At 60.6% G+C, this 57,671-nt stretch carries 51 protein-coding genes (2 of these 51 cut by a window edge); 16 read left to right on the top strand and 35 right to left on the bottom strand.

Annotated elements, in window-relative coordinates; translation table 11 throughout:
- From FHX11_RS28260 to dnaK, 5 genes are all read right to left on the bottom strand, one after another.
- Positions 1–1,768, bottom strand: the 5' portion of a protein-coding gene (locus FHX11_RS28260) for a cache domain-containing protein (protein ID WP_184364202.1). Its footprint begins 257 nt before the window's first position; the window shows 1,768 of its 2,025 coding nt (coding positions 1–1,768); it begins with the start codon at positions 1,766–1,768; the stop codon falls past the left edge of the window.
- Positions 1,761–3,152: a sigma-54 dependent transcriptional regulator gene (locus tag FHX11_RS28255; RefSeq protein ID WP_184364200.1), complete on the bottom strand. Its 1,392-nt coding sequence runs from the start codon at positions 3,150–3,152 to the stop codon at positions 1,761–1,763. Before FHX11_RS28255 ends, FHX11_RS28260 begins: the two co-directional genes overlap by 8 nt.
- A gap of 98 nt (positions 3,153–3,250) precedes the next feature.
- Positions 3,251–3,532: a chaperone modulator CbpM gene (locus FHX11_RS28250; protein ID WP_184364198.1), complete on the bottom strand. Its 282-nt coding sequence runs from the start codon at positions 3,530–3,532 to the stop codon at positions 3,251–3,253.
- A complete protein-coding gene (locus FHX11_RS28245; protein WP_184364196.1) occupies positions 3,529–4,431 on the bottom strand; it encodes a J domain-containing protein in 903 nt (300 codons plus the stop codon). The genes FHX11_RS28250 and FHX11_RS28245 overlap by 4 nt, the downstream gene beginning before the upstream one ends.
- Before the next feature lie 229 nt (positions 4,432–4,660).
- Entirely contained in the window at positions 4,661–6,703 is a 2,043-nt protein-coding gene (gene dnaK, locus FHX11_RS28240) for a molecular chaperone DnaK (protein ID WP_184364194.1), read from the bottom strand.
- Between the two features lie 546 nt (positions 6,704–7,249).
- Between dnaK and FHX11_RS28235 the strand changes: the two genes are divergently transcribed.
- The 5 genes from FHX11_RS28235 to FHX11_RS28215 all read left to right on the top strand — a co-directional run bounded on the left by FHX11_RS28235 (position 7,250) and on the right by FHX11_RS28215 (position 10,910).
- Positions 7,250–7,444, top strand: coding sequence for a hypothetical protein (locus tag FHX11_RS28235; RefSeq protein ID WP_184364192.1), 195 nt, complete (start codon positions 7,250–7,252; stop codon positions 7,442–7,444).
- Positions 7,445–7,691: 247 nt separating this feature from the next.
- The gene (locus FHX11_RS28230) at positions 7,692–8,663 is read left to right on the top strand and encodes a cation diffusion facilitator family transporter (protein WP_184364263.1); all 972 of its coding nucleotides are present in this window, start codon (positions 7,692–7,694) and stop codon (positions 8,661–8,663) included.
- A 262-nt stretch (positions 8,664–8,925) separates the two neighbouring features.
- Positions 8,926–9,492, top strand: a complete 567-nt coding sequence (locus FHX11_RS28225) for an HdeD family acid-resistance protein (RefSeq protein WP_184364190.1) — start codon at positions 8,926–8,928, stop codon at positions 9,490–9,492.
- A gap of 79 nt (positions 9,493–9,571) precedes the next feature.
- The gene (gene grpE, locus FHX11_RS28220; protein ID WP_184364188.1) at positions 9,572–10,198 is read left to right on the top strand and encodes a nucleotide exchange factor GrpE; all 627 of its coding nucleotides are present in this window, start codon (positions 9,572–9,574) and stop codon (positions 10,196–10,198) included.
- A gap of 79 nt (positions 10,199–10,277) precedes the next feature.
- On the top strand, positions 10,278–10,910 hold the full coding sequence (locus FHX11_RS28215) for a DUF1345 domain-containing protein (protein ID WP_184364186.1): 633 nt from the start codon (positions 10,278–10,280) through the stop codon (positions 10,908–10,910).
- A gap of 580 nt (positions 10,911–11,490) precedes the next feature.
- Here the strand turns inward: FHX11_RS28215 and FHX11_RS28210 are convergent.
- From FHX11_RS28210 to FHX11_RS28170, 9 genes are all read right to left on the bottom strand, one after another.
- Entirely contained in the window at positions 11,491–11,643 is a 153-nt protein-coding gene (locus FHX11_RS28210; RefSeq protein WP_184364184.1) for a hypothetical protein, read from the bottom strand.
- A 79-nt stretch (positions 11,644–11,722) separates the two neighbouring features.
- Positions 11,723–12,022, bottom strand: a complete 300-nt coding sequence (locus tag FHX11_RS28205) for a metalloregulator ArsR/SmtB family transcription factor (RefSeq protein WP_184364182.1) — start codon at positions 12,020–12,022, stop codon at positions 11,723–11,725.
- A 37-nt stretch (positions 12,023–12,059) separates the two neighbouring features.
- Entirely contained in the window at positions 12,060–14,372 is a 2,313-nt protein-coding gene (locus FHX11_RS28200; protein ID WP_246781180.1) for an EAL domain-containing protein, read from the bottom strand.
- Positions 14,373–14,536: 164 nt separating this feature from the next.
- Positions 14,537–16,258, bottom strand: coding sequence for a PAS domain-containing methyl-accepting chemotaxis protein (locus FHX11_RS28195; RefSeq protein WP_184364180.1), 1,722 nt, complete (start codon positions 16,256–16,258; stop codon positions 14,537–14,539).
- 376 nt (positions 16,259–16,634) lie between these two features.
- Positions 16,635–17,660: a PAS domain-containing protein gene (locus tag FHX11_RS28190; protein WP_184364178.1), complete on the bottom strand. Its 1,026-nt coding sequence runs from the start codon at positions 17,658–17,660 to the stop codon at positions 16,635–16,637.
- Between the two features lie 404 nt (positions 17,661–18,064).
- Positions 18,065–18,442 (bottom strand): hypothetical protein, encoded by a 378-nt coding sequence (locus tag FHX11_RS28185; protein WP_184364176.1) that lies wholly within the window; start codon positions 18,440–18,442, stop codon positions 18,065–18,067.
- 258 nt (positions 18,443–18,700) lie between these two features.
- Positions 18,701–18,832, bottom strand: coding sequence for a cytochrome bd-I oxidase subunit CydX (cydX, locus tag FHX11_RS28180; RefSeq protein WP_184364174.1), 132 nt, complete (start codon positions 18,830–18,832; stop codon positions 18,701–18,703).
- A 20-nt stretch (positions 18,833–18,852) separates the two neighbouring features.
- Positions 18,853–20,007, bottom strand: a complete 1,155-nt coding sequence (gene cydB / locus FHX11_RS28175) for a cytochrome d ubiquinol oxidase subunit II (RefSeq protein WP_184364172.1) — start codon at positions 20,005–20,007, stop codon at positions 18,853–18,855.
- Positions 20,008–20,032: 25 nt separating this feature from the next.
- Positions 20,033–21,616, bottom strand: coding sequence for a cytochrome ubiquinol oxidase subunit I (locus tag FHX11_RS28170; RefSeq protein WP_184364170.1), 1,584 nt, complete (start codon positions 21,614–21,616; stop codon positions 20,033–20,035).
- A 101-nt stretch (positions 21,617–21,717) separates the two neighbouring features.
- On the opposite strand from FHX11_RS28170, the gene FHX11_RS28165 reads away from it, so the two are divergent.
- Genes FHX11_RS28165 through hemN form a run of 3 tightly spaced genes read left to right on the top strand, consistent with a single transcriptional unit; the run spans position 21,718 to position 26,257 of the window.
- Complete coding sequence (locus tag FHX11_RS28165) at positions 21,718–23,322, top strand: ATP-binding cassette domain-containing protein (RefSeq protein ID WP_184364168.1); 1,605 nt, start codon at positions 21,718–21,720, stop codon at positions 23,320–23,322.
- Positions 23,319–24,914 (top strand): ATP-binding cassette domain-containing protein, encoded by a 1,596-nt coding sequence (locus FHX11_RS28160; RefSeq protein ID WP_184364166.1) that lies wholly within the window; start codon positions 23,319–23,321, stop codon positions 24,912–24,914. The genes FHX11_RS28165 and FHX11_RS28160 overlap by 4 nt, the downstream gene beginning before the upstream one ends.
- Complete coding sequence (hemN, locus tag FHX11_RS28155; protein ID WP_184364164.1) at positions 24,911–26,257, top strand: oxygen-independent coproporphyrinogen III oxidase; 1,347 nt, start codon at positions 24,911–24,913, stop codon at positions 26,255–26,257. The genes FHX11_RS28160 and hemN overlap by 4 nt, the downstream gene beginning before the upstream one ends.
- A 44-nt stretch (positions 26,258–26,301) precedes the next feature.
- On the opposite strand, the gene FHX11_RS28150 is transcribed toward hemN, so the two are convergent.
- Both FHX11_RS28150 and FHX11_RS28145 read right to left on the bottom strand, forming a co-directional pair.
- The gene (locus tag FHX11_RS28150) at positions 26,302–28,224 is read right to left on the bottom strand and encodes a PAS domain-containing sensor histidine kinase (RefSeq protein ID WP_184364162.1); all 1,923 of its coding nucleotides are present in this window, start codon (positions 28,222–28,224) and stop codon (positions 26,302–26,304) included.
- Between the two features lie 19 nt (positions 28,225–28,243).
- Complete coding sequence (locus FHX11_RS28145; RefSeq protein WP_184364160.1) at positions 28,244–28,993, bottom strand: helix-turn-helix domain-containing protein; 750 nt, start codon at positions 28,991–28,993, stop codon at positions 28,244–28,246.
- Positions 28,994–29,189: 196 nt separating this feature from the next.
- On the opposite strand from FHX11_RS28145, the gene FHX11_RS28140 reads away from it, so the two are divergent.
- The 3 genes from FHX11_RS28140 (at position 29,190) to FHX11_RS28130 (ending at position 32,737) form a co-directional block, all read left to right on the top strand.
- Positions 29,190–29,915 carry a response regulator gene (locus FHX11_RS28140; protein ID WP_184364158.1) on the top strand — a complete coding sequence of 242 codons (726 nt, stop codon included), beginning with the start codon at positions 29,190–29,192 and terminating at the stop codon, positions 29,913–29,915.
- Between the two features lie 211 nt (positions 29,916–30,126).
- Positions 30,127–30,564 (top strand): universal stress protein, encoded by a 438-nt coding sequence (locus tag FHX11_RS28135; RefSeq protein WP_184364155.1) that lies wholly within the window; start codon positions 30,127–30,129, stop codon positions 30,562–30,564.
- A gap of 244 nt (positions 30,565–30,808) precedes the next feature.
- Positions 30,809–32,737 carry an EAL domain-containing protein gene (locus FHX11_RS28130; RefSeq protein WP_246781178.1) on the top strand — a complete coding sequence of 643 codons (1,929 nt, stop codon included), beginning with the start codon at positions 30,809–30,811 and terminating at the stop codon, positions 32,735–32,737.
- 195 nt (positions 32,738–32,932) lie between these two features.
- Here the strand turns inward: FHX11_RS28130 and FHX11_RS28125 are convergent, their stop codons facing one another.
- The 7 genes from FHX11_RS28125 to FHX11_RS28095 all read right to left on the bottom strand — a co-directional run bounded on the left by FHX11_RS28125 (position 32,933) and on the right by FHX11_RS28095 (position 40,141).
- Positions 32,933–33,790, bottom strand: a complete 858-nt coding sequence (locus FHX11_RS28125; protein ID WP_184364153.1) for a transporter substrate-binding domain-containing protein — start codon at positions 33,788–33,790, stop codon at positions 32,933–32,935.
- A gap of 34 nt (positions 33,791–33,824) precedes the next feature.
- Positions 33,825–34,592 (bottom strand): ATP-binding cassette domain-containing protein, encoded by a 768-nt coding sequence (locus tag FHX11_RS28120; protein ID WP_184364151.1) that lies wholly within the window; start codon positions 34,590–34,592, stop codon positions 33,825–33,827.
- On the bottom strand, positions 34,589–35,329 hold the full coding sequence (locus FHX11_RS28115) for an ABC transporter permease (protein WP_184364149.1): 741 nt from the start codon (positions 35,327–35,329) through the stop codon (positions 34,589–34,591). Before FHX11_RS28115 ends, FHX11_RS28120 begins: the two co-directional genes overlap by 4 nt.
- Positions 35,329–36,048 (bottom strand): ABC transporter permease subunit, encoded by a 720-nt coding sequence (locus FHX11_RS28110; RefSeq protein WP_184364147.1) that lies wholly within the window; start codon positions 36,046–36,048, stop codon positions 35,329–35,331. Before FHX11_RS28110 ends, FHX11_RS28115 begins: the two co-directional genes overlap by 1 nt.
- 80 nt (positions 36,049–36,128) lie before the next feature.
- The gene (locus tag FHX11_RS28105; protein WP_184364144.1) at positions 36,129–36,983 is read right to left on the bottom strand and encodes a transporter substrate-binding domain-containing protein; all 855 of its coding nucleotides are present in this window, start codon (positions 36,981–36,983) and stop codon (positions 36,129–36,131) included.
- Positions 36,984–37,044: 61 nt separating this feature from the next.
- Complete coding sequence (locus FHX11_RS28100; RefSeq protein ID WP_184364143.1) at positions 37,045–38,724, bottom strand: M28 family peptidase; 1,680 nt, start codon at positions 38,722–38,724, stop codon at positions 37,045–37,047.
- Positions 38,717–40,141: a M20 family metallopeptidase gene (locus FHX11_RS28095; protein ID WP_184364141.1), complete on the bottom strand. Its 1,425-nt coding sequence runs from the start codon at positions 40,139–40,141 to the stop codon at positions 38,717–38,719. The genes FHX11_RS28100 and FHX11_RS28095 overlap by 8 nt, the downstream gene beginning before the upstream one ends.
- A 178-nt stretch (positions 40,142–40,319) precedes the next feature.
- Between FHX11_RS28095 and FHX11_RS28090 the strand changes: the two genes are divergently transcribed.
- Together FHX11_RS28090 and FHX11_RS28085 are read left to right on the top strand one after the other, a co-directional pair.
- Complete coding sequence (locus FHX11_RS28090) at positions 40,320–40,961, top strand: GntR family transcriptional regulator (protein ID WP_184364139.1); 642 nt, start codon at positions 40,320–40,322, stop codon at positions 40,959–40,961.
- A gap of 153 nt (positions 40,962–41,114) precedes the next feature.
- On the top strand, positions 41,115–41,411 hold the full coding sequence (locus tag FHX11_RS28085; RefSeq protein ID WP_184364257.1) for a hypothetical protein: 297 nt from the start codon (positions 41,115–41,117) through the stop codon (positions 41,409–41,411).
- A 90-nt stretch (positions 41,412–41,501) separates the two neighbouring features.
- On the opposite strand, the gene FHX11_RS28080 is transcribed toward FHX11_RS28085, so the two are convergent.
- From FHX11_RS28080 to FHX11_RS28065, 4 genes are all read right to left on the bottom strand, one after another.
- Positions 41,502–41,957 carry a hypothetical protein gene (locus tag FHX11_RS28080; protein ID WP_184364137.1) on the bottom strand — a complete coding sequence of 152 codons (456 nt, stop codon included), beginning with the start codon at positions 41,955–41,957 and terminating at the stop codon, positions 41,502–41,504.
- A gap of 32 nt (positions 41,958–41,989) precedes the next feature.
- Positions 41,990–43,513: a tyrosinase family protein gene (locus FHX11_RS28075; protein ID WP_184364135.1), complete on the bottom strand. Its 1,524-nt coding sequence runs from the start codon at positions 43,511–43,513 to the stop codon at positions 41,990–41,992.
- 40 nt (positions 43,514–43,553) lie between these two features.
- Positions 43,554–45,674, bottom strand: a complete 2,121-nt coding sequence (locus FHX11_RS28070) for a multicopper oxidase domain-containing protein (RefSeq protein ID WP_184364133.1) — start codon at positions 45,672–45,674, stop codon at positions 43,554–43,556.
- Positions 45,675–45,824: 150 nt separating this feature from the next.
- Complete coding sequence (locus tag FHX11_RS28065) at positions 45,825–46,250, bottom strand: hypothetical protein (protein ID WP_184364130.1); 426 nt, start codon at positions 46,248–46,250, stop codon at positions 45,825–45,827.
- A gap of 477 nt (positions 46,251–46,727) precedes the next feature.
- Between FHX11_RS28065 and FHX11_RS28060 the strand changes: the two genes are divergently transcribed.
- Together FHX11_RS28060 and FHX11_RS28055 are read left to right on the top strand one after the other, a co-directional pair.
- Entirely contained in the window at positions 46,728–49,085 is a 2,358-nt protein-coding gene (locus tag FHX11_RS28060) for an Orn/Lys/Arg decarboxylase N-terminal domain-containing protein (RefSeq protein ID WP_184364128.1), read from the top strand.
- A 22-nt stretch (positions 49,086–49,107) separates the two neighbouring features.
- Positions 49,108–49,668: a GNAT family N-acetyltransferase gene (locus FHX11_RS28055; protein ID WP_184364126.1), complete on the top strand. Its 561-nt coding sequence runs from the start codon at positions 49,108–49,110 to the stop codon at positions 49,666–49,668.
- Between the two features lie 156 nt (positions 49,669–49,824).
- Here the strand turns inward: FHX11_RS28055 and FHX11_RS28050 are convergent, their stop codons facing one another.
- The 6 genes from FHX11_RS28050 to FHX11_RS28025 all read right to left on the bottom strand — a co-directional run bounded on the left by FHX11_RS28050 (position 49,825) and on the right by FHX11_RS28025 (position 54,534).
- On the bottom strand, positions 49,825–50,499 hold the full coding sequence (locus tag FHX11_RS28050; protein ID WP_184364124.1) for a 4-carboxy-4-hydroxy-2-oxoadipate aldolase/oxaloacetate decarboxylase: 675 nt from the start codon (positions 50,497–50,499) through the stop codon (positions 49,825–49,827).
- Positions 50,500–50,679: 180 nt separating this feature from the next.
- Positions 50,680–51,516: an ABC transporter substrate-binding protein gene (locus tag FHX11_RS28045; protein WP_184364122.1), complete on the bottom strand. Its 837-nt coding sequence runs from the start codon at positions 51,514–51,516 to the stop codon at positions 50,680–50,682.
- A 31-nt stretch (positions 51,517–51,547) separates the two neighbouring features.
- Complete coding sequence (locus FHX11_RS28040) at positions 51,548–52,312, bottom strand: amino acid ABC transporter ATP-binding protein (protein ID WP_281411654.1); 765 nt, start codon at positions 52,310–52,312, stop codon at positions 51,548–51,550.
- Positions 52,309–53,067 (bottom strand): amino acid ABC transporter permease, encoded by a 759-nt coding sequence (locus FHX11_RS28035; RefSeq protein ID WP_184364120.1) that lies wholly within the window; start codon positions 53,065–53,067, stop codon positions 52,309–52,311. Before FHX11_RS28035 ends, FHX11_RS28040 begins: the two co-directional genes overlap by 4 nt.
- Positions 53,064–53,771, bottom strand: a complete 708-nt coding sequence (locus FHX11_RS28030; protein WP_184364118.1) for an amino acid ABC transporter permease — start codon at positions 53,769–53,771, stop codon at positions 53,064–53,066. The genes FHX11_RS28035 and FHX11_RS28030 overlap by 4 nt, the downstream gene beginning before the upstream one ends.
- Before the next feature lie 4 nt (positions 53,772–53,775).
- Positions 53,776–54,534, bottom strand: a complete 759-nt coding sequence (locus FHX11_RS28025; RefSeq protein ID WP_184364116.1) for an SDR family oxidoreductase — start codon at positions 54,532–54,534, stop codon at positions 53,776–53,778.
- 282 nt (positions 54,535–54,816) lie between these two features.
- On the opposite strand from FHX11_RS28025, the gene nac reads away from it, so the two are divergent.
- Positions 54,817–55,719, top strand: a complete 903-nt coding sequence (nac, locus tag FHX11_RS28020; RefSeq protein ID WP_184364115.1) for a nitrogen assimilation transcriptional regulator NAC — start codon at positions 54,817–54,819, stop codon at positions 55,717–55,719.
- Between the two features lie 19 nt (positions 55,720–55,738).
- Here the strand turns inward: nac and FHX11_RS28015 are convergent, their stop codons facing one another.
- Together FHX11_RS28015 and FHX11_RS28010 are read right to left on the bottom strand one after the other, a co-directional pair.
- Complete coding sequence (locus FHX11_RS28015) at positions 55,739–56,941, bottom strand: pyridoxal phosphate-dependent aminotransferase (protein WP_184364114.1); 1,203 nt, start codon at positions 56,939–56,941, stop codon at positions 55,739–55,741.
- Between the two features lie 48 nt (positions 56,942–56,989).
- Positions 56,990–57,671: the 3' portion of a 5-oxoprolinase subunit PxpA gene (locus FHX11_RS28010; RefSeq protein ID WP_184364113.1), read on the bottom strand. Its footprint extends 86 nt past the window's final position; only the last 682 of its 768 coding nucleotides appear in the window; its start codon lies beyond the right edge, outside the window — the gene reads right to left on this strand; its stop codon occupies positions 56,990–56,992.

Below are 57,671 nucleotides of genomic sequence, written 5' to 3'. Positions count from 1 at the left end.
CCAGCTTGCCACCCTGAGGCATGGCGTGGAACGCGTTGACGATCAGATTGATCATGACCTGTTGAAGTTCGGTTCGCGGCATGGTGACGAGCCGGCTTGCCCTGTCCTCCCGCTCTATTGCGATGGTGGTTTTCTTCAGCAGGTGCCGCACCAGCGGCAAGGTGTCGCCAATGACATCGGCGGGATTGTATCGCTCCAGAGCACCGGCATACTCCTGGGGTTTCGAAAATTTGAGGAGATTGGTGACCATCTCGCTGATCCGCATCAATTGCTGGTCGATCAGCTTGAATTCGGCTTTGGCGTTGTCAGCCTCGTCTCCAACGATGCTCTGGATAACCTCGAGGTTGCCCTGTATCACCGCGATGGGATTGTTGATCTCATGGGCGACACCAGCGGTAATTTCGCCAATCGCCGCAAGCTTTTCCGACATGATCAGCTGTTTTGTTGTCGTCTCGAGCTGCTCGTTCGCCATCTGCAAGGCGCGCGCCCGCTCTTCGACGCGCTGGTTGAGTTCGGTGTTCCACAGCCGCAATTCCGCATCGCGCTCCTGAACCTGGTCGAGCAACCGGTCCAGTTCCGATGCGACCTGACCGATTTCGTCCCTCATTTTCGGAAGGCCGGTTCGCGCGGTAAGGTCGCCGGTTTCGACCGCGCTGATCGTCCGGGTCATGCGCTCCAGCGGTCGGAAAATGTTGGTCGTCCAGACAAGAAACAGCGGAACGGTCGCGGCGACCGCCACGCCGAAAGCAATGACGATGGCGACCAACGTCTCTCTTTTTGCATTGGTAAACGGCTTTTGAAGGAACCCGACGTAAAGCATGCCGACACGACGATTGTAGCTGTCGAGCAGTGGTTGATAGGCCGAAATATACCAGTCGTTGACGACAAAGGCCTGCTCGCGCCAGGTCTTCCCATATTTGAGGACCGCTTCGGCAACCTCCGGCGAAACGCGGGTTCCGATGGCGCGCCTTCCTTCGAAAATATTCACATTGGTACTGATCCGGACGTCCGAAAGAAACACGGTCGCGGTCCCGCGGCTGTCAACGGGCAAGCTGGCTTCGTTGTAGATCAACCTGTTGATCGTATCGATAAACGAGGTGTTCTTGTTCAGAAGCACGCCGGCAACCAATGCGCCACGTCTCCCGTCGGGCCACACCGCCACGGTGGCGGAATGAAGAACAAGACCCCGGTTTTCCTGTTGGCCGGTGAAACTCGCATCGGAACTCGACGACACAAGCGCGATCCGCGCCTGGTCCGCAAGGTCCGGTGTCAGCGCGGAAAGTTCATTCTGGTCGAATACGTCGAAACCGGCAGATGATTTGCCGTCAAGAGCCGCCTTGACGACAGGCCAGTCCCATCGAGGCGAGGGATCGGCAAGCGGACGGCTGCTGGCGATGACCTTGCCCGCGCTATCGATCAGATAGAGGAAATCCAGGCCACGATCATTGGCGGTCTCCTTCAGATAGGCATCGATGTCACCGGTAGCGACACGCCCGCCGGCGGTAAGATCCCGGAAGCGTGCGGATTGGCTGACCGCGGCAAGACGCTCTTCCGTCACCGCCAGCATTCTGTCGATGTAAAAATGGGCGATCGTCAGGTCATCATTGACCTTGGAGACGGCGAGCGCATCGAATCGCGCGTTCCAGCGGTAGATTGTAATGCCCAGCAATATGGGCAGAATGACAAGCATTGGCACGAGTGCAATTGCCAGAAGGCGATAGCGGATCGATGCCTTGCTGTTTGAAATGTCGTTCCGACGCTCATCCATTCCAGCTTACATATTTCCGGTCGATCGTTTTGCGGGAGATCCCGAGCCGTCGGGCCGCCTCCTCGCGATCGCCCCCAACCTCTCGCAGCACGGCCATGATATGACGCTTTTCGATCTCCGCCAAGCTCTGCCCGCCGGTTTGCGCAGGAACGAGGGGAGACCTCTCCGCCTCCTCGGGAAAGCTCCCGAGGATAACCGCCCTTTCGATGAAATTCCGCAATTCTCTTATATTGCCGGGCCAATCATACCGCAGGAGATAGGACCGCACCTGTTCATCGATCTCGACGGCCGGCATGCCAACCTGCTGTGCGGCTTCGCGCATGAACAGCGCCGCCAGTTCCAAAACATCGTGACCCCGGTCTTTCAGCGGCGGCAGCTGAATCTGGACGACATTGATCCGAAAATAAAGATCCGCACGGAAGGTCCCCGCCGCGACGCGCTCCTCCAGATCGGCATTTGTTGCAAAGATGAACCGGGCGTCGAAGGGCAATTCGCGCTCCGACCCGACGGGCCGGACACGTCGATCTTCAAGCACGCGCAGCAGCTTGCTCTGAAGCAGGTAGGGCATCTCCGCAATTTCATCCAGGAAGATCGTGCCGCCTTGCGCATGGAGGAATAGGCCCTCGCGCGTACGGTTGGCACCTGTAAACGCCCCCTTCAGATGGCCAAACAGTTCGCTCTCGATCATATCGGCCGGGATTGCCCCGCAATTGATCGGCACGAACAGCTTGTCGGCGCGATCAGATAGCGAGTGTATGGAACGAGCTGCCACCTCTTTGCCGGTTCCCGACGGTCCAGTCAGCAGGACAGATGTCGGGATCGGGGCAACACGGGCGATCATCGTCCGCACTTTCTCGGTTGCCGGCGACTGGCCGACAAAATTGTTTCGGAGATAGACCTGATGCGCCGGAAAATTCAGTTGATGACGCAAAACATCGTTCTCGCGCTGCAACCGGCTGCGGTCGAGACAGCGAGCAATCGAATTTAGCAATTGGTTTGATCTGAAAGGCTTGATGACGAAGTCGACGACACCGACGCGAACTGCATTTATTGCCGTGTCGAGATCGGCGTAGGCAGTCATGAGGATGACGTCAGCAAAGAAACCCGCGGCGCGTTGCTCCGCCAGCCAATCCAGGCCGTTCATGTTCGGCAATATATTGTCGAGGATCACAACATCGAAGTGCTGCTGGTCGAGCTTGCGAGACGCCTCGGCTGTATTCTCCGCCTCTTCGATGAACTTGCAGCGAGGACCAAGGATCTTCAGCAGAAAGTTTCGCATACCCGGCTCGTCATCGACGACCAGGATCGAAGCCTGAGCAAGCCATGGTCCGAATTCGGGGTTCTTGACGCGCTCCGATATGTCGTTGAGCTCGATCTCAGACATTGCCACTCCTAGATGCTGCCTTATCGACGATTGCGGGATTTCATCCGACAGAAGGCATCTTACCGCAAAGACGCCTCCAACTCATTCCAGCCAATGCTTCAGGGGCGCCCGTCGTTCAGATGGGATTGCAACTGCTCAAAGGCGCGCCGCATACCGTGCAGCTGGTCGAGCAAATGCAGGATGAGGTCGATCCCGGCATCGTTCGCACCAATCTTTTCCGTCAGTTCGCGAATGAGATGAACCCGGGCGACATCGGCCTCGGAGAAACCTGGTCCCGACGGCGTCTCCTGCGGGATGATCCATTCCTGCTCGATCCACAATTCCAACGTTTTCCCCTGCAGACCCGAATGAGTGAGGAACTCCTTCTTGGTGACGATCATGACCTGTCCTCGCGTGGGTTGAAGTCTTTTCCAGCCGCCCAGTTCGATACGAAAGTCTCAAGTTCCGGACCGGGGTTTTTGGGCAGGACAATCTTAAGCTTGACGAACTCATCGCCATATCCTCCCCCCCGTTGCGGAGCGCCCTTGCCGCGAAGGCGCAGCATTGTGCCCGTATTCGATCCTTTCGGTATCGACATGGACACGTCGCCGGTGGGTGTTGGCACCCTGATCTTGCCGCCAAGCACGGCTTCGCTAAGCGAAATCGGCAGTTCTATCGATATGTTATCACCGTCGCGCTGGAACCGGGGATCGGGAAGAACCTCGACCTGAATAAGGGCGTCGCCAGGCCCGCCCTTCCCTGCACCGGGAGCGCCCTTGCCCTTGAGACGAAGGATCTTGCCATCGGCAAGCCCAGCCGGAATGGTAACGTCCAGCGTTCCGCCGCCCGGTAGTGTCAGGCGCTTGTTGGCGCCGGCGATCGATTCGACAAAGCTGATGGGCAGCGTATAGTGCAAATCCTCACCCCGGCGGTTTGCATGACCGCGCTGACTTCGCCGGAGCAGCTCCGCGAAGGCATCGTCGGAATCCATGAAATCCGCAAAACCGGACGCATCCATATAGGGATGGCCGCCGTCGGAATGGGCGAAGTCTCTGTAATAGTGATGTTGAGGCCGTTCCGCTCCGGTTTCATCGATTTCACCGGCATCGAAGCGCTTTCGCTTTTCGGCATCGCCGAGAAGATCATAGGCGGCCGCAACCTCCTTAAACCTTTCCTCCGCGGACTTGTCGCCCGGATTCAGGTCTGGATGCAGCTTTTTTGCAAGCTTGCGATATGCGGACTGAAGATCCGCTGCAGATGCGGTCGGGCTGACGCCAAGGACCTCATAAGGATTTTTCACGTCTTACTCCGGGTATAGTTGAGCGGCCCATTTCCGATTGAAAGATCTGCCGAACACTTAAACTCCCGTCCGCGAAACTGAACAAGGACGAAAGAAGAAGCGGCATTCCTTCTCCACGAGACGATCGCTGCAAGTCCAGCCAGACGCACGACCTGTTATGGCTGGACCACGCCGCGATCGATCACGGAAAATCATCGAGGGGCGGATTGCAAGGCGCCGCCCCATAGTCTCATTTCGCTTTCTTCTCGTCGTCGTCGAGTTCGGTAAATTCCGCATCGACGACATCGTCGCCGCCTGCCGAAGACGACGCTGCCTCGGGTTGCTGGGACTGCGAATAGACCGCTTCGGCCAGTTTCATGCCTGCCTGCTGAAGCGCATTGACCTTGGCTGTGATCGCGTCGCCATCATTCCCCTTCAATGCCTCGCGAAGATCCGAGACCGCGTCTTCGATTGTGCGGCGATCGGCATCCCCGAGCTTTGCGCCGTGCTCGGCCAATGTCTTTTCCGTCTCGTGAATAAGGGCATCGCCGGCGTTCTTGGCTTCGATGGTTTCCCTACGTTTCTTATCCTCGGAGGCATGGGTTTCGGCATCCTTGACCATTCTTTCGATATCGGCCTCGGAAAGACCGCCCGAAGCCTGGATCTGGATGGTCTGTTCCTTGCCCGTCCCCTTGTCCTTTGCGGAGACGTTGACGATGCCGTTGGCATCGATATCGAAGGTCACCTCGATCTGCGGGGTGCCGCGCGGTGCCGGCGGGATTCCCATCAGGTCGAACTGGCCGAGCAGCTTGTTGTCGGCCGCCAGTTCGCGTTCGCCCTGGAAGACGCGGATCGTCACGGCGCTCTGATTGTCCTCCGCCGTCGAGAAGGTCTGGCTCTTGCGCGCGGGCACGGTCGTGTTGCGTTCGATGAGACGCGTGAAAACGCCGCCCAAGGTTTCCAGGCCGAGCGACAGAGGCGTCACGTCGAGAAGCAGAACGTCCTTGACATCGCCCTGCAACACGCCCGCCTGGATCGCAGCACCGACCGCGACAACTTCATCGGGATTCACGCCCTTATGGGGCTCCTTGCCGAAGATTTTTTCGACGACCTCCTGGATTTTCGGCATTCTGGTCATACCGCCGACCAGCACGACCTCGCTTATTTCCTTGGCGGTCAGACCGGCATCCTTCAAGGCACTGAGGCAGGGCTCGATCGTCCGCTGCACGAGATCCTCGACCAGGGATTCGAACTTGGCTCGGGTAATCTTGACCTGCAGATGCTTCGGCCCAGTCGCGTCGGCCGTGATGAAAGGAAGATTGATTTCGGTCTGCGTGGTCGTCGAAAGCTCGATCTTCGCCTTCTCGGCCGCCTCTTTCAGGCGCTGCAGGGCGAGCTTGTCGGTTTTCAAATCGATGCCCTGCTCCTTCTTGAACTCGGAGCAGAGATATTCGACAAGGCGCATGTCGAAATCCTCGCCGCCGAGGAAGGTATCGCCGTTCGTCGACTTCACCTCGAAGACGCCATCGCCAATGTCGAGGATGGAAATGTCGAACGTGCCGCCGCCGAGGTCATAAACGGCGATTTTGGCCTGCTTCTTCTTTTCGAGCCCGTATGCGAGCGCCGCGGCGGTCGGCTCGTTGATAATGCGCAGAACCTCAAGCCCTGCGATCTTGCCGGCGTCCTTGGTTGCCTGGCGCTGGGCATCGTTGAAATAGGCGGGAACCGTAATGACGGCCTGCGTCACCTTCTCCCCGAGGTTTGCCTCGGCGGTTTCCTTCATCTTCTGAAGGATGAAGGCGGAGATCTGGGACGGTGAGTATGTCTTGCCTTCTGCCTCCACCCAGGCGTCGCCATTGCCCGCCTTTACAATCTTATAAGGGACGAGGCCCTTGTCCTTCTCGACCGTAGGATCGTCGTAGCGACGACCGATGAGACGCTTCACGGCGAAGATCGTATTGGTGGGGTTGGTTACGGCTTGCCTGCGGGCGGGCTGGCCAACCAGGCGTTCGCCGTCGCTGGTGAAGGCGACGATCGAAGGCGTCGTTCGCGCGCCTTCCGAATTCTCGATGATTCGCGTGTTCTTGCCGTCCATCACAGCAACGCAGGAGTTGGTCGTACCCAGATCGATTCCGATAACTTTACTCACCGTCTTACTCCTCTGTTTCTCTTTCGGATTTGATGTTCGCGCCCCGCACAGCCATCCGTTCGGGATCACCCCTATGCCAGCTCGCGCGCGACACAATCCTTCAAGGAGCAGCGGCGGGTCGTCCGGACTGGACCCCACCGCCATGATGATATCGGGCGTCGAACTGGTACTGGAAAACAGAGAGCAACAGCTGTGCCAGTTTTCGATATTTATGAATATCAACCACTTACCGGCAATTTGTCAAATTTTTGAGACAGAATGTCCGCGGCCGGGCGGACAAATTGTCCGCGCCACATCGGGATTTTCATGGACGGCCCCGGCAAACCCGAAGATGGGTCATTGTGCGGATTGCATCTCCGACATCGTCTTGCCGCCGCAATGACCAACCATTGGCTCGGAAAACGGGTCCGCTTCCAGATCTGGCACGCCAATCAAGCGGGAATTGGCCCCTGCAAACAGGCGCTCCCGATGCGGACATTTTGTCCAAAGCACCCCTGACAGAATGTCATGAATCAAATGCGTGAAATCGACATGCAGTTGATTACATTAATATTTTATAACTGGCATAGCTGTTGCTTCAATATTCTGGCGGCGATCAGGCCGGCCGAAGCTGGGCTTCGCCAACAGTGAGAGCCGCGCCGGCGGCACGTTCAAGTGAAGGTTGGAATTGGGCTAGAGCGGAGATGTCCCATGCAAGAATATGATCTTTACATAAGCGAGAAAAAGCCTGCTATCGGTCTCTACGTGAGGGCTGGAGCAAATCTTCCAGACTTTGCGGACTCGAAGGAATGGATCTTTGACGGCATTGCCGCAGCGGATCTCCTGCCACCGAGCGTCATAGAGGGCGTGGCAACTGCCGGATATGCATTCCGCGACATGGATTAACGCCGTTCGGATGGTTGACAGGGCAGGACATGCGACATGCCCGTCTCGCCCCGAGGCCGTTTTCTATCCATTGGCTATAGGGCCGATCGCCGGATTCCTCGATCCGTCGACGCGCTGAATAAAAAGACTTCGAACGGGGCCGGCGACACCTGAGTTCGTGTCGGGTTTCGTTCCGAATGGAAGGAATGCCACTTTTTGCTTTGTCTTATAGGAGACAACCGTGTCCGCAGCGATTTCCGATCCGCGCATGCAGGGGCGGCATTCCGCCCGAACAGCTGTTTACGCCGCATTGGTGGGCAACATCGCGGTCGCAATGACGAAGCTCATCGCAGCCGCCATCACCGGTAGCGCCGCAATGTTCAGCGAGGCTGTTCACTCGGTTGTCGATTGCGGCAACGAGGGGCTTCTTCTCTACGGTTATCGGCGAGCCGTCCGAAGGCCTGACCTCGTCCATCCTCTCGGCTTTGGTCGCGAATTATATTTCTGGAGTTTCATTGTCGCCTTGCTGTTGTTTGCGCTTGGCGCCGGCGTTTCGATGTATCAGGGCATCCGGCATGCGCTGGCACCGCAGCCTATCGAGCATGCGCAAATCAGCTACATCGTGCTGGCACTTTCCTTCATGTTCGAGAGCGCGTCCTGGATTGTCGGCTGGCGGGCTTTCGCAAAGGCGCGTGGCAGCCTGGGTTTCTGGAAAGCATTTCGCCAAAGCAAGGACCCGCCCGCATTCATGGTATTGTTCGAAGACAGCGCGGCCCTGATCGGCATTGCAATCGCCACGATCGGGATCGCCGGAGCCGAAATACTGCAAATGCCGGTGCTGGACGGCGTCGCGTCGATCCTGATCGGCATTGTTTTGGGAATAACGGCGATCCTCCTGGCGATCGAGAGCAAAAGCCTGCTGATAGGAGAACGGGCGACCCCTGCCCTTGTGGCGGCCATTTGCAACATCGCCCAGAAGCAGCATGGTGTGGTGCATGCAAACAGCGCGCTGACCGCACAGCTCGCTCCCGATCAGGCGATGGTTGCGCTCAGCATAGAATTCGACCCCACCCTGTTTACGGAGCAGATCGAAGAGTGCGTGGCGACGATCGAGGAGAAGGTTCGCGCAGCCCATCCCGAAGTTGTTGCCTTGTTTGTCAAACCACAAACACTCCAGCAGTTCGAAAATGCGCGCAGAAGGCGGTTCGGTGATTATCTGTTTTCTGCGACGCCATCATAAAGGTGCGCAGCCTCGGTCTCCATCGCCACCGAGACTGTAGTTTCCCGCTTCACTTGCTTGACCGACATATTGTCCGAGTAGCCCCGGACAATATGTCCGCTTCATTTTTGAACACCCTTGCAAGCCACTGTTTTTTAACATTATTCCAACTGGCACGTTCATTGCGTGCGGTGGATGGATGAATTTCGAATGGCGAAATCGCCGTCGCCGACCCAAAGCGGGATTTGAAATCCTTGAGGCCGCTGGGCAAAGGAGATTGCAAATGACATCGATCACCGAGGTTGCCGCCGAGCGAGACGCATTTGCCAACGCACGCGGGAAGTGGGGATGGTTCCTTCTCCTCGGCGTGGCCTTCATTGCCCTTGGCGCTATCGCCGCGGGTAACCTGTTCTATGCGACGATCGCCGCCGTATTCTACGTCGGCGTCCTGATGACCGCGGCTGGAGCATTGCAAATCCTGCACGCGTTCCGCCTCCGGACATGGGGCGGCTTTTTTCTCTGGCTCCTCAGTGGCCTACTCTATGCGATAGCCGGCGCAGCCGCCTTCACTAATCCTGCGCTCGCCTCCGCGATCCTCACGCTGCTGCTTGCGCTGTTGACCTTGGCGTCCGGCATGTTTCGACTGCTCATTGGCTTTCGGGCGAAGCCGACCAAAGGCTGGGGCTGGATCATCGCCTCCGGCGTGGTGACAGCCGTGGCGGGACTTATTCTTATCGTCGGATGGCCGGTCAACAGCATCTGGCTCCTTGGATTGCTTCTGGCGATCGACCTGATGTTCCAGGGCATGACGCTGATCGGCTTTGCCTGCCAGCTCGGAACGATACCATGAGGTTCATCCCTGACCCTTGCGGCCGAGAAGCAGACCTTCGCTCCCGGCCTTCAATGACATATCGCGACAGGACATTGAGATGAACAACGAGAAACAACCTCACGGAAAACCGGCGAAGCCCGGCAAGGAGCCGCATTTGTCGACTGAATCAGCCGACGGAGGCCATAACCAGGAGGCTGGCGCAGCCGACGATCGTCCGTCCAACACGGACATCACCGAAAAACTGACAAGCCTCGAGGCAGAAAACAAAAGTCTTCAAGATCGGCTGCTGCGTGCTCTGGCGGAGACGGAAAATGTGCGACGACGGGCCGAACGCGACGTGTCCGACGCGCGGCAATATGCCGTTACTCAATTCGCCCGTGACATGACGAGGGTGGCCGACAACCTGGGACGTGCGGTCGGCAGCGTTCCGGAGGAGCTGCGCCGGGACGGCGGGCCTGTAAAAACGCTGATAGAAGGTGTCGAACTCACCGAGAAGGAGCTGTTGCGCTCCCTGGAAAAACACGGCGTCACCAAGCTCAATCCCGCTGGCGAGGCATTTGATCCGAATTTTCACGAGGCAATGTTCGAGACGGAGGATCCGAGCCTTCCTCACGGCACAGTGACGATGGTGGCCGAGCCCGGCTACGCCATAGGGGCTCGCCCGCTGCGGCCCGCAAAGGTCGCGGTTTCCCGCGGCGGCCCGCCGCGCGAACCTAGAAGCTGACTGTCTGCCGACCCCTGATATACCGCCCGTGTGACGGATACGCGGCGGACGCTATTCGACTTGATCGGACCTTGCCACCATGACCATCGGTAACAGAATCGCTCCCATCCGCTTCCTGGTCTTCGCCGCCGTGTTCCTGCTGGCGGGGGCTATCGCGGCGATATTGCACGCTGACTGGACCATCGCACTTCTCAGCGGTTTCGATATTGCAACATGCGTCTTTATCGTGAGCACCTTTCCGCTCCTCGACGACAGTCCCGAAGAGATCCGCGAGGCCGCCAAGCGCAACGATGCGAACCGCGCAGGCCTGCTGGCGATTACGGTCCTGCTTTGTCTCATCGTTTTGATCGCAATAGCGGCTCTGATCGCCAGACCCACAACCCCGCAATGGACAGAGGTCAGCTTGATCGTCCTGACGCTCATACTGTCATGGCTTTTCGCCAATACGGTGTTTGCGATGCACTACACTCATTTGTTTTATTCGCCTGACCAAGGAAGAGACCTTGGCGGTCTGGAGGTGCCCAACACGTCAGAGCCGAGCTACTGGGACATGTTCTATTTCAGCTTCACGCTGGGCATGACGTTTCAGACGTCAGATGTCACCATAACAGGGTCGCACATGCGCAAGGTTGTCTTGTTCCACTGCATGGCGGCATTCATTTTCAACATGGGCGTTCTGGCCTTTACGATCAATGCGCTGGGCAGTTTATAGGCGCCGCTGTTCAGCGGTGCGCAAAGGTCTCATCGAACGGTCGGCGACACGGATGGGGGCAGACCCGTCTCCGGTCTTTCGCGAGTTGAACAATCATCCCATCCGCATACTAGATCGTATCCAAATACGTGACGATATAAATGGCACGATTGACCCGTGAGCAAAACCAAGCCCTGACGCGCGAGAAGCTGCTGGCATCAGCCTAAGAGGTTGCCGCCCGCGACGGCGATGATGGGGTCACGTTCGTGCTGGTCAATCACAGGCCTAAGCTTCGCTTTTCGGCGGTACGATCACGAGCTGCGCCCTTCGATAGAAAGCCTCGAGTTCGCGCTCAAAGCTCTCGATCTCCAGAATAGCCCAGAGTTCATAATGATCGTAAGGTGCCGAGCCACGGCTTCGGCGCGCGGCATTTCGAAACTGACCAATATCCAATCCATAAGCTCCACTTGGTCATGTCCAACAGGAAATCCGGCTCCGTCATTTCGCTCCCGCCGCTCAGACGGTGGCAGTGCGGCTATGATCGGCCAAATCTCAAAGCAGTCGCAGAATGGAACGGTCGTCTACAGCGTGAGCGTGTCCGTCAGTTATCGAGATATCCGTTGTAGCGAAGCCAATTGACGGTAATTTTTTCAAGCAAGGACGAGACCGATCGCTCATCGCGTTTTGCCGCCTTTTCAAGAGCCGTCTTGATCTCCGGCGACAACCGAAAAGAAATGGGCATTGTTTTCTTCATATGTATTTTCTGTCTGCTCGTTGGTCTGCCGCCGACGCGGCTGCGCTCGATTCAAAGGGGGCACCGCCGGGCGGCTGCGTTAATCCGGAAGTTCGTTGCTGATTTCCTTCAATGTCTGCAGGAGAGCAAATACGACGGACGACCGACTGGAATAGTAGATCGTCTGGGCATCTCTTCGGCTGTGGACGAGACCTTTCCTGCGCAGCTTTGCCAAGTGCTGTGAAACTGCCGATTGGCTCGCGTCTACATGGGTGGCGATGGTTTTAACCGAAACCTCCTCCTGGACGAGAAGCATGAGGATCTTCAGCCGTACCGGGTTCGCCACCACGGACAACAATTCTGCACAAAGCTCGACCTTTATTTGCTTCAACCTATTCAAATCCTGTCGCTCCTCGTTTCACCTGCGCTTTCTGGTTTCAGGCGACGACATACTCAGCGATTGCCTTGTTCAGCTCCGCCACGGCCATGGCGTCCCGAGCGCTCGGCTCCGGTCGTCCGTAGAAGAACCCCTGCACCTCGCTACACCCTTCTTCGAGCACACGATTGAGATGGGCCTCCGTTTCGACGCCTTCGGCTACCGTGGTCACGCCCAGGCGCTTGCCAAGATCGGCAATGGCTCGCACAACGGCAGCCGATTCCGGCCGCTCGACGGCATCCTTGACGAAAGATCCGTCGATCTTGATCTTGTCGAAGGGGAATGCGCGGAGATGGGTGAGCGACGAATAACCGGTGCCGAAGTCGTCCAGCGCCACACGCACGCCTATGTCGCGCAGACGGCGCAAATCTCCGACACCACCATGTTCGTCATCGAGCATAGCTGTTTCCGTAACTTCGATTTCCAATCGGCCCGGCGCAAGACCTGACCGCGTCAAAGCCTCCAGAACGGCAGGTACGATCGTCCCTTTGCCGAGTTGCGCGGCCGAGATGTTGACGGCCACGCGCGCGCCATCCTCCCATCCGGCCGCATCGAGACAGGCCGTGTTCAGCACGAATTCGCCCAGTTGGTCGATCAGACCGCTTTGCTCCGCGATCGGGACGAACTCGCCGGGCGAGACCCAGCCGCGCTGCGGGTGATACCAGCGGATCAGCGCTTCGCGGGTCGTGACCCTCTTCGTGAGGGCATCGATGATCGGCTGGTAGAAAACGAACAGTCCGTTGCGCGTTTGGAGCGATGCCCGCAGCTTGGCCTGCAGGCGCACGCGCTCCTGGATCTTGCTTTCCATCTCGTCGGAAAAGACCCTGTAGGTGCCCTTGCCTGCGGCCTTGGCCGCATAAAGAGCGATATCGGCGCGTGCCAGCAGGGCCTCGCCAGTATTTCCATGCATCGGGGCGAACGCGATGCCGATCGACGCACCGATTTGAACCTGCCTGTTATGTTCAAGGACATAGGGCAACGACAGGGCATCAATGATCCGACCGGCGAGCTGTTCCAGCGCCGGTGTATGATCATGCGGGATCAGCACCGCGAATTCATCGCCACCAAGCCGGCCGATCGTCATGGCCGGATCGTTGCCAACGGTTCGCAATCGGCCCGCGACCTGTCGCAGCAACTCGTCACCGACGCGATGCCCCCTTGTGTCATTCACCAGCTTGAAGCCATCGAGATCGATGAACAAAAGGCCGGGGCCATCTCCCGGAGCGGCAAGGCTCGCCTCCATTTGCTCGTTGAAAGTGATGCGGTTGGCGAGGCCCGTCAGCGTGTCGTAATGGGCAAGCTGGCGAATGCGCTTCTCCGCCTCCACTTCCTTGGTGACGATCGCCCAGGTGAGCATGGGTCCGAGATAGGTGCCGTCACCGGCCATGATGGCAGACACTTTCAGATCCAGCACTTCCGAGCCGAGACTGATGCGGGCGTTGTGCGGCAGGTTGGCAGGATTGGCCAGCAACCTGCGCTGATGTTCCGGATGGCGATGGAAAACATCGATGGAAGTGCCGAGCAGCGCGTCTGCCTTGATCGGCAGCAGATGTTCGATCTGGCCGATCAGGTGCTTGGAGGTTTCGTTGGCATAGTTGATGTTCAATGTGTCCGGTTCGACGGTCATCACGGCAACGGGCATGTCGTCGATCATGCGCAGCAGGCGGCTTTGCGCCTCTTCTCTCCGTTGCGCTTCCGTCTGCGCATTCACCATGCGTGCGAAGTCACGATAGTTGACGTTGAGGATCACCAACATTCCGATGGAGACCAGGGCGATATTGGCTGCGGTGGCGATGAAGGTTGGCTGGCCGGTTGCGGCGAAGAAGGCGATGAATGCGCCGTTGACGATGATAGCCACGATCAGGGCCGCCGAACGCAGATGCATCAGGCTGAAGATGCAGGAAATCACCGTAATGGCCATATAGAAGGCCAGATGTGACCGGGTATAGGCGTCGCCATAAGGAAAGAGCAGGAAGGACCAGCTGGTGAAGGCGATCGCAATGCCGAAAGCCAGATAATTGATCTGCCTGAGCGCGCGTAAAGCCCTCTCCGGTGGTTGGTCGACGCGACGCGACCTCTGCCAATGCAGCACGCGTGCGACGCAAATCAAGGTGAACAGGATCGGCATCCCTATCGTCAGCCAGAGCGGTGCAACGGCAATGTGCGTGAACGCCACCGCCCAGGTGCTCGACATCAGGATGAAATACATCAACGGCATTTGCCGGGAGAACGCGCGATACTGCGCCTTCAGCAGTTCGGGATTGTCCGCCGGAACCATCATGAATTGCCGCATTCTCTCTGCAAGTTGCTTCATTGGCGAGGGTTTCCTGACTTCCTCATGACGCGATGGTCTCAATGTTATGCCGTGAGGTCATGCGCCGCGCGCAATTGCCGAACCGGCTGAACGCAAAGCTGCGCCACGACGACGTCGACAGCTGAGCGCGGCTCCTTGAAAAATTGAAACGTCGCACGAACACGCTACGCCGCTACCCGCCGCTGCTGGGAACCCGTATGTGTCTTGGGCGACACGTCCTTCGTTTGGTCGCCATCCCCCTCGCCGATGCGAAACTGGCCGATAAGCTTGAAGAGCGCTTCGGTCTCGCGAGCCAGGCTATGGCTGGCTGCGGTCGATTCTTCGACCATTGCGGCGTTCTGCTGTGTGCCCTGATCGATGATGTTAACCGCGCTATTGATTTCTTTGAGGCCGGTCGCCTGTTCGCGAGCGGCTTCAACGATGGCCGCCACGTTGATGTTGATGTCCTGCACCTGCCGCACGATCTCTTGCAGAGCGTCTCCCGTTTGTGCAACGAGGGACACTCCGGCCTCCACCTGCTGGCTGGAGGCATTGATGAGCGCCTTGATCTCCTTGGCCGCCTTTGCCGAACGCTGGGCGAGTTCACGCACCTCCTGCGCCACGACCGCAAAGCCCTTGCCGGCGTCTCCAGCGCGAGCGGCTTCGACACCTGCATTGAGGGCAAGGAGATTGGTCTGAAAGGCGATGTCGTCGATGACACCAATGATGTTGGATATCTCGTTGGATGAGCCTTCGATCGCGCTCATTGCCGTGATCGCGTCGCGAACGATCTTGCCGGATTTCTCCGCGCCCTGTTTGGTATCGGCCACAAGCCGGCCGGCTTCATCGGCCCGGCGGCTCGAATCGGCGACCATGGTCGTAATTTCTTCCAGGGATGCGGCGGTCTCCTCGACGGACGAAGCCTGCTGCTCGGTCCGCTTGGAAAGATCGTCGGCCGCCGAACGGATCTGGTTGGAACCGGCCGCGATGGCTTGCGCATTCTCTCCCACCGCGTGCATCGCGCTGCGGAGCTTCTGGGATGCCCTGTTGAAATCGGTGCGCAGCTGTTCCAGAGAGGGGATGAAGGGCTTGGACAGATGCAGCGTCAGATCGCCATCCGAAAGACTGTTCAGCGCGTCGCCAAGCATCTCGACATTTTCGACGCGACCAGTGACATCGGTTGCAAACTTCACAACCTTGAAGACTTTGCCATTCATATCGAAAATCGGATTATAGGATGCCTGGATGTAGACGCGGCGGCCATCTTTGCCGATCCGCGCGAATTCGTCCGCGATAAATTCGCCGCTCCGCAGACGGTCCCAGAACTGCTTATATTGCGGACTTTGGACATAGGCGGGATCGCAGAACATCGCATGACGACGCCCCTCGACTTCCGAAAGTTGGTAGCCAAGCGCGGAAAGAAAGTTCTCGTTGGCTGTGATGATGTCACCCGCCGTGGTGAACTCGATCACCGCCTGCGCCCGCGACAACGCTTCCAGTTTGCCCGCGTCCTCCGCGCTTTTCAGCTTCTGTGCGGTAATGTCGGTGGCGAATTTGACGACCTTATAGGGTTTGCCGCGGCGAAAAACGGGATTGTAGGAGGCTTCGATCCAGACTTCTCTGCCACCCTTGCCGATACGCTTATACTGTTTCTGATCGAACTCGCCGCGTGCCAGCTTCGCCCAGAACGCCCGGTAGTCGGCGGATTCTGCCTCGATGGGGTCAACAAAGATGCGATGATGTTGACCAATGATTTCCCGAGGTGCGTAGCCGAGCGCCTTACAGAAATTTTCGTTCGCTGCCAAAACCGTGCCATCGAGACCGAACTCGATGATGGCCTGTGATTTCTGCACGGCAGCAAGAATTGCCGCCGCATCGGACATGAGAGGGAAGGGTAATGACTTCATGACTTTTCCTCGAAAAATTGCATATATCATTGACATTACAAAGACATACACGCCGACAGGTAGCCGGAGGAGCGCGCTAAGGCTACGCTAGCCGCCCGCGTTCCGAGTTGTAATTCCACTCAGTCACAGAGATAAGCGTTACGACCCTACGCCATGTCATAGTATTTATTCGAACATATCGAATATGGCGTCCTACTTTTTCAAACAAATACGATAACCTTATCTACCACACCCCATGATCATGACGGATAAGTATTGACGATTGCCAAATAAAATTAACTATTTCTTGAGCGTACTTATCGTGAAATTGCGCAGTTTCTGATCAAATCGGAGCCAGGCCGGGGGCGGTTTCGACGTTTTGATCAGTTTTACGGCTTCAGGCCTCGCCCGCCGTCGGCTGTCTTATTTCCAGACTTAGCGCGATCTTTTCGGAAGACGTGGTCACAACGATGCCGTGGCTATTCAGCGCCGCCAGAATTGCCGAAACCGTTGCTTCTTTCATGTGTTCGTCCGTTGTTTCGTACCGTCTTATCGTTGCTGGAGAAACACCGGCTTCCGAAGCGAGCTTGTCCGCGGACCAACCCAACATCGCGCGAGCGGCACGCAACTGTTGCGGCTTGAGGATGGCCTTACCGTCGCGCAGTGAATCCAGAGCTGGTTCGCGCCACATTTCCTGTAGGCAGCCGATCCATTCTATTGGGGCGCCATTTTTCTCCCGGACGGGCGTGCATCGTGCGAGGACGACCCTATACATGTCGTCCAGATAGCGAAGACGAAAGCGTCCCTCAAAAGCTGATCCCTCAGTCAGGCAGCTCGACCATGCCATGACTATCCGCTGCCGATCATCCGGATGGATAAGGTCTGCCCAGCCGCCATTTTGACAATCGTCCTGATTTTGACCGGTAATTTCTTCCCACCCTCTGAGATCGATGAGGGCGCCAGCGACGTTCAACGCCCAGAATATCGTACGCGTCGTGTCCAGAAACGTATCAAGCCTTGCACGCTCCCGATAGAGAGCCGCCCTTACCCCTCGCTCGTTTGCCAAGTCCTGGATCAGGCCAACCAAACGCCCCGTCGTTTTGGATTGCTCCGCCGAAATGCGAACCCATCGGTAAGGACGCCTGGGCTCAATCAATCGGACCTCTCGCGAGACCGACACGTCCATCGATACGATCGAGGAGATCGAGCGGAAATCCTCGTAATCCTCGGGATGCAATATGGACATCCATCGCTGGAAGGTTACAGGTTGCCCACGCGAAAAGCCAGTAATGCGGAAGAAACCATCTGTACCACGGATCTCCCCCATCCCCTTGTCAGCATTCCAGAAGCCGATATCGATGAAACGTTCGGTGACATCGACATAGTGGCGGGATGATACGAAATTTGGTTGTGTATGCGGCATCTTCTGGTTCTGGCAAGAATGACAACCAGTTGAGCAAACGAAAAAATCTATTCTTCGAAGCGGTTCGTATCCTCGCTCTGGTCATATGAAAATCTTTTCAATGAGCTAGCATATGCGCTTGAATGAAACCATCAGGCATTCACCTGAGACGCATCGGGTTGGCTACGGGAAGAGCTGCGGAGCTGTTACATTGCCGCGATGTGGCATGGCTGGGTAACGGCAGGACAGGCGGCGACATTCGCGCCCTTGTCGTTTTGGCCGGTTGGAAGATATGTGCGCCGGCAGGTTCGCAACATCCGTTCGGGCGTATCCGGACAATGAGGCACTCCGCAAAGGAGACGACTACGCCAACGGCGGCAACGCCCGGATAAATCGAGAAGATCAACCCCACGGCCGAAAGATCTTCAGTGCTGCTCGTCGACCGCCTTGAGATACGCATCCATGATCTGGCCGCTGATATGCCTGGCTGTCTCATCCTTCGTAACGGTCGAGGCACGCGTGAGTAAAATCCTCAACTCCGTCCCGACCCGCGAAAGCGGGATCTCTTTCCGCCTAAGCTCAATCTCAGCCGTCAGGTCATCATTGGCGCGACGGGCTTCCGCGGACGACAGGGCGCTCCAGGTCCTGAATGTCTCCACCCATTGCTCTTCCAGACGCTCGTCCAATACATCTCTATATTGCCGCCCACGCTCAAGATAGGATGCGGTGGCCGCCAATTGTGCTTTTGCAAATGCGTAGTTTACCGCAGCTTCAAAAATATCTCTCTGATGATTACTGGACATGCATCGGCCTTAGTATTTCGGTGGAGGCGAAAACCAAGTGATGAGCAAACATGCGCTCCGACACAATGATCAAAATTGGTACAACCGTTAAATTGCGATGGATAGCCTCCTGTGGGGGGATAAAAGGGGGATGCTGCGATGCCAGGCTCGATGACGGTGAGCCGTTCTGACGCGCAGGCTCCGGCCATAGGGCATTCATCATACCCGATGGCCGGCCGCCGAACCGATCCCGGTTCCTTCCGATGATTCCTGACCGTATCAGGGCGTGGGCAGCGATACGCTTCCGCCATCCGGCTCCTCGCGCAGAACGCGCAGCTCGTACCAAAGTGCGTTGAGAATACCGACCGAGGCCGCCAGACCCAATCCCAGAACCCAAGCGAAATACCACATATTCTCTCTCCTATTCTTGCTCAATATGCCGAATGACCGGCCTGTTCGACGCTCTTCTCGCTCACCTTGCCCCACAGGACACGGTAGACCCAGGCGGTGTAGACAAGGATGATCGGCATGAAGATGGCCGTCGCCAGAAGCATGTTGCGCAATGTCGCGCGGCTGGACGATGCATCGAAGACGGTCAACGAGTGGCCGGGATTGGTGCTCGACGGCAGGATGACCGGGAACATCGCGAGACCGACCGTCGCGATGATCATCGCCACCGAGAGCTTCGATGCGATGAAGGTCAGGCCTTCGCGGCGCGTGCGGAAGCCCAATGCCACGAAGAAGGGACCGATGATGCCGATGGCGGGTACGAGCCAGAGGACGGGGTGGGCCGCGAAATTGGCAAGCCAGGCGCCACCATCATGCTCGACGCTTTTCAGAAGCGGGTTTGACGGACCGTCCCATTTGATGGCCGAGGTGACGCGATAGCCGCCGAGCAGGCCGAGCCAGACCAGCGCGCCGCCGCCGGCAAACAGCAGGCCGGCGACGATCCCCGCCTTGGACCCGATCGCCTTCGCACGCTCCGCGACGGTCCCTTCGGCCTTGAAGGCGAGCCAGGCCGCGCCATGCATGACGAGCATCGACAGGGAAACCATACCACAATAGAGCGCGAGCGGATTGAGCAACCCGAGAAGCGTGCCTTCGTAGATCGGACGCAAGTCCGAGGTCAGATGGAAGGGTACGCCCTGCAGCGCGTTGCCGACGGCAACGCCGAAGATCAGCGAGGGAACGGCACCCCCGACGAACAGCGCCCAGTCCCAGCGGGTACGCCAGGCTTTCTCCGGCCGCTTCGAGCGATATTTGAAGGCGACGGGCCGCAGGATGAGGGCCAGCAGCACCAGGAACATCGCAAGATAGAAGCCCGAAAAGCTCAGCGCATAGAGCGCGGGCCATGCCGCGAAAATAGCGCCGCCGCCCAGGATGAACCAGACCTGGTTGCCTTCCCAGACCGGCCCTACCGTGTTGATGGCGACGCGGCGCTCCAGATCCGTCCTTGCGACGAAGGGCAACAGCGCCCCCACGCCCATGTCGAAGCCGTCCATGACGGCAAATCCGATGAGCAACACGCCGAGCAGGATCCACCAGGTGACGCGCAGCGTTTCATAGCTGAGGAGAAATTCGATCATTGACTTGGTCCTTTCGGAGAGGAGGCTATTCGCCCGGCTGCATCGACGGCTTCGCTTCCCTGAGCGGAACCGAAGGCTTGCCCGTGATCATGTCGGCGATATCAGGCCCCTTGCGGATAGCGGCCAGCATCAGCCGGACTTCGATAACGGCAAGCACGCCATAGACGAGGGTGAAGCCCGCGATACTGAGGATGAGGTTGTAGATGCCGAGTTCCGAGGTCGCCAGGAAGGTCGGCAGCACGCCATCGATGATCCAGGGCTGGCGGCCGAATTCGGCAACGAACCATCCGAGCTCGATCGCGATCCACGGCAAGGGCATCGCAAGCACCGCCAGGCTGAACAGCCAGCGCGGGGCGCCCTGTTCCCGCATCGTGTACCAGAGCGAGGTCACGAAGAGGACGAGGAGCGCAAAGCCGCAGGCGACCATGATGCGGAAGGAAAAGAAGAGCCAGGGAACCTGCGGCACCGACGACCACGCAGCATCCTTGATCTGCTGATCGTTCGCCGTACGCGGATCTTCGACATATTGTTTCAGAAGCAGGGCATAGCCGAGATCCTGGGACTTCGCCTCAAACGTCGCACGCGCCGTTGCATCACCCGGATTCACCTTCAGCGTCTCCAGCGCATCATAGGCGCCCAGGCCATTGCGCACGCGCTCTTCCGCCTTCGCCACCAGCTGGTCGATGCCGGGAATTTCCTTGTCTATCGACCGGGTGCCGATGAGGCCCATGATCCAGGGGATATGGACGGCATAATGGGTCTCACGATCGGCAAGACTTGGAATACCGAACGCGGTGAAGGATGCCGGTGCGGGCTCGGTTTCCCACATGGCTTCGATGGCGGCGAGCTTCATCTTCTGGTTATCGGTCAAGGCGTAGCCGCTTTCGTCGCCCAGCACGATCACCGAAAGCGACGAGGCGACGCCGAAGGCCGCGGCAATCACGAAGGAGCGCTTTGCAAGCGCGACATGCCGATTGCGAAGCATGTACCAGGCGGAAACGCCAAGAACGAAAACCGCGCCGCAGACATAACCGGCCGAAACGGTGTGGACGAACTTCGCCTGCGCGACGGGATTGAACAGGACCGCCATGAAATCGGTCACTTCCATGCGCATCGTGTCGGGATTGAAGGCCGAGCCCACCGGGTTCTGCATCCAGCCATTGGCGATCAGAATCCAGAGCGCGGAGAAGTTCGTTCCCAGCGCCATCAGCCAGGTGACGGTCATATGGGCGCGTGATGACAGGCGATCCCAGCCGAAGAAGAACAGGCCCACAAAGGTCGCCTCGAGAAAGAAGGCCATCAGGCCTTCGATCGCCAGCGGGGCGCCGAAGACGTCGCCGACATAATGGGAATAATAGGCCCAGTTCATGCCGAACTGGAACTCCATGGTAATGCCCGTCGCAACGCCGAGCGCAAAGTTGATGCCGAAGAGCACGCCCCAGAATTTCGTCATGTCGCGCCAGATGGTTCGCCGCGTCATGACATAGACGGTCTCCATCATCGCGATCATGATCGATAGGCCGAGCGTCAGCGGCACGAAGAGGAAGTGGTAGAGCGCCGTCAGCGCGAACTGAAGCCGGGACAGGTCGACAAGGAGTGGGTCGAACATGGATTGATCCTTTCTTGGTCGACCTCTGTTAGCGCGAGCGATGCGTCCGTGAGTTGATCCAGATCAACCTCCGCCCGCTCGATCGATGCCAAAAGAGCGGCATGAACAAAGACAAGCCATCGACCCACTGTCCCGAATACACGCGTGCCGACATCGATAAGATCGAGGCGCTCGCGCTTGCGCGCGCCGCCGCAAGAAGCGGCTTGCGGGCGGTGTTTGCGATCCAGATCGCGCGCCTGGCGCTGCGGCTCGGCTTTTCGGCAACGGCCGCCCTGGTCGCTGGCCGCCTCGTGATGGACCAGCCGGTCGATCCCGGGCTGGCAATCCTTGCGATCGGCTTTCTGATCTGTTCCGCCATGATCGGATGGCTGGGCGACAGGATGCAGGCAGCCGCCGAAACCGTAGTCGCGACCGGATTGCGTGATGCCGCGAGAACACGGCTGAACGCCATGTCGCCGCGACAGTTGAACCAGCTGCCGGTCGGGACGCTGATCGTCGCCATGCAGCGTTATCCTGAATCCGTGGCATCCCTCGTCATCGGTCATCGCATGGCCTCGATGATGATGGCGATCGGCCCGATGGTGGCCGCCGCGATGCTCGTGCTCGTCTCCTGGCAGGCGGCGGTCCTCGTCATCTGTCTGACGCCGGTCATGATCCTGTTCTTCGCCTTGGTCGGCGATGCCATCCGGCGGCGCGCTACAATTCAGGAGCACGCCTTCGGCCGTCTTGCCGGACAATTCGCCGATCGCATCCGCGCGCTGCCGACCATTCTTGCCAATCATGCCCTTGCCGAGGAGGAAAAGAAGCTCGCCGCCCGGCTGGAGACCTATGCGCGCGAGACGATGGGCGTTCTCGGCATTGCCTTCATCAACGCCGGCATCATCGATTTCTTCGCGTCGCTGTCGATCGCCCTGCTCGCCGTCTTCCTTGGCCTTGGGCATCTCAAATTGATGATGATCCCCGGCTTTTCCGATCTCGCGCTCTGGCAGAGCCTGTTCATCCTGATGATCGCGCCGGATTATTTCGCGCCCTTCAGGCGTTTCTCGGAACAATATCATGCCAAGGCGGAAGGTCTTGCGGCGGCCGCTGCGCTCGACCGGCTGCTCAATGTCGATGTCCCCGACGCGGTGGCCATTGCCGCGCTTGACCGGCCCCGCACACCGCTTCCCGACCACGGCCTCGTCGCAATCGTCGGTCCCAGCGGCTGCGGCAAGTCGACCCTGCTGCGCCGGCTTGCCGGATTGGAACGGGAGGAGAGCCCTATTCCGCCGATCTCCGGGAGCATCGCATGGATTTCGACCGACAGCTTCATCGGCGGACGCAGCCTCCGCGAGGCGATCTGCCGGAACCTGCCGCCCATATCATCGGCAAGACTGTTCGATGCCGCAAGCGCGGTCGGATTGCTTGACGACACACTCCTGCCCGGCGGCCTCGATGCGCGATTGACGCGCGGCGGCGGCAATCTTTCCGGCGGTCAGCGGCTTCGCGTCTCCATAGCCCGTGCCATTCTATCGGGACACACAATCGTCGCGGACGAACCGACGGCCAAGCTCGACGCAACGACATCCACCCTCGTTCGGCAGGCGCTTCTCAGCATGGCGCGCTCGCGACTTGTCGTCGTTGCCACGCATGACAGGGAGCTCGCCACTGCTGCGAGGGTCACGATCGACCTTACAAGCAACCAGGAAACAGAGGTGGCAGCATGACGGGCGACCCCTTCTCTGCGAGCAGAAAATACTGGCGGCAAGCTACGCTGCTCAGCTGTTGCGCGCTGTGCTGCGGCATCCTGCTGGGAGGTGTCTCCGCCTGGTTCCTGGGGGCCGTGGCGACGGCCGGCCTGACGGCGGCGGCCGCCACCTTCAATTTCCATGTCCCCGCAGCCTTCATCCGCCTGTTTGCCATCGGCCGCACGGCAACGCGCTATGGCGAACGCCTGATCGGCCACAAGGCAGCACTTGGCGATCAGACACGCCGCCGGGTGGATCTGTTCGCCTCCATGGCGACAGCGCCTGCTGTTCGCCGAGCCGGCTGGCAGCTTGGCGACGAGGCTCGCCTTGCCGATTATCTGGATGATGTCGACGATGTCGATTATGCCCGCCTGCGCGCCCGCCTTCCCTTCCTGACCGTGACGGCGGGCCTTGCCATACTTCTCCTTTGCTCCGTCACCGTCGCACCGCTGTCGCTGCTGCCCATCCTCGTCACGCTGCTGATCGGCGCCGCGGCTGGCCGCAGAGTGGCAAAGGCTGGCTCCGTTGTCTGGAAGCGGACGCGGTTGCTGCGGCGAGACGGCGCCGAACGACTGGGCGCCGCCATGGCCTCCACCGTTTCCTTGCGCGCCGAACGCCTTTGGGACGATGAGTGTCGCTCGGCCATGGACGCCTTTTCCAAGGCCGATGGCCTCGTGCTTACCTTGCGTCGGCAGCAATCGGGCTTCGACGCGCTCGCCTCCCTCACCGGCCCGATCGCCGGGGTCAGCGTTGTCGCCGCCGCCTGGCTGGCCGGTAATCGCGGCGAGACGATGCTCCTGCCGATCGCGCTTGGATTTGCATGGCTTGCACTTGGCGAAGCCATGAATGGAGCATCCCGGATTCTGGTCGCCACCCTGCGGCGGGACGCGGCCTGGGCGGAAATCTCCCGGTGGAAACGGGATGCGGAAACCCCGGCTGCTTGCCCGGAGGCAGAAACGCCGCGCGAACTGTGGCACGAGTGCCTCCAGCGGATATCCCCATCGGGGGCGCCGATCGGCCATGTGCCGATTGCGCTGCACTTGAGACCCGGATTTCCGACGGTTGTGGCCGGCACCAGCGGCTGCGGCAAATCGAGCCTCCTGAAGCAGATCGCGGGCTGGATCGGCGAAGACATATTCGATGGACCGGACACAAGCCTGTCGGCACGACAGCGACGCGCCGGGACGACCCTCGTCCTCCACGATGCGGCAATCCTCGACGACACCGTCCGAGACAATCTTTTCGATCCCGAAGGCAGCGACGAAGCGCTGTGGCAGGCGCTGACGGCCGTCGAGCTCGATGCGCGTATCCGCGATGCCGGCGGCCTCGATGCCTGGATCAGGCAGGACATGCTGTCGCTTGGCGAGGCGCAGCGGCTCAATCTGGCACGCGCCTTCCTCGCCCGCAGCCCGGTCGTGCTGCTCGACGAGCCGACCGAACATCTCGATACGGCGCAGGGCCAGCGGATTCTCACCCGCCTTGCCGATCATCTGAGCGACCGCATCGTCGTGATCTCCACCCATCGCCCGATCCGGCTGCGCAACAGCACCACCCTGGACCTGCAAGCATGACACCTGTCCCCCACCATCGCCTGATCGACACGAAGGTTCCCCGCTACACGAGCTATCCGACAGCACCGCATTTCCATGACGGGGTCACGTCAGGGACGGTCGCCGGCTGGATCGATGCAATCGCCGCCGATGAGGCGATCTCTCTCTATCTGCATATCCCCTTCTGCGACCGGCTATGCTGGTTCTGCGCGTGCCATACGAAGCAGACGCTGCGATATGCTCCCGTCACCGATTATCTGGCGACGCTCCATCGGGAAATCGCCATGCTCGGCCGCCACCTTGCGGGCCGAGGTATCGTGCGTGCGATCCATCTCGGCGGGGGCTCGCCGACCATGATCAGGCCCGACGATCTGCAAAGCCTGTTCCAAAAATTGCATGCCACCTTCACGATCGCAGCGGATGCAAGCGTCAGCATCGAGATCGATCCGAACGATATGGACGAGGCGCGGCTGGATGCATTGGCCGGGGTCGGAACGACGCGGGCAAGCCTGGGTATCCAGGACTTCGATCCCCACGTTCAGAAGGCCATCAACCGCGAGCAAGGCTTCGAGGCGACACGCCACGTCATCGAGGGACTGCGCGCGCGGGGCGTAGGCTCCGTCAATATCGACCTGCTCTACGGCCTGCCATTTCAGACGCTGGCAACGCTTGGCAGGACCATCGACCTGTCGCTGTCGTCGCGGCCGGATCGCATTGCGATTTTCGGCTATGCCCACGTGCCATGGTTCAAGAAGCATCAGACGATGATCGATGAAGCCGCCCTGCCCGGCCCCGGGACGCGGCTCGAACAGGCGCAGAGCGCGGCAGCGCTTATCCGGCAAGCCGGGTATCATCCGATCGGCATCGATCACTTCGCCCTGCCGACGGATAGCCTTGCGGTCGCGGCGCGCGAAGGGCGTCTGACGAGAAACTTTCAGGGCTATACGGACGATCATTGCGAAACGCTCATCGGTCTCGGCCCTTCGTCGATCAGCCGGTTTCGCCAGGGCTATGCGCAAAATACGCCCTCGACCGGCCTATATGGCCGATTGATCGAAGCGGGCAGCCTCGCGGTCGTCCGCGGTATTTCCCTCTCTGCGGATGATCGCCTGCGCGGCTGGGTCATCGAGCGCCTGATGTGCGATTTTGGCTTTTCCACCGCTGCCCTGTGCGACATGTTCGGCGAGAGCGCCGAACCGATCCTGCGCGAGGCGGCCCTGCTCGCGCAGGCATCGCCGCATGTCGTCACGGAGGGAGACCGCTTCTCCATCCGGCCGGAAAGTCATCTGTTCGCCCGGTCGATCGCGGCACAGTTCGACAGCTATCTGCATCTGGAGAAGGCCCGGCATTCCGCGGCCGTCTAGCCGGTTCCGGTCGCGAGCTTTCTGGCTCCCTGTGGCGAAGGCGCCTAGTCGAGAAGATCCCGAAGCCGCTCCGCCAGCTCGCGGGCCGTATAGGGCTTTTTCAACCAGGTCCCGGACTGAGCGAGTTCTCTCCCGGCAATCGTCGGTTCCGCATAACCTGAGGTGAAGAGGATCTTGATGTCCGGCCTCGTTGCACGGACGGTGTTGGCGAGTTCGTCACCCGCCATGCCTCCGGACATGACGATATCGGTAAACAGCAAGGCAATATCGGGGTTTTCGTCCAGCCGGGCGAGCGCGTCCTTGCCGTTGGCCGCTTCGACCACCTGATAGCCGGCGTCGACAAGCCGGGATACGGCGACGCGGCGCACGCGCGGATCATCCTCGACGACGAGAATTTTCTCCGAGCCGCCCGGAATGGCCTGCTGGACCGGAAGGCCTTTTGGCCGATCGCCGGCATTGGCGTTTTCCCTTTGTGCGGCGGGGAGGAAAATGCGCACGCTCGTCCCCTGCCCGATCTCGCTGTAGAGCTGAACATGGCCGCCGGACTGCCTGGCGAAGCCATAGACCATGGACAGGCCGAGGCCGGTGCCGGCGCCAACGCCCTTGGTCGTAAAGAAGGGTTCGAAGGCGCGCTGCTTGGTGTCCGCCGACATGCCGTGGCCGGTGTCCGTCACTGCTATCAGGACGAAGTCACCCGTGCGGACCTGCGGATACATCTGCGCATAGTCGACATCGAGATGGACCCGCGAAATCTCGATCGAGAGCTTTCCGCCGCGATCCATGGCATCGCGCGCATTGAGAACAAGGTTCAGCAGCGCATTCTGCAATTGCGATGCATCGACCAGCGCCTCGTTCGCCGAACCCGCAACGACCGTACGGAATTCGATCGCCTCGCCCAGCGTCCGCCGCAGAAGATCGGAAAAACCCGCGACGAGCTGGCCGACATCGACGAGTTTCGGATTAAGCGGCTGCCGACGCCCGAAGGCCAGCAGCTGCCCCGTCAGCTTGGCGCCATCTTCGGCGGCCTCCTGCGCCTCGCGCAACAGCGGACGGAGCTTCTCGTCCTGGAGCCTGTTCTCGATCATTTCGAGGTTGCCGCTGATGACCGTGAGCAGATTGTTGAAGTCATGCGCCAGCCCGCCGGTCAGCTGCCCGATCGCTTCCATCTTTTGCGCCTGCCGCAGCTCTTCCTCGATCTTGTGCCGGCTGGTGAGATCGCGGATGAACCCGGTGAAGATGCGCCCGCCCTTGGTGATCGCCTCGCCGACGGCAAGCTCCATGGGAAACAGGGAGCCATCCTTGCGTTGTCCCGTCACCACGCGCCCGTAGCCGATGATGCGGCGTTCGCCGGTCGTCAGGTAACGCGAAATATAGCCGTCATGCGCATCGCGATCGGGCGGCGGCATCAGCACCCTCACGTTTTTGCCGCACACGTCCGCGGCCGTATAGCCGAACAGCTTTTCCGCCGCGGCACTGAAGGACGAAATCGTCCCGGCGGCGTCGATGACGACCATCGACTCCGGAACGGTGTCGAGAATCGAGCGCAGATGCGCCTCCCTCTCCGCCAGATCGTCCTGTGCTCTCTTCATGTCGCTCACATCATTGTTCGTCTGAATGATCAGCGCCTTGCCGCCAGCGTCCGGATTGACGAGCGCCCAGCGCGTCGCAACGAAAAGCGGGCGGCCGTCCTTTCCGCGATGCACGACCTCACCTTCCCATGCGCCATCGCGCCGGACGATGTCGCGGATTTCCTCAAGCGGTCTCGGAAAGCGAGTCGACAGAAGTTCGTGCACACTTCGTCCGATGGCTTCCTCGCGCGACCAGCCATAAAGAGCATGGCAGCCACCCGTCCAATGGCTGATGATACCGTCCAGACCGTGTACGATCAGATTGACCCCGTCGAGCAAGCGAGCAATTTCGTCTATCTTGTCTTCGCTCGGCACGTTGGCGACGGTCTTGCTGTTCATTGGTTCTCTTCATCTGCATTTAGTGGTGATTGCCGCCAGCGTAGGGGATTTGGATAGGCTCGTCGCCATAATATTCATCGTCCCCGGACAGTTGCACGAGCACTCCATATTTCATGACACGTACCGTGTGGCGGTCGACCGGACAGACGATCCCCCGTCGCGCCAGCCTGGTCATCGTTCTCGAAACGGTCTCGATGGTCAGCCCGAGATAGTCGGCAATGTCGAGCCGTGTCATCGGCAGCTCGACAAGGGCGCTGCTTCCGGGAAACGCCGACCCGCGCTGGACCTGTTTGCGCAGGAAGGTGCACACCCGCTCCTCGGCGCTCTTGCGCGACAGCAGCACCATCTGGTCCTGAGCCGCAGCCATTTCGTCGCAAAGATGGGAAAACATTTTGGACTGCAAATCGGGACATCTGGTGATTTCGGCCTCGAAGGCCCTGCGCGAGAGCCGGCGGATGCGGGTATCGACAATCGCCTCGGCGCTGTAGAGATAATGGCTCTTCAAGGAAACGCCGACAATGTCGCCGACATGTGCAAAGCCGGTGATGACGCGGCGGCCGTCGGAAATGATCTTGAAGATGCGCAGGCTGCCCCCGACCACCTCAAAGAGATGCTTTGCCATATCCCCCTCGAAGAACAGGGATTGGCCGGCACTCAGGCATTCGGCGGGCTGCTTTCTGAAGAGCGCCCGCAAACCGTCCGGCTCGGCGCCGAGACGCGCTGCGCTTCTGACTTCCTTGAGATGGTGAACATTGTTCGTCTGCAGCATGACCGTTCCTCTGAGCTGTCGATGGGAGCAGATGATCTGTCGCAGGTGACACCAGGATGCCGCGCATGTTAAAGACGGTGCCGTTTGGTAACAGTCTGTAACACTGGCCCAAGAAACAAAAAACAGAGCATGATGTCGTCCGAAAACCGCGTACACTTTTCGGCATCATGCTCCAGGGATACTGATCGGACGGGCGATGGCGGTACTCCATCATGAAGCACATCTCCTCGTCGTCGACGATGATCCTCGCATTCGCCAAATGTTGACGCGCTATTTCGAAGACGAAGGCTATGCGGTTTCTGCGGCTTCGGACGGAAACGAAATGCGCTTGCGCCTGCGTCAGCAGAATTTCGACGCTGTTCTCCTCGATCTCGTCCTTCCCGGCAGCGCGGATGGACTTGACCTCGCTCGCGAGCTTCGCGCCCAGTCTGATGTGCCGATCATCATGCTGACGGGTCGCGACGACGTTGTCGATCGTATTGTCGGACTGGAAATCGGCGCTGACGACTATATCGCCAAGCCCTTTCACCTTCGGGAGGTTCACGCCCGCCTGAAGTCAATTCTGCGCCGACGCCAGGCCCCTGCCCGAACGACGGAGCCGAACACCGAGGAAATCGTCGGTTTCGAGAGATGGAAGCTGAATATCAGCCGACGCCAGGTCCTCGACCCCGCAGGGCGAGATGTCGAGCTGACGACGGGCGAGTTCGACATGCTGACGGCATTCGTTCGCAACGCGGGACGCGTCCTCACCCGCGAGGTGCTCATGGACCTGACCAGAGGACGCAATCTTGAAGCGTTCGACCGCACGATCGATGCCCAGATCGTGAGGCTTCGCCGCAAGATCGAAACGGACCCCAAGAAACCGCAATTCATCAAGGCGGTGCGCGGCGTCGGCTATGTCTTCACCGCGAGACTGGACTGACAGGCCCTGGAGACAGCTTGCGGATCAGACGCAATTCCGACGACGACAATGAAGCGCTGGACGAGAAATATCGCGGTTTCGACGCGTCGGAAGCCGGTGACGAAAGCGGATTGTTTTGAATCAAGGCGCGGCAAGCTTCCCGCGACGATCATCGTCCCGGAAGAAGCGCCGGATTCACCGGCTACCCAGAGACGGATTTTAGGAGATTGCGATGTATCAACGAATAATGTGCGCGATCGGACTTGGCTCGCGCGAGGTAGCCGAACATATCCTACGCACGTCACATTCGCTCCTGGCGCCAGGCGGCGAATTGACCGTGGCACATGTCGTCGAGCGTTTCCCGACGGCGCGGGACAATCCTGATAGCTGGGCCGTATCGGTGATCGGCGAGGCTGAAGAAAAGCTCACCCTGCTGTGCAGGCGGCTCGACATACCGGCATTCATTCATGTGCGCTCGGGGCCGGCATCGCGAACATTGCTGGCCATTGCCAAGGAGAGGCACGCGGACCTGATCGTGGTTGCGGCTCACCGTTCCGATATTCTTGACCGGATTTTTGGCTCTACCGTCGATCATATCATCCGTCATGCGCATTCTTCCGTGCTGATCGACCGGATCGAAAAAGACCAATCTGACGTGACAGCGCGCTAGGTCAGGCAGGACGAGCCTGGAGCCTTGCGAGCGACTTTAAAGGCCGCCTGGCCCGGATAAGGCATCGGCATGTGTCCACCACACCCCACCACAACCCTAGATAAACACCTCCAAAGGAAAGTGTTATTCTAGGATAAGTCTGGCCGTTTCCAATTAAGTAACCTGGATATCATAATATCTCACAGGTATATCGGCAGACTATAGAATGAGTACATTAAGTTTCTTTAATAGAATACGTCATTTCATGATGGTGCGTTCGGACAATCCGGAGCTCCTGAAGGCCCAGTACCGCGCATTCACGCGCCAGGTGCCTATGATGTATCTCATACTGCTCTCCAGCACCTGGGCACTTGCCGTTACACATATGCATGTGGCGCCGCCTTGGTTGACGATTGCCGTGCCCGCCGTCTTTTCCATCGGCTGCATATTCAGGATGATATTCTGGTGGCGGACGCGCAATATCGATCCGCCGCCGAGCGTAGCCCACGCCGCGCTCGCACGAACAAACCGTCTTGCCGCTTGCATTGCCGTCGCCTTCACACTGTGGTCGTTCCTGCTCATTCCCTATGGGGATGCCTATACCCAGTCTCACGTCGCTTTCTACATGGCGATCACGGTCATCTCCTGCATCTTCTGTCTGATGTACCTTCGTTCAGCGGCTTTCGTCGTTGCGGCGATCGTGAACGGCGCTTTCATCGCATTTTTCATCTCCTCCACGCAGCCGACCTTCATCGCCATCGCGATCAACATGTTGCTGGTCTGCGTCGGCATGATCTCCATCGTCCTGACCAATTATCGCAACTTCGAGCGCATGGTGGTGTCGCAGCAACGCACGGAGGTGCTGAGCAACGAGAACTTCAAGCTCGCCAACATGGACAGCCTGACGGACCTGCCGAACCGCCGCGCCTTTTTCGCCCATCTGGAAACGGAATTGAGGACGGCCAGGGACGCCGGCACACGGCTGGGATTGGGCGTGATAGACCTCGACGGCTTCAAGCCGGTCAACGATCTCTATGGCCATTCCGTGGGAGACAGGCTGCTGATAGAGGTCGGCAAGCGTCTGTCGTCGGCCTTGAAAGCCAGCGCCGCGTTCAGGCTGGGCGGCGACGAGTTTGCCATCATAGCACCCTATATACCGGACGATGCTCAGCTTGTCATAAACGCGAACGCTATCGTCGAGCAACTTCGCGCGCCCTACCATATGCCCGAGGGAACGGTGCAAATTTCCGCGTCGATGGGCATAGCGGTCTTTCCAGACCTTGCGTCTACGCGGGAACAGCTGTTCGATCGGGCGGACTATGCGCTCTACCACGCCAAGAGGACCCGACGCAGCGAGGCGATCCTGTTCACCGCGGATCACGAGAGCCAGATCAACGCCGAAGCCCGCATCGAACACATGCTCAAGCAGACGGAGCTGGAAAGCGAGCTTTTCGTCGTGTTCCAACCGATCGTGGACATAAGCAACGAGCAAACGATCGGCTTCGAAGCCCTGGCCCGCTGGGACAATGCGGTGCTCGGACGTGTTTCGCCCGCGCAATTCATTCCCATCGCGGAACGGGCGGGTATTGTCAGTTCGCTGACGAGACCGCTGCTCAAGAAAGCACTCGCCTCGGCATCGCAATGGGAAGATCACCTGCGTCTGTCGTTCAACCTGTCCGCCCACGATCTCAATTCCTGCGAAGGCGTCTTGTCGGTGGTCGGCATCATCGAAAGCAGCGAGTTCGACGCCAGACGGCTGGACCTGGAGATTACGGAAACGGCGCTCGCGCATGATGTCGAACAGGTGAAGCGCTCGGTTGAAATGCTGCGCCATCTTGGCTGCGGCATTTCCCTGGATGATTTCGGCATCGGCTATTCCAGCCTGACGCGGCTGCATGCATTGCCGCTCACCAAGATCAAGATCGACCGCAGCTTCGTCACCTGCCTGCACGACAAGCCCGCCAGCCACAAGATCGTAAAATCCCTTCTCACGCTCAGCCGCGACATGGGGCTGGAATGCGTCGCGGAAGGGGTGGAAACGGCAGAAGAGCTTGCGGCCTTGAGACAGCTGGGAGGCACACTTGTGCAAGGCTATTTTTATTCGCCGCCGCTCAGCGCGCACGATGTCGGAAAATTCCTTTCGGAGCAGAGAGCCAAGTCGGTCATGGCGGAGCGCGAATACGATAAACTCTGAGACGCCGCGAACAGCCGCGGCCATATAGGCTGTCGTTCGCGCCACCAGGCGTGACCATGGCAGATTTGGCCGGCCGCAGAGCGCACGTTCGGCATGCACCCCGCGACGATGAAACTCGACGGCCATCCCCCGAGCTTCAGGATCATTTCATCACGTTCGCAGCCTGCGCGCTACGTCAGAGGTTCCAACCGCGTTTCACTTCGGCGTCACATCGAAGCCGAACCATTTCTGCGACAGCTTGGCGATCGTGCCGTCCGCCTTGGCCGCAGCGATCGCATCGTTGAACATGGCTTTCAGCTCGGTATCGTCCTTGCGCAGACCGACCGAGCTGCCGCGACCGAGCATGCCGCCCTGAAAACGCGGACCGGTAACCACCATCTCCTCATTGCCCGGCTTTGCCGCCGCCGTCGAAAGATAGGCCATGGATGCCATGACGAGGTCGACGCGGCCGGCCTTCAGATCGAGATCGTGCTGTTCGGTCGTCTTGTATTCGCGGATCTCGGCGACGCCCTTCAAATATTTGTCGAGGAAGGTCGCGGCGATCGATGCGGTCTGCACGCCGATCGCCTTGCCCTTGAGCAACGGCTCCAGCTCCTTCACCGCCTTGGCGGCGCCGGCCTCGTCGGTTGCCAGCGAAAAGACCTCGCCCTTCAAAGGCAGGCTGGCGAGCGCAGAGTCCTTCAGCGTCGCAAAGGTCTGGCCGGTCGTGCCGTAGGAATCGCTGAAGGCGATGACTTCCTCGCGCTTGGCGGTCGCCGACATGCCGGAAATGATCGCATCGAACTTGCCGGCATTCAACGCCGGGATCATGCCGTCGAAGGGCTGGATGATGGTCGTGCATTCGACCTTCATATGGGCGCAGAAATATTGGATCAGCTCGATTTCGTAACCGTCGAGGCTGCCGTCGGCCTTGGTGAAATTCCAGGGGCGAAACGCGCCCTCGGTCGCGATCGTCACATGCGTCCACTTCTTCTCGTCGGCGCGGACAACCGTCGAAACGGCCAGGGTGGCGATCACCATGATCGCCGTCAGAATTCCGGTCAGATATTTCATGCTCTGGTTCCCCTTGTTGATTGAGCGTGATGCGTTATTGGCTGATGAACTGACGGAAGCGCTCCGACCGCGAGTTCGAAAAGACATCCTGCGGCTTGCCGTCTTCCTCGACGACGCCCTTGTGCAGGAAAATGACGCGGCTGGAGACGTCGCGCGCGAACCCCATCTCATGCGTGACGACCAGCATGGTGCGTCCCTCCTCGGCAAGCGAGCGCATGACGCGCAGCACTTCGCCGACAAGTTCCGGATCGAGCGCGGACGTCGGCTCGTCGAACAGCATCACCTTCGGGTGCATGGCGAGCGCCCGGGCAATGGCGGCGCGCTGCTGCTGGCCGCCGGAAAGGTGGGCGGGATAGAAATTGCGCTTGTCGGCAATGCCGACCTTGGCGAGCAGGGCCTCGGCCTCCTCGATGCATTCGGCGCGCGGGCGGCGCTGAACATGGATCGGCGCCTCGATCAGGTTCTCGAGGATCGTCTTGTGGGACCAGAGATTGAAACTCTGGAACACCATGCCGAGCTGGGCACGGATACGGTCGACCTGCTTTCCATCCGCCGGGCGATGAGTGCCTCGGGCATTGCGCTGCATGCGGATGGTTTCGCCGGCGACGGTCACCTCTCCGGAATCCGGCGTTTCCAGCAGATTGATGCAGCGCAGGAACGTCGACTTTCCCGAGCCGGACGAGCCGAGAATGGAGACGACGTCGCCTTCCATCGCATTGAGGGAGATGCCCTTGAGGACCTCGACAGGCCCGAAGCTCTTGTGCATGTCGCGCACGCTGAGTGCGATGGACGTGGCCGTCATTGTGGTTCTCCTGCGGGAGCCGCCGTCGCGGCATTCTCTCGGGTGACGGGAAGAGGGGCGCGCAGATGCGGGCTCAGCCGGTATTCGGCGAATTGAATGAGACGCGTCAGCACGAAATTGATGGCGAGATAGATGGCCCCGGAGACCACGAAGACCTCGATTGCCCGATAGGTCTCCGAGATGATCTTGGCGGCGACACCCGTCACCTCCATCAGCGTGATGATCGAGGCAAGCGAGGTCGCCTTGACCATCGATATCATTTCGTTGCCGTAGCCGGGCAAGGCCTGGCGGATCGCCAGCGGCAAGACGATGCGGCGAAACATCAGGAAGCGGTGCATGCCGCAGGCGCGCGCGGCCTCGATCTGACCATGCGGGACCGAGAGCAGGCCGCCGCGAATGATCTCGCTGGCATAGGCCGCCGTATTCAAGGTCAATGCCAGCACCGCGCACCAATAGGGATCGCGCAGGAACGGCCAGAAGATGCTGTGCCTTACGGCCGGGAACTGGCCGAGGCCGTAATAGATGAGGAATATCTGCACCAACAGCGGCGTGCCGCGGAAGACGAAGACATAGAGCCGTGCGAACCAATCCAGCACGGCGATGCCGGAAAGGCGGGCAAGCGCCAATAGCAGCGCCAGAATGGCACCGAGGCAGATCGACGTCACGGCCAGCTCGATCGTCAGCGGGATTGCCGCGATCAGGCTCAGAAACGTTTCTTGAAGAAACTGCCAATCCATCAACGCCTCCTCACGCCGCGCGACAGATGCCGCTCGGCCTGCCGGATGATGAGGCTCGAAAAGGTCGAGATCACCAGGTAGATCGCGCCGGCGATCAGATAGAAATCGAAGGGAAGTCCGGTCGATCCCGCTCCGACCTGCGCCTGCCGCAGGAGTTCGGCAACGCCGGTGATCGAGACCAGCGCCGACTCCTTCAGGACGACCTGCCAGACATTGCCGAGACCGGGAAGCGCATGACGCAGGGTCAGCGGCGCAATGATACGCCGCAACCGCAGCCAGCGCGGCATGCCGCAGGCAATAGCAGCCTCGATCTCGCCGGGATGGACCGCCCTGAAGCCGCCGCGCAGCACTTCCGTGAACTGGGCACCGGAGGTGACGCCGACGGCCAGCGAGCCGGCGAGAAAGCCCGGGAAGCCGAGAAAACCTTCGGCGCCGAAAAGCTTGCCGACCGCCGTGACCACGGCACTGCCGCCGAAATAGAAGAGATAGATGACCAGCAGATCGGGGATGCCGCGCAGCACCGTCGTATAGGCATCGGCGGTGGCGCGGGCAAAGCCGTTGCCGGCGATCTTGGCCCACGCCCCGAGCGTTCCGATGCAGGCGCCGACGGCATAGCCGGCGATGGCGACAAGAATGGTCATCCACGCTCCGGCCAGAAGGGCATGCCCCCAGCCGTCCGGGCCGAAGCCGGCAAGCTCAAACAAACCCGGCTGGTTCATGATGTGCCCCTGGGAGAGCGGGTTTTGGTGGCGAGTGACATGGTTCGGCCTCGGCTAAGGGTGACGTGGGCGAAAGGCACTCAATTGGCGTCGAAGGTCGGCGTCAGATCGATCTTGCTCCACTTTTCCGAGAGCTGCTTGATCGTGCCATCCTTGGCGGCCTGCTTGATGGCGTCGTCGAACTTGGCCTTGAGGTCGGTCTCGCCCTTGCGCATGCCGAGCGCGACTTCGGTTGCCAGCATCGCACCCTTCACCAGCGGGCCGGACATCATCAGATCCTCGTTGCCGGGCTTGCCGAGTACGGAGGTTTCGTAAACGCCGCTATCGAAGCCGGCATCGATGCGCCCGGCTTTCAGATCAAGATCACGCTCGCCGGAATTCTTGTAGGCGCGCACGGTGACGTCGGAGCCGAAATAGGCGTTGATCAACTGCTCCTGGCTGGTCGACTGGACGACGCCGACGGTCTTGCCCTTGAGCGCCTTGCCGATGTCGGCCATGACCGGATCGGCCTTGGCCTTGTCGTTCAGGTTCAGCCGTTCGCCGGTCAGCGGCAGGGCCGGGACCGGACCGTCCTTCAGAAGCAGGAAGCTAGCAACGCCGCTCGCATAGGGCACGGTGAAATCGACCACCTGCTTGCGCTTCTCGTTGATGCCGAGCGTCATCACCAGATCGAACTTGCCGGCATTGAGGCTCGGGATCATCGCATTCCATTCGCCGGCAATCAGTTCGCAATCGACCTTGGCGCGCTTGCAGAGGTCGTTGATGAGGTCGACGTCGAAGCCGGCGAGCTTGCCGCTGGAATCCATGAGGTTCCAGGGCGGAAAGGCGCCCTCGATACCGACTTTGACATGTGTCCAGTCTTTCGCGCCGGCTGCAAGCGGCGCCAGAAAGGCAATGGCGCCGAAAACGGCGGCAAACAGATTTCTATTCTTCATTTTCAGTTCCCTTTTTTTCGGCCACGCGGTGACCGTTTGTTTGATCCGGACGATGGCGGCGTCAGTCCTCCAGCGCCGCGCGCAATGCCGTATTGGCCTCCCTCAGCGCATGGGCGACGCGATTTCTCACCTGGCGGGCATGGACGGCGTAGAAAGCCGTCTCTTGTGATCCCAGAGGTAGCGAAGCCAGCGCACGCAAGCCTTCCAGAGACGGCCAGGCCGGATGCGAAAGGGCGGAATCATGATGGAAGCGTTCGCCGCTCGTGTAGTTCAGCGGCACGAGATGACGTCCCGCGCGCATCAGCGCGCCATTGATGCGAGCCGTCCTTTCAGGCGCCACATCACCCGCCTCCAATATGGCCTTGGCGTTGCTACGCAGCTCGTCGATTGCGTTCGCAAGACCCGCGATGTCGATGCGGCCGGCAAGTTCCGTTTGCAGCTGCGCCACCTGCCTGCCGAGAGCATCCGCGTAAACGGTGTAATCCAATGGCAGGACCGGCGCCGTCAGCAACCGCCAGAGAACCTCCAGCACGATCCGCGTATCCCGGCTCAGATTGTCGGGATCGATATGCTCGGCCGTGTCATGCGGCGTGTGCCACCACCAGCCGAGCGCCGTCAGCATCTTGACGGGACCAGGCGGCTGATGGCTGAGGCTGCCGAACATGGAGGGGATGCCGACACCCCAGAAGGATTGATCCGCCGCTCGGCCATGACGCCTGCCGGCATGCTTTTGCCCGGTCAGCCGCTCGACCACATCGGCGGCCAGTGGCTTCAGCTCATCGATGACGCCGGAATTGGTAAGAACGGTCGCGCCCTCGCCACCGGTGGAATCGACATTGACGTGAACAGCGCAGCGGCGGTCCAGCTCGTCGAAATATTCGTCGGCATACCAGGCCGAGCCGGAATAGCGACCGTGCGAATGGCCCGACCAGAAGCAGACGTGCAGGCCGCGTTGCCAATCGCTTGCGTGAAGGGCAAGCAGGCGTGCCGCCTCCAGCATGGTCGCGTTGGCGCCGCCATTGTCCATGACGCCGAAATGCCAGGTGTCGTGATGACCCGAAAACAGCACGAAGGGAGCCTCGGCATCGCCGGTCGGCTGAAGCTCGGCGACCAGAAGCGGCGTCTTGCGCCATCCGGTATCGACCTGTGCCGCCAGCGTTGCCCGCACCGTTTCGCCCCGCGCAAGCCTTTCGCGCAGGCGCACGCCATCGTCCCTGGCAATGGTGCAGATGACCGTCTTCGGGAGTTGAGAGCGCGTATGCTGCGACGGGCTGCCCCAGACCGGCGACACGCACATTTCGTAGAGATGCTCGTTCGGGCTGACATGAAGCTCGCCGAGTGCGCCGGCCGCACTTGCAAGTGCTGCCACTTCCTCGGTCGCAATTCCATCGACCAGAACGATCTTGCCGGCTAGGTCCTTGCCTGCGAAATCGGCTTCCGTCCCCTCGCCGACATAGGCAAGGTCACCGCTGATACCCGCCGCCGCAGTCGAAACCGACATCGAATGGGTAATGCAACGAAGGCTTTCGCCTTCGATCTCGACCTTTGCCGCACCGGGCAGGCTGATGAAGGCATCATGCGACAGCAGCTGCGTGCGATATCCATAGCTGTCCATCTGCGCTTGCAGATAGTGAAAGCTCGCAAGCTCCTCCGGCGTTCCGGACAATTTCACCCGGCGGGCGAATTCGCGGATATGTGCCATCAGGTGGTCGCGATCGGGCTGCAAGGCCGGATCAGGCATGGGCCTTCTCCGGCAACGGCGGCTCGACGTCATCCGGGATCGGATTGACGAAAGGCGTTCCTTCAAGGCGTGCCTTGTGATCGGCCTTGGCGGCCTCGATCAGCCTGGGATTGCGGATGAGATCGGCGGCCGTGCTCGCCATCACCTTGGCGGCATGTTCGGTTCCCTTATGCGCAACCGGCAGCTTGCCTTGGGCGACCAGCTGCCAGGAATGCCCGGGCGTGCCGATGGCATAGGTGGCACCGCGCATCTGCACGGTCGGCACAACCCAGCTGACGGTTCCGACATCGGTGGAGCCGACCAGCGTACCGTCGCCGGCGTTCAGCGGGAAAATCTCCTCGCAAAGCGGCTGGTCCTTCCTCGGCTTCAGGGCGAAACGGCCATAGGAGGCTGCGATATCCTCGGTATTGAAGGTCTGCTGGAACTTGCGGGCCGTTTCCCGGTCCGCATCATCAAATTGTGGGGGGCCAAGCCGCTGCAGATGCGAGAACATGCATTCCTCGAGCGGCGTGTTGCCGACGAGATTGGCGTCGCCGCTGATGATCTCGCTGCGAACAGTCGTCTCGGTCATCAGGGCTGCGCCTTCGGCGACCTTCTTGACGCGGGCAACCAGGGAGAGGAGCTCCGGCAAGCTTCTGGCCCTGACGAGATAGCGCACGGTGGCGCGCGCCTGCACGACGTTGGGCGCCGCGCCACCCGCATCCGTGATGGCATAGTGGATGCGCGCGGACGAAGGCATGTGCTCGCGCATGTAATTGACGCCGACATTCATCAGCTCCACCGCATCGAGAGCGCTGCGGCCGAGATGAGGCGTGGCGGAGGCATGCGAGGCGCGGCCGGAGAAATGGAAGTTGATTTCGTTGCAGGCAAGCGAGATCGGATTGTTGACGCCGGCAAAGGCGGCCGGATGCCAGGAGATCGCGATATCGACATCGTCGAAAACGCCGGCCCGAACCATGAAGCCCTTCGAAGAGCCGCCTTCCTCGGCGGGGCAACCATAGTAGCGTACCCGCCCCTGCAAGCCGTTTTCGGCAAGGAAATCCTTGACGGCGGCGGCAGCGAGCATCGATCCGGCACCGAGCATATTGTGACCGCAGCCATGACCATTGCCGCCGTCGACCAGAGGTCGCTCCTCGGCGATCCCGGCCTCCTGGCTCAATCCCGGCAGCGCGTCGAACTCGCCGAGGATCGCGATGACCGGGCCGCCCTCGCCCGCCTCTCCCATGACTGCCGTCGGCAAACCGGCAATGCCGCGCTCGACACGAAAACCTTCGCTTTCCAGCAGGCGGACGTGCTCTTCGGCCGATCGATATTCCAGGTAATTCGTCTCGGGGATATCCCAGATCCGGTCGCTCAACGCGAAGAACGCCGCGCGCTTTCTCTCGACAATTTCCCAAACGCCATCGGAATTTTGCATGGATTTACAAGCCGCCTCATGTAATGGTAATCAAATTGGCGCCAATTTATGATCCAATTATAATGACTGCGCAAGAGATGGGCATGAATATTTTTTCGGCAGCGATCATCGGCCTCGTTGTTGGCCAAGGGAGAGCTATGATACTCATCGCCGAAATCGGGAGGCTGGAGAGACCTGCATGAATTCGCTGGAAGCCGAAGCGACAGCGCAAGCACAAGAGCCGCAAACGCCCGACGTGACCGAACTCATCCTCCAGGATATCCTTGCCGGTCGTCTCCCGCCCGGAACCTGGCTGAAGCAGATCGATCTCGAACGGCGCTATAACTGTACGCGGCCAGAGGTCCGCAGGGCGCTCGACCGGCTGGTGCAGAAGCGACTGGTGGAGCACATCCCCAACCGGGGTTATCACGTCCATGAGCAGGACGGCCGCCGCGCTCAGGAGGTCAGCGACATTCGCGTCATCCTCGAGGTCGCCGTCTGCGACCGTATCGTTGCGAATGCGAGCGCGGCCGATATCGCGAATTTGCGGGTTCTTGCCTTACGCTTCGACGATTTGGTGCTGAACGGCACCATGCTCGAACTTTACGAAGCCAATCTCGCCTTTCACCGCCATCTGCTTGCGCTTGCCGGCAACCAGGAACTCGTGGAACTGATCACGGAAATTCGACAGCGAACATCCTCCGCGCCGGTGTCGCAATGGCGAACGCGCGCCCGCATCGAGCAATCCGGGCGGGAACATCAGCAGATGGTCGATGCGATAGACAGACGCGACGTCGGTCAGCTGATGGAGCTGACGCGCAGGCACATTCTCCAGGCCTGATCGGCCAGCAGCCGGGGATGCGGAAGAGATTGGTGAACGGATCATCGATAGCCATTGCTTCACGCCGGGCTCAATTCCTGACATATATGCGCAGAGGCGGCTTGCCAGCGTGGATATGGCGTCATGGATGGATCAATACCGGAAAAGAGCAAGATGCGCGCACCGGCGGGCTCCGTCACCGGGCTTTGCTCCGCATCCGCGACCATGTTTGCGGTGGGAATGGCCTTCCTCGGCTATTGGGGCGTGTATGAACAGGGAGGCTGGCGCCTTTCCGATTATTTCGTGGTCGGCCTGGCCCTCATCGGATTTGCAGCGCTCGGTTCCGTGCCCTGGATCGTGACGACGCCCGTCGCCGAAGAGGAAGCAGAAAAAGTTGTCGGTGCAAGGCGAGCCTTGGCGCTGGGAATAGGCCTGATCTGGCTGTCCGTCTGCATCGCGGTATTCGCCTGAGCCGAAGCGCCGACCTTTGACAGCCGTGGCATTGCTGCGAAGTCTGACGATGGGATCAGGTTGGCGATCCACACCGCCGTAACAGGCCTGCTATTCGATGCTCGCGCTACCGATCGTGATGCTGGCACCAGTCCCGTCGCCCGTTTGAGGGTCGAGGCTGATTTCGATTGTCTGCGGCTGGCGACAGGCGGGCTCATCGGGCAGCAGAAAGCCGAACCGCTGGGGCTTGGCCCCAGCCGACACTGAAAACGCTTGGTTCGGAAAAATTCCAAAACGGCCGATTTCCCGCAGCTCCGCGCCACAACGCACTGAAACGACGGTTGCGACGGGCCCGGCCATCGATGGCTGATAGGCATTGATGGTGACGACGACCCGCGCGCCGCCAGCGACCGGCGCATGCGCCGACGCGCCGGAGATGGCTATCGTTGCCGGCTTGCCGATCGTCGCCTGCATGTCGCCCTCGTTGGCCTGGACCGGGCTGACGATACGCAGCACCGAGAATGCCGCCGCACACATAGCGATAAGCACCCAAGGATGATAGCGCATCGGTGTCTCCACAACTCAGCCCGGTCCAAATTTTAAGCGGACACTATGGCTATTTCTAGTTTCGCGGGCTTTACCGTGCCGGGTTTGCCCGCCCCTGCGCCGACCGGAACCAGCTGCAGGTCGATGGCCTCGCCATCGGTCTGTCCCCTTGCGCCATAGACCCGCTGGATGGCGTCCGTGAGGTCGAGGACGAAGGACGGCGCGGGGTGATGACCGCCATGATGATCGTCCTTATGTCCGAGGACGGCGAAGGAGCCGACATAATGGGGATCGGTGACCGGCGTATCGGCCTTGAGCTCATTCTTGCCGAGAAAGACACGAACGCTCGTCGTGCTGGCGCTGGTAATTTCGACATCGCGCAGGAAGGCCAGAACGCGGGGAGCGGAAGCTGCCTGTTCCTGGGCCGCACCGAAGTCCATCGTGTCCATGCCGGACGGCAGTGGCGGCTGGCTGACGATATCCTGCAAGGCGCCCGCCGGGATCTTGATCGGCAGCGAAAGCGGCGCGCTTGCCGTTGCCGCCTTGCTGTTGTCCGCCGAGGCGGTCGTCACGCCGGCGATTGCGGCATCGGTCGCCGTCGCCGCGATCACGGAAGTGAGCTTGTCGTTCAGGGCCAGCGTCTTGGCGCTCGCCGCCGCAACCTTGAAATAGTTTCGGAAACCATAGGTGTATCCGAGTTCCTCCGGAACATAGAGTTCGGAGACCTTCGGCGACCAGAAGTTGCCGTCGACATTGTAGAAATTGTCGGTGAACTGCATGTCGGTCCAGAGCCGATCCCCGCTGTTGACGTGGCGGAGGTTCCAGGTCGCCCAGATGCGGTCGATATTGCCGTGATGCATGAAGAAGATCGGGTCGCGAGGCGACGACCATGTCGGCATGAAGCCGCCGATGTTGTTGTGCACCTGATTGTGCGGGGTGGATTCCAGGGTCCCCTGCGTGCCTGTGCTGGTGATGACCCAGGACGGATCGAGCGAGTTCTGCCCGGCCGGACGGGTGGTGCCGAATACTTCATACGGCGTCGCCGTCAATATGGTGTTGAGAACACCCGGCCCGACGATGTTATCCGGCATCGGCTGCTTGATCGGCCAGGTGCGGGACGAGACATAGAGTGGGTTGTCCTTGCCATCCGGTGTTTTCGGCATCGTGAACACGTCGGGCAGATATGGATTGGCGGTCCAGTCCCAGAACGGCATGGCGAAATCGTTGTTCTTGGTCACCTGCCGGACGATGCGCTCGTACATCGCCGTATAGGCCCTGTGCCACGGCAGGAAATACCAGTTGCCATGCGGGCAATATTTGACGCCGGCATCGCTGCCGTGGATCTCCGAGAGATTGACCCAGTTGAACTTCTCGCTCGTGGGCAATGCCTTGAGGATGCGCACGGCATCGCGATAGGTCGCCACGATCGGATCGTTCCAGGCCAATCCCTGAAGGGAGCGCCGCCAGGGGATGGGCGGTATCTGCGCGAATGCCTTCATGCCCGGCAATCCGCTGGCGAGCAGGCCCGCCCCGATGACGCCGCCCTGGATCATGACAGATCTGCGTGTGATGCTCATCTTACTCTCCCTTGGGTTCAAAGACTGCTCTTGGCTGGGATCAGTGCTGCATGGAGGCCGGTTGCTGGCCATTGGCCGGACGCAGCAGCCGGGCGCAATTCGCTCCGCCACCGCCGTTCGGCAGGTCGATGCAGACGTTCTGCATCATCCCTTGATCTTCATGATCGAGGATGTGGCAATGTAGGACATATTCGCCGATGAAGCGCTCATATCGGGTGCGAATCTTGATCTTGTAGGTCGATGTGGCGAGCTTGGCCGGGAAGTCGGCGGGATTGCTGATCAGGCTCTTCACCCAGAGCGTATCCTTCCAGACGCCCTTAAGCCCGGGATATTGCGGATCGATAACACCGCCGCCCTTGTCGACGGCGCCCGGCGCGCTGACATCGACGCCGTTCGGATCGAGGATTTCCACGATCTGGAAAGGATTGACGTGGATGTGGAACGGATGACCGACGAAGGCGGATTGCAAGGTCCATTCCTCGACGCCACCGAGCGGCAGGGCACGATCGACATAATTGGGATCATACGAGCGCGGCTTGAACGTTTCCGGATCGAAGTTCTTCGGATCGAAGGATTTGTTGCCAACCTCGAATTTCGCGACATTGCCGCTGAGATCAATGAAGAAGACCAGCTCCTGCGTCCCGGTGATTTCGTCGTCGGTGACATCGGGGTGCGGCACGAACCGCGTCAGCTTGAGGCCGTCTCTGAGATCAGCGATGACGGCAGCCCGAACATCGGTGGGCATTGTCCGTTGTGCGGCCGCAACGAGCGTGTCGGTCAGGGCCGTATCGATATTGCTGACCGGCGTTCCGTCCGTGACCGACACGGTGGCGAGCAATTGGCGGTCCTGATCGGCGCGTGTCACGCTTGCGGTGCCAGGAACCGGCTCGTTGACGACGCAATAGTCACCAGCCGCCGGAAAGAGGACGAGCGCGTCGAACCGGTATCCCGGCTGCAGCGTCGCGGTGGGGGTCGAACGGGCAACCGCGGTCGTCAGCCCATCCGCCGCCACGATATGATAGGGAACCGGCTCCCCGGCGCAATTCTGCCTGACATAGTCGGCCGCCGCCTCGGCCGTGGTCGCCCTGTATGCCGGGGCGCCCGGACGACGCGGACGAAAGGCGACGGTGATCGTGTCACGCACGCCGCCATGGATCATCCGCCAGCGTTCGACCTGGCCGACTTTCGATTCGAAGCGCGGCTGGACCAGCCCGTTGATGGTCGTGTAGCGACCGGATTCTTTCCACGATGTCGGTCCGAACTGCTTATAATCGCGGATCTCGCCCACATCCCCCGGATCGCAGATCCAGGCGACGACCTTGCCGTCCACGACGCGCGTCTTGATCTGGCCCCTCGTATCGAAGCAGGCATATTGGATCTGCTGGAAGACCAGCAGCTGTTCCGGCATCGGCTTGCCGTCGGCATTCTTCAAGAGCGTGTCGAGATCGCCATTGGCGCTCGGCGTCGGCGGGCGATTGCCGCGGACGATGAGGGCGCCAGCCATGCCGCTGGACACCTGAAGCGCGGTCGAGCCGTGCCGGTGCGAGTGATACCAGAATGTGCCGGCGGGGTGCTCGTCCGGCAAATCGTAGAAATAGGTGAAGCTCTTGCCGGGGTTGATCGAGATCAGGACATTGTCGCTGTTGCCGGTCGGGCTCACCCAAAGACCATGCGAATGGAGATTCGTACCGTTGAAGCAATGCGGCTGATTGGCGTCGCCATGCCCGGCGCAGCTGCCGTCATCGGGAAGCTCGTTATGGAGCGCCACCGTGATCCTCTCGCCGGGCGCGGCCTCGATAACCGGGGCGACATAGGGCGCGTTCGGATTGACGCCGGCGCCCGTATAGCCACGCAGCCTGACCTTGTCGACGCGGCCCGTCGCTGGATTGTAGATGCCGTTTTCGATGAATTTCACGGTCAGGTCGAGCTGTCTGCGGCCGGAGGTCGTCACGGCCGCCTGCGATTTTTTGAAGCGGCTTGTCGGTAACCGGCTCATCGGCGCCGCGCCGGGCTGCGTTTCCTCCAGAACCGGAGGGTTGGAAAAGAGCGGCTCCGCCTGCTGGCCGAAAGCCGGCATCGGCAGGATGCAGGCCGCAAGCACCGCCGAAATTGCAAAACTGTTGCGCCAGATAGTCCCGATCGCCACCCTGTTCACCGACATTGCGTGTCTCCCCCTATATCGGTCGATTTCCCGGAATTTGCGGTGCCAAGCCGCCGTGACACCCCCTTCGTCGTGCTCGCCCGGCCTCTCCGCACGGAGGTCGGCGTGAACGAACCGGTGACGTCAACGCTGAAATGAATGGCTACGCGGTCAGGCCTGCCTGACCGCGATGAACGAAGCGACATAACCGGCCGGAGAGCCATTGTGCGGCTTCGCGCGGATGACCGAGCCGACGAAGGCCGGGACCTGATTGACACCGTTCGGCCAGGTAAAAGCGTCGGTGCCGTGATAGTCATATTCCCAACCCGCGGTTGGTGTTCCCGACCGTCCCGTACCGACCATCATGACGGCGATGCGAACATCTCCGCCCTCGACCGGCACCACGCTGCCCGTGAGATCGAGAACATAGCCCGAGCCCATGTCGAGCGTGCCGGTCACCTTGCCGACTGAAACGGTAAGCGTGAAGACGCCCTCGCCGAAGATATTCTCCAGCGCCTTCTGGGCATTGTCCCCAATGAGTCCGGGATCATTGCGATAGCTTCTGTACGTCCAGCGTCCCTGCAATGGAAAAGACATATCATACCCCCCAACAGCCTGTTAACGACATCTCTGCTCGCGCGTTGAGACGCGCTTCCTCCACACGGATGGCCCTTATCGGGCACCGCGAAAAAAGAGAATTTTCATTCAGGTTTACAATTGAAGAGTGTATATAAAGCCCATTAAATTAGCAAGTGGTAATATTTAGAATATTATATTCGACATGCCCCCTGTTGCATCGGCGACAGGCGCCGCTACATCGAGAGGCGTCGCCAGTGCGATTTCTTCCGTGACTGAAATCGCAACTTCCACCTCAGCCCTCGATACGGGAACATCCTCGCCGCCATGGGTGGGCACGATGAAAACGTAGCCGACGCCGCGCAAGGGGTTTCCGCGCCGGCTAAACCAACGGCAAAATGCTATTATCCGTGCGGTGTTTCGGACACACGATACTCTGTCACATCCATGTCATGAAATGCGTCGACACCTCGTGCCAAATCAAGAGCGGGTATCCAGATGGATTATTTCAGACGTTTCAATTTTCTGTTCGCAACGCCAGCCTTCGACAGCGAGGACCTGGAAGGCGCCCGCTACAATCAGATCGTCGAGGAGATCGAACGTTCCGGCTTCGAGGTGGTGCGCGCGCGCAATCTCGAAGATGCGGAGATCGCCGTACAGACCGACGCCGCTATCGGCTGCATGCTGGTCGACTGGGGCAAGAAGGGCCTCGAGGGCAAGACGGCCTCCCTCATCAACCTGATGCGCCGGCGCGGCCTCGAATTCCCGATCATCCTGCTCATCCGCCGCAAGCGCTTCGAGGACGTGCCGGTCGAGGTGCTCGATTTCATCGACGGCTATGTCTTCCTGTCCGAGGAGACGCCCGCCTTCATCGCCAAGAGCCTGATCAGCCGGCTCAAGCAATATGCCGAGACGCTGAAGACGCCGTTTTTCGGCGCGCTGGTCGATTATGCCGAGGAGGGCAACCACCTCTGGACCTGCCCAGGCCACAATGGCGGCATCTTCTACAGCCGCAGCCCCATCGGCCGGGTTTTCATGGAGCATCTGGGCGAAGCGGTGTTCCGCGACGATCTCGACAATTCCGTGCTTGATCTCGGCGACCTTCTGACCCACGAGGGACCGGCGCTGGCGGCGCAAAAGGAAGCGGCCAAGATCTTCGGCGCCGAGAAGACCTATTTCGTCCTGAACGGTACCTCCACCTCCAACAAGGTCGCGCTTTCCGCCCTCGTCACCGACGGCGATCTCGTGCTGTTCGACCGCAACAACCACAAGGCCGCCCATCACGGTGCACTGATGATCTCCGGCGGCATTCCGGTCTATCTGCCGACCGCCCGCAACCTTTATGGGCTGATCGGCCCGATGGATTTCGCCGCGATGGACGAGGAGGCGCTCCGGGAGCGCATCCGCACCCATCCGCTGGTGAAGGACCCGGAAGCCCACAAGAAGCCGCGCCCGTTCCGCGTCGCGGTGGTGGAGCAGTGCACCTATGACGGCACCATCCACAATGCCGAGATGATCCTCAAGCGGATCGGGCATCTCTGCGACTACATCCTCTTCGACGAGGCCTGGGCCGGCTTCATGAAATTTCATCCGCTCTATGCCGGGCGCTTCGCCATGGGCCTTTCCGAGCTCGGCCCGGACGCGCCGGGCATCATCGCCACGCAATCCACCCACAAGCAGCTCGCAAGCTTCTCGCAGGCCTCGCAGATCCACATGAAGGACCGGCATATCACCGGCCAGAAACGTCGCGTCGAACACCGGCGCTTCAACGAAAGCTTCATGCAGCACGCCTCGACCTCGCCCTTCTATCCGCTGTTCGCCTCGCTCGACGTCGGCGCGCAGATGATGAAGGGCCGCTCGGGCGAAGTGCTATGGGACGACACGATCCGCCTCGGCATCGAGCTGCGCAAGAAGATCCGCGCCGTGCGCCGCGAGTTCGAGGAAAAGGAGCATCGCCCCGAGCGCCGCTGGTTCTTCGAGCCTTTCGTACCAGACCGGGTGGCGATCCCGGATGTGTCGAGCCCCGGCGCCGTGCATGACGTGCCGTGGGAGAGCATCGCCACCGACCAGCTCGCCACCAATCCCGCCTTCTGGCACCTGACGCCCGACGCGGCATGGCACGGCTTTTCCGGCATGGAGCCGGGTTTTGCCATGACCGATCCGAACAAGCTTACGCTGCTTACCCCCGGCTTCGACCGGAAAAGCGGGCACTATACCGAGCATGGCATACCGGCACCCATAGTTGCGCAATATCTGCGCGAAAACCGCATCGTCGCCGAAAAGAACGACCTCAATTCGCTGCTGTTCCTTCTCACGCCCGGCGTGGAGGCCAGCAAGGCCGGCACCTTGATCAGCGGCCTCGTCGCTTTCAAAAAGCTGCATGACGACAATGCGCTGCTGGAGGAGGCAATCCCGGAATTCTACCGCCGCCGTCCGGGCCGCTATGCGGGCGTGCGGCTGCGCGATCTGTGCCGGGACATGCACAATTTCTTCCGCCAGGCCGGCGTCAGCGCGCTCCAGACGATGCAGTTTTCCGCCGACCATCTGCCCCCGATCGCAATGTCGCCCCATGATGCCGCGCGCTGCCTGGTGCGCAACGATGTGGACTATCTGCCAATCGACGCCATTGCCGGCCGCATCGCGACGACACCGTTCGTGGTCTACCCTCCGGGTATCGCCACCATCGTGCCGGGCGAGCGCCTGACGGAAAAGGCCAAGCCGATGATCGACTATCTCAAGATGTTTGAAACCTGCTTCAACACCTTCCCCGGCTTCGAGGTGGAGATTCAGGGTCTCTATCGCGAGATCGATGCATCCGGGCGCATCCGCCTCTATACCTATGTCGTCGCGGAATAGGCTTGGAAATTCGGATCCGATCATGATGCAGCAGAAAACAATCGTCATTCGCCCGTCGCGGGAGACCGACGTCGATGCCATGCTGGCGATCTATCGCCGCCATATCCGCCGCGGCATCGAGGCCGGAGTGGACGACAGCGACACGCCGCAGCCGGACGATCTGCGGGAACGGCGCAAGAATCTGAAGGACCGCCGCTTCCCGCATGTCGTGGCGATCGACGGTGAAAAGGTGGTGGGTTATGCCTATGTGGTGTTGTTCCGCAAACGCCCGGCCTATCGCTACACCGTCAAGCACTCGATCTATGTCCACCACGATCATGTCGGCCAGGGCATCGGCAGCCTGCTGATGCGCGGCTTGATCGACGCGTGCGCTGCCGCCGGCTTCCGGCAGATGATCGGCTATATCGATGCCGACAACGTCGCCTCGCTTGCCCTGCACGAACGCTTCGGCTTCGTTCGCGTCGGCCTGCTGCCGGGCGTTGCCTATCGTTATGGCCGCTGGGCAGACAGCGTGATGGTCCAGCGCTCGCTCGCCGCCGGCTCGACCACGCCACCGCCGCCGCCGCCGCTTTCCACGCGCTGAAGAAGCATCACGCCGTCTGCGCGACCGCAGGGCTGGGAAGACGCCGCCCTTCGCGAGGCAGAGCGGGCGTATCCGCCAGGACCGTCAGCCGTCCATTTGGTTTGCTTTCATCTGTCGGTCATCGGAGGATGGCGTGTATCACGCCCGACCCGCCGATCAGTCCTCGACGACAAGCCCCTTGGCCTTCAGCACGGCCTCGAGATTGCTGACCTCGACCACGGAGCGGCCGGCCTTATAGGCGGCGATATAGCCTTCCTCGGCGTCTTCGCGGGCCTGCGACAGTTTCGCGACCGCGCCGACCTCGGACTTGCGGACGACGACGAGGCCGTCGGCGTCGCCGACGATGACGTCGCCGGGGTTGATCGTCTCGCCGCCGACGATGATCGGCTCGTTGGTGGCGCCGAGCGTTTCCTTCACCGTGCCCTTGATGCAGACGCTCAGCGAGAAGACCGGAAAGCCCAGCTCGCGAAGCTGCAGCGTGTCGCGCACGCCGGTATCGGTCACCAGGCCGCCGATCCCCTTGGCAAGGCAGGCATTGGCGAGCACGTCGCCGAAGGAGCCCGCCTCCTCATATTCGCCGGCGGAGACCACGATGATGTCGCCGGGCTGGGCGTAGTTGATCGCCACCTGCAGCATGATGTTGTCACGCGGCGCGCATTTGACGGTGAAGGCCGGCCCGCAAAGCTTCATCCTGTAGTCGATCGGCTTCAGCCGGGACGACAAGGCGCCGCGACGGCCCTGGGCCTCGTGGATCGTGGCCGGCGAGAATTTCCGGATGGCCTCGATCTCTTCCCTGCTGGGGCGATCGATGTGCTGCTTCAACTTGATCATATGCGTCCTCCCGGACCGAAATAGTGCTGGATCTGATGTCGGCGAGACCGGCATCCCTTCGGATGCCCGCCTCACCTTGCCTCGCCGGCGGCAGTCGCTCCCGATGAGACGCCGGCAGGTCGTGTGTGAGATGCGGGGCACCCGAACGCCGCCGCATCGATCTATTGTGAAAACAAGCGATCAGGGGATCGGATCGAACTTCAGTTCGGTGATCGGAACGACCTTGTCGGTGCGGGTCATCTTGTATTCGGTGTTCGGGCCGAGCCACTTGTCCCAGATCCGGTTGATCTCGCCGGAGGTGTCGAGAGACACGAGGATCTCGTTGATCTTCGCCGTCAGCGCCGGCTCGTCCTTCTTCATGCCGATGCCGATCGGCTGATAGAGCATCGGCTCGGAAATCATCCGCATCTCAGCGCCCTTGGTCTTCGATTCATTGACGATCTTGGTCGTCGTCATGGTGTTGGCGACCATGCCGCGCGCCTTGCCCTGCTGGACGGCGAGATAGGCCGAGCCGGTATCCTGGAAGGTCAGGGGCTGCGACTTGTTGAGACGGATCGAAAGTTCTGAGGTCGACCCCTTGGTGGAAGCCAGGCGAACGCCGGCGAAATCCGCCTTCTTCTGGCCGGGATCGTCGGCCTTCACGATCAGCATTTCCTTGGCCAGATAATAAGGATTGCTGAACTGGATCTGTTCGGCGCGGCTCAGCGTATAGGCGAGGTTGGCGACGGCGATATCGACATGGCCGAGCTTGACCTCGGGAACGCGCGCCTCCACCGAAACCGGCTTGATCTCGGGCTTGACGCCGAGCTCGCGGGCGATCGCGCCGCAAAGATCGACGTCGAAACCGACCATTTCACGCGTCTTCGGGTCCGGAGAGGCAAAGGGCGGCACATCGGCAAAGGTTCCACAGCGGATCACCTTGGCCGCCATGATGTCGGCCAACTGATCCGCATGCGCCGACCCGGCCATCGCTGTCACTGCGAGCGCGAGGCTGAGGGTCCATGACTTCATGTTCATTGCAAAGTCTCCTGTGGGTTGGACGACAAAATCAATGCCGCAGGTCGGCGAGGAAGCGCTTGGCGCGGGCATGCTGCGGGTTGGAGAAGAATGCTTCGGGCGTGGCGGTTTCGATGATCTGCCCGTCATCGATGAACCAGACGCGGTCGGCGACATCGCGGGCGAATCCCATCTCGTGGGTAACGCACATCATCGTCATGCCGTCGGCGGCAAGGCTCTTCATGACGGCGAGCACCTCGCCGACCATTTCCGGATCGAGCGCGCTCGTCGGCTCGTCGAACAGCATCACCGGCGGCTCCATCGCCAGCGCCCGCGCGATCGCGACGCGCTGCTGCTGGCCGCCGGAAAGCTGGCCGGGATAGGAACCGGCCTTGTCGGCGAGACCCACCCTGTCGAGAAGCCGCATCGCCTTGTCGTTGGCGACGGCGCGCGCCACACCCTTCACCCGGATCGGCGACATGGCGATGTTGTCGAGGACCGACAGATGCGGAAACAGGTTGAAGCTCTGGAATACGAAGCCGATGCGGCTGCGCAGGCGGTTCAATTCCTTTGCCGGCATCGTCCCGTGGATGTCGTTGCCCTCGCAGGTGATCGAGCCGCTGGCGATTTCCTCAAGCCGGTTCACCGTGCGGATGAGCGTCGATTTTCCGGAACCGGACGGGCCGCAGATGACGACCACCTCGCCGCGGGCCACCTCGGCGTCGATCCCCTTGAGGACTTCGAAATGGCCGTAGGATTTGCGCACATCGCTGAGCTTGATCATCGGCGGGGTCTGGGAGGATACGGAGGCATTCATAGCGGCTGATCCGTCACGGCTTCGAGTGGAAGGGCTTTGGTGCGAGGCTGGGCGGCGGTGCCGGCGCGCTTGCGGGCGATCCGGCGTTCCAGGAGCGTCGCCACGCGGGTGAGGCTCCAGCAGATCACGTAGTAGACGGCCGCCAGAATGAAGAAGACCTGGAACGGCTGGGTCAGAAGCTGGTTATTGATCTGATTGGCCGCGAAGGTGAGATCCGGCACGTTGATCACATAGCCGAGCGTCGTGTCCTTGATGGTCGAGACCAGTACCGACAGGATGCTCGGAATGACGTTATAGAGCGCCTGCGGCAGGATCACATAGCGCATCGCCCCGAGATAGCTGTGGCCGAGTGCGCGCGCCGCCTCCATCTGGCCGTGGCCGAGGGCGACGATGCCGCCGCGCACCACTTCGCTCAGGAACGCGCCCTGATAGACGACCAAGGTCACAAGCATGGTGATGAAGCTCGGCACGTCGGCACCCGTCAGCAGCGGCACCAGGAAATAGCCCCAGAGCACCAGCATCAAGAGCGGCACGCCGCGCGTGAAGTAGACGAGCGCCGTCACCGGCCAGCGCAGAAACGGCGATTTCGAGAGCCGGGCAAGGGCGAGAAGGATGCTGACTGGAAAGGCGAAGAGGATCGCCAGAACCGAGAGGATCAGCGTCGCCGCAAGACCGCCGAGCGGGCCGTTCGGATATTGGCCGACGAGCAGCAGCAGCCAGTAATCATGGATGATCTTGATGATGTCGCCGATCATGCCCGCACACTCCTCAACGGATCGGCGCGCCAGGTGACGAAGGCTCCGGCGGCCATGATCAGCAACGAGAAGGTCAGATAGAGGACCGTCGCCAGCAGATAGGTTTCGAAGGTCAGGAAGCTTAGGTTTTCGACTTCCTTGACGGCATAGGTCAGTTCCGCAACGCCGATGGCGACGGCAAGGCTGCTGTTCTTGAACAGGGAGACGCTATGGTTGATCAGTGCCGGCAGCGCATTGCGGACCCCTTGCGGGATCATCACGAAACGCATGGCGGAAATATAGCCATGGCCGAGCGCGCGCGCCGCCTCCATTTGCCCCGGGCTTACCGAGCGTAGGCCGGAGCGAAGGTCTTCGCTGAAATAGGCTGCCTGGCACAGGCCAAGCCCGATGATCGCGAAAATCGCCTCGGCATTGTGGTCGTTCAGCCATTGGGTGAGCCAATCCGGCATCAGCGTGAAGATGCCGAAATACCAGAGCATCAGCTGCACCAGCGTCGGCACGTTGCGGTGATAGGAGACATAGGCGGCAACGAAAGCATTGCCGATCCGTCCCGGCGCATATCGCAGCCCGAGAAGCAGCATGGCGAGGCTCATCGCCAGCAGCCATGAGCCGATCGCCACCACGAAGGTCATCTCGATGCCGTGCAGCAGCATCGCCATGTAGTCGGGATTGCCGAGGATCGCGGAAAGATCGAACTTGCCCACGCCCTCACTCCCCACGCTTCGGGGTCTGGGGCTTTGCGGTCTGCAAGCCTCCCATCACCTGAAGCGTCGGCGTGATTTCCATGTGACCGATGTTGACGGCGACGGGCGCGGCAATCGCAAAGGCGATGGCATCGGCGATATCTTTTGCCTCGGGCAGTTCGAAGCCGTCGATGAAGCGCTCGCGCACCTCGGGGCTGTCACCATGCACATGCGCGAAGATATCGGTGGCAACGCGGCCGGGGCAGATCTCCGTCACGCGTACCCGCTTGCCGAAGGCATCGAGGCGAAGCTGGTTCGACAGCATGCTGATGCCGGCCTTCGTCGCATGATAGGAGGAATTGCCACCGAAATTATAAGCCCCGGCGATCGAGGAGATGTTGATGACATGCCCGCAATCGCGCGCCACCATGCCCGGCACCACCATGCGGCAAAGATGCAGGACCGCGCGCAGATTGACGTCGACCAGGAGATCGATGTCGCCTTCGTCGGCGTCGAGAAATTTCTTGGGACGGTCGACGCCGGCATTGTTGACGAGAATGTCGAACGGGATGCGCCCGGTCAGATCGCGAAGGGCTTCGCGGTCGGTGACGTCGATCACATGGGCGATGCAGCCGGTGCGCTCCGCGAGCCTGCGCAAGGGCTCGGCGCTGCGGGCGATGGCATGGACCTCCAGCCCCTCGGCGCACAGGCGCTCGACGATCGCTGCTCCGATTCCTGAAGAGGCGCCGGTCACCAGCGCGGCCTTATAGTCAGAAAATGGCATCACCTGTTCCCTTATGTTTCCGGAACCTTAGCCGAGCTTTCCATCGCGCGATAATTCCGATTATCTTTGGAGGGATAAGCCTATCTTATGAGGTCTGTTCCGTCATGACAGCGCTTTGATTTCATTCAGGAAATCCCCATGCTTTGCATGCCCGCGACCGACCCGCGATCGACTTGGCGCCCTCTTTTCCATCCAAAAAAGTGCTTTGGGGGCGGCGCATGGCAGGCTAACAGTCAGATGAGACATGCGGCGGTCGGCCGCGGAGGTGAGCGTTAAACTCGAATGGATACCAGGCGTTTCAAATCCTTCGTCGTGATCGTCGATACAGGCAGCATCACAAGAGCTGCCGACATTCTTCATATCGCGCAGCCGGCGCTCAGCCAGCAGCTTGCCGCGCTCGAGGAGCATTTCGGCACCAAGCTTCTGATCCGCAGCCAGCAGGGCGTGGTCATGACCGATGCCGGCGCGGAGGTCTATCGGCACGCGCAGATCATCCTGCGGCAGATGGAACAGGCGCATGCCGATGTCACGGCCGCGGGCAAGTATCTGGCAGGCCGCGTTTCCGTCGGCCTCACCCCCTTCAGCAGCGCGGCGACGCTCTCCTACGAACTTCTGGCGGAGACGCGGCGCCGCTATCCCGGCATCGTGCTGCACCTGACCGAAAGCGTCGGCCAGACCTACAGCCAGATGCTGATGAACAACCGGCTGGAAATCGCGCTGATCCATGGCGCCGGCCCGATGAAAGGCCTGCGCTTCTCGCCTCTGCTGCGGGAGGATTTCTATCTCGTCGCGCATGAGAAATTCGGGATCGAGGCCGGCGATGCGCCGCTTCCGATCTCCGCGCTCGAATCCCTGCCCCTGCTGCTGCCGCCATCCTACAACTTCGTACGGCGCGCGGTGGAGACCGCCTTCGCGCGGAGCCGCGCCAACCTGACCGTGATCGGCGAGGTCGAGGTCATCCGCACGCTGGCGCGAGCGGTCAATTCCGGCCTCGGCGCGACGATCATGCCCAAGGCGGTGGCAGACCGCATCATTTCCGAGGGCGACGGCCCGACCATCCGCCGCAGCCTGACGCCGAAGATCGAGGAGACGCTGTCGCTATGTGTCTCCGAGCACGCATCGCTCTCGGAGCCGGCCGCCGCCGTGCAGGACATCCTCAAGGAACTGGCCGAACGGCTCAAATAGCCGCCCGGCCGCCCATGGATCATTTCAAGCCGCGGCAGAACTCGGCGATACGGTCGCAGCCTTCGGCCAGTTTTTCCATGCTCGTCGCATAGGAGATCCGCAAGAACGGGCTCATGCCGTAAGCCGCCCCCTGCACGGTCGTCACATGCTGTTCCTCGACGAGGCCCAGGACGAAATCCGTGTCACTCTCTATCCTGCGGCCGGACTTGCTGGTCCTGCCGATAAGGCCGGCGATGCTCGGGAAGATGTAGAAGGCGCCTTCGGGCTTGTGGCAGGTCAGCCCGTCGATGCCGGCCAGCCGGTCGAGCACGAAATCGCGACGCTTGCGATAGATCGCGGCGCGCTCCTTCAGGAGATCCTGCGGCCCGTCCAGAACCGCGACGGCGGCAGCCTGCGTGATCGTCGAGATCCCGCCGCTGTTCTGGCCGTTGACATTGCTGATGGCCGAAATGAGATCCTTCGGCCCGCCGCAGAAGCCCAGGCGCCAGCCGGTCATTGCATAGGCCTTCGAGGCGCCGTTGACGGTCAGAACCCGATCGTAAAGCCGCGGCTCCACCTCGGCGATGGTGCAGAATTCGAAATCGTCGTAGATCAGATGCTCATAGATGTCGTCGGTCATGATCCAGACGTCGGGATGCCGGAGCATCACCTGCGCGATGTCAGCCATGTCCTTGCGCGAGCAGGCGGCACCGGTCGGATTGTTCGGAAAATTGAGGAATAGCCATTTGGTGCGCGGCGTGATCGCAGCTTCGAGATCCTCCGCCTTCAGCTTGAAGCCGTTTTCCTGCCGGCACTCGACCGCGACCGGCAGACCGCCGGCAAAGCGCACGATATCGGCATAGCTGATCCAGGCCGGAGACGGGATGACCACCTCATCACCGGGATTGCAGGTGGCGAGCACGGCGTTGAAGATGACCTGCTTGCCGCCGCCGGACACCAGAATCTGGCCGGGATCGTAGTCCAGGCCGTTATCACGCTTGAACTTGCGCGCGATCGCCGCCTTCAGGGCCACCGTACCGTCGAGCGGCGGATATTTGGTATCACCGGCGAGAGCCGCGGCATGGGCCGCCTCGATCGCATGCGCGGGCGTCGGGAAATCCGGCTCGCCCGACGACAGTGAGATGACGTTGATCCCTTTGGCGGCAAGGTCGCGCGCGCGCTGCGTCATGACGGCAGAAGCGGATATGGAAACATTCTTGAGACGGTCGGCTAAGGCTGGCATCGTTTTCGTGCTTTCGATGATGGGTTGGTCGCGGGATTGCGTCCCGGTTCAGGCAAGGACATCGCGCGCGGGCGCGATCGTCGCGCCCGCCGCCTCTATTTCGCTGCGAACGATCCGGGCGAGTTCAAGAGATCCGGGCGTGTCGCTGTGAACCAGGATCGACCGGGCCGGCATGGCGATCGTCTGGCCGTCGATGGTCGTGACCGTGCCGCTTTCGAGGAACTGTCGCACCCTCGCCCGCACCTTGCCCTCATCCTTGAGGACGGAATTCGGCAATTTGCGCGATACGAGCTGGCCGCTAGCATCATAGGCCCTGTCGGCGAGAAAGAGGGTGAGCGTCCGCAGCCCGGACCGTTTCGCGGCCCGCTCGATTTCGCTGTCGGGCATGCAATAGACGATGAGCCCGTCGTCAACGAGGGCGACCGCCTGCATGATCAGGTCCGCCAGCGCCGGATCGCGGCTGATCATCGAGCCCATGGCCGCATGGAAGCTGATATGGGCGACGGGCACGCCTTCTCCCCTGGCGATCGCCTTGAGGGCACCGAGCTGATAGAGCACCTGCTGGCGCATCTCGTCCGGCTCGACCGGCATCTCCCGGCGCCCGAAACCGAGGCGATCAGGCAGGCCTGGATGGGCGCCGACGCCGACGCCCCTTGCCTTCGCCAGCCGCACCATGCGCGCCATCGTGTCCGGATCGCCCGCATGAAAGCCGCAGGCGATATTGGCGGAC

The organism is Rhizobium sp. BK602 (assembly GCF_014195095.1).
Taxonomy (GTDB): Bacteria; Pseudomonadota; Alphaproteobacteria; order Rhizobiales; family Rhizobiaceae; genus Rhizobium.
Note: the sequence above shows the minus strand (reverse complement) of the source record. Positions and strands in the feature narration are given on the sequence as shown.

Bases quoted from the DNA above. Each gene is read 5' to 3' on its own strand.
- FHX11_RS28255 (WP_184364200.1), bottom strand. From the start codon at position 3,152: ATGTCTGAGATCGAGCTCAACGACATATCGGAGCGCGTCAAGAACCCC.
- FHX11_RS28250 (WP_184364198.1), bottom strand. From the start codon at position 3,532: ATGATCGTCACCAAGAAGGAGTTCCTCACTCATTCGGGTCTGCAGGGG.
- dnaK (WP_184364194.1), bottom strand. From the start codon at position 6,703: ATGGCGGTGGGGTCCAGTCCGGACGACCCGCCGCTGCTCCTTGAAGGA.
- FHX11_RS28235 (WP_184364192.1), top strand. From the start codon at position 7,250: ATGCAAGAATATGATCTTTACATAAGCGAGAAAAAGCCTGCTATCGGT.
- FHX11_RS28230 (WP_184364263.1), top strand. From the start codon at position 7,692: ATGCAGGGGCGGCATTCCGCCCGAACAGCTGTTTACGCCGCATTGGTG.
- FHX11_RS28225 (WP_184364190.1), top strand. From the start codon at position 8,926: ATGACATCGATCACCGAGGTTGCCGCCGAGCGAGACGCATTTGCCAAC.
- grpE (WP_184364188.1), top strand. From the start codon at position 9,572: ATGAACAACGAGAAACAACCTCACGGAAAACCGGCGAAGCCCGGCAAG.
- FHX11_RS28215 (WP_184364186.1), top strand. From the start codon at position 10,278: ATGACCATCGGTAACAGAATCGCTCCCATCCGCTTCCTGGTCTTCGCC.
- FHX11_RS28210 (WP_184364184.1), bottom strand. From the start codon at position 11,643: ATGAAGAAAACAATGCCCATTTCTTTTCGGTTGTCGCCGGAGATCAAG.
- FHX11_RS28200 (WP_246781180.1), bottom strand. From the start codon at position 14,372: ATGAAGCAACTTGCAGAGAGAATGCGGCAATTCATGATGGTTCCGGCG.
- FHX11_RS28195 (WP_184364180.1), bottom strand. From the start codon at position 16,258: ATGAAGTCATTACCCTTCCCTCTCATGTCCGATGCGGCGGCAATTCTT.
- FHX11_RS28190 (WP_184364178.1), bottom strand. From the start codon at position 17,660: ATGCCGCATACACAACCAAATTTCGTATCATCCCGCCACTATGTCGAT.
- FHX11_RS28185 (WP_184364176.1), bottom strand. From the start codon at position 18,442: ATGTCCAGTAATCATCAGAGAGATATTTTTGAAGCTGCGGTAAACTAC.
- cydX (WP_184364174.1), bottom strand. From the start codon at position 18,832: ATGTGGTATTTCGCTTGGGTTCTGGGATTGGGTCTGGCGGCCTCGGTC.
- cydB (WP_184364172.1), bottom strand. From the start codon at position 20,007: ATGATCGAATTTCTCCTCAGCTATGAAACGCTGCGCGTCACCTGGTGG.
- FHX11_RS28170 (WP_184364170.1), bottom strand. From the start codon at position 21,616: ATGTTCGACCCACTCCTTGTCGACCTGTCCCGGCTTCAGTTCGCGCTG.
- FHX11_RS28165 (WP_184364168.1), top strand. From the start codon at position 21,718: ATGAACAAAGACAAGCCATCGACCCACTGTCCCGAATACACGCGTGCC.
- FHX11_RS28160 (WP_184364166.1), top strand. From the start codon at position 23,319: ATGACGGGCGACCCCTTCTCTGCGAGCAGAAAATACTGGCGGCAAGCT.
- hemN (WP_184364164.1), top strand. From the start codon at position 24,911: ATGACACCTGTCCCCCACCATCGCCTGATCGACACGAAGGTTCCCCGC.
- FHX11_RS28150 (WP_184364162.1), bottom strand. From the start codon at position 28,224: ATGAACAGCAAGACCGTCGCCAACGTGCCGAGCGAAGACAAGATAGAC.
- FHX11_RS28145 (WP_184364160.1), bottom strand. From the start codon at position 28,993: ATGCTGCAGACGAACAATGTTCACCATCTCAAGGAAGTCAGAAGCGCA.
- FHX11_RS28140 (WP_184364158.1), top strand. From the start codon at position 29,190: ATGGCGGTACTCCATCATGAAGCACATCTCCTCGTCGTCGACGATGAT.
- FHX11_RS28135 (WP_184364155.1), top strand. From the start codon at position 30,127: ATGTATCAACGAATAATGTGCGCGATCGGACTTGGCTCGCGCGAGGTA.
- FHX11_RS28130 (WP_246781178.1), top strand. From the start codon at position 30,809: ATGATGGTGCGTTCGGACAATCCGGAGCTCCTGAAGGCCCAGTACCGC.
- FHX11_RS28125 (WP_184364153.1), bottom strand. From the start codon at position 33,790: ATGAAATATCTGACCGGAATTCTGACGGCGATCATGGTGATCGCCACC.
- FHX11_RS28120 (WP_184364151.1), bottom strand. From the start codon at position 34,592: ATGACGGCCACGTCCATCGCACTCAGCGTGCGCGACATGCACAAGAGC.
- FHX11_RS28115 (WP_184364149.1), bottom strand. From the start codon at position 35,329: ATGGATTGGCAGTTTCTTCAAGAAACGTTTCTGAGCCTGATCGCGGCA.
- FHX11_RS28110 (WP_184364147.1), bottom strand. From the start codon at position 36,048: ATGAACCAGCCGGGTTTGTTTGAGCTTGCCGGCTTCGGCCCGGACGGC.
- FHX11_RS28105 (WP_184364144.1), bottom strand. From the start codon at position 36,983: ATGAAGAATAGAAATCTGTTTGCCGCCGTTTTCGGCGCCATTGCCTTT.
- FHX11_RS28100 (WP_184364143.1), bottom strand. From the start codon at position 38,724: ATGCCTGATCCGGCCTTGCAGCCCGATCGCGACCACCTGATGGCACAT.
- FHX11_RS28095 (WP_184364141.1), bottom strand. From the start codon at position 40,141: ATGCAAAATTCCGATGGCGTTTGGGAAATTGTCGAGAGAAAGCGCGCG.
- FHX11_RS28090 (WP_184364139.1), top strand. From the start codon at position 40,320: ATGAATTCGCTGGAAGCCGAAGCGACAGCGCAAGCACAAGAGCCGCAA.
- FHX11_RS28085 (WP_184364257.1), top strand. From the start codon at position 41,115: ATGCGCGCACCGGCGGGCTCCGTCACCGGGCTTTGCTCCGCATCCGCG.
- FHX11_RS28080 (WP_184364137.1), bottom strand. From the start codon at position 41,957: ATGCGCTATCATCCTTGGGTGCTTATCGCTATGTGTGCGGCGGCATTC.
- FHX11_RS28075 (WP_184364135.1), bottom strand. From the start codon at position 43,513: ATGAGCATCACACGCAGATCTGTCATGATCCAGGGCGGCGTCATCGGG.
- FHX11_RS28070 (WP_184364133.1), bottom strand. From the start codon at position 45,674: ATGTCGGTGAACAGGGTGGCGATCGGGACTATCTGGCGCAACAGTTTT.
- FHX11_RS28065 (WP_184364130.1), bottom strand. From the start codon at position 46,250: ATGTCTTTTCCATTGCAGGGACGCTGGACGTACAGAAGCTATCGCAAT.
- FHX11_RS28060 (WP_184364128.1), top strand. From the start codon at position 46,728: ATGGATTATTTCAGACGTTTCAATTTTCTGTTCGCAACGCCAGCCTTC.
- FHX11_RS28055 (WP_184364126.1), top strand. From the start codon at position 49,108: ATGATGCAGCAGAAAACAATCGTCATTCGCCCGTCGCGGGAGACCGAC.
- FHX11_RS28050 (WP_184364124.1), bottom strand. From the start codon at position 50,499: ATGATCAAGTTGAAGCAGCACATCGATCGCCCCAGCAGGGAAGAGATC.
- FHX11_RS28045 (WP_184364122.1), bottom strand. From the start codon at position 51,516: ATGAACATGAAGTCATGGACCCTCAGCCTCGCGCTCGCAGTGACAGCG.
- FHX11_RS28040 (WP_281411654.1), bottom strand. From the start codon at position 52,312: ATGAATGCCTCCGTATCCTCCCAGACCCCGCCGATGATCAAGCTCAGC.
- FHX11_RS28035 (WP_184364120.1), bottom strand. From the start codon at position 53,067: ATGATCGGCGACATCATCAAGATCATCCATGATTACTGGCTGCTGCTG.
- FHX11_RS28025 (WP_184364116.1), bottom strand. From the start codon at position 54,534: ATGCCATTTTCTGACTATAAGGCCGCGCTGGTGACCGGCGCCTCTTCA.
- nac (WP_184364115.1), top strand. From the start codon at position 54,817: ATGGATACCAGGCGTTTCAAATCCTTCGTCGTGATCGTCGATACAGGC.
- FHX11_RS28015 (WP_184364114.1), bottom strand. From the start codon at position 56,941: ATGCCAGCCTTAGCCGACCGTCTCAAGAATGTTTCCATATCCGCTTCT.